Origin of the sequence: Alteromonas oceanisediminis (assembly GCF_018474025.1) — a bacterium.
Classification (GTDB): domain Bacteria; phylum Pseudomonadota; class Gammaproteobacteria; order Enterobacterales; family Alteromonadaceae; genus Alteromonas_E; species Alteromonas_E oceanisediminis.
Genome location: NZ_JAHCTA010000005.1, coordinates 230,687 through 288,357, shown reverse-complemented (window position 1 = coordinate 288,357; position 57,671 = coordinate 230,687). Strand labels below are relative to the sequence as shown.

The following is a 57,671-nucleotide window of genomic DNA, read 5'->3' as shown; positions in this document are numbered from 1 at the left end:
ATTTCTTTTTCAGGGTTCGCTAAATTGACCGCCGTGCCTACGCCGTCGCGCTCTTTATAAGAGCCGCTGACGGACACACTAAAATCATCTGTGATTGGCGAATTGATATAACCATCAGCGGCTAATCGGCCACGGCTGCCCGCTTTTACGCTGACATTGGCAATGGATTCGTCACCCGGTTGTTTGGTGATCACATTGACCGCACCGCCAAGCGTATTGCGCCCGTACAAAGTGCCTTGTGGGCCACGCAAAACCTCTACACGCTCAATGTTGGGCAACGACATGTTCGCGCCCATCTGGCGACCAAGATACACACCGTCCAGGTACACGCCTACGCCTGGGTCTGTGGTGATAATGTGATCCTGTAAACCAATACCACGAATGAATACTGCGGCGTGTCCTGTATTGCCAACACCATAGCGACTGATATTCAAATTCGGGACGTACTTCCCAATATCATCCAAATTTCCTATGTTAGCGTCTTCAATCAGATCGGCGCCAATCGAGGTAACGGCCGTCGGCGTTTCGTAAATACTCTCTGTGCGCTTACGCGCAGTCACCATGATGGTCTCAATATCAGCTTCTGCCTCGGCTTCCTGTGCAGTCGCGTAACTAGACGGTTGCAACGAAGATGCAAGCGCAATTGCTATGAGAGAAAAGCGCCATGGTGAGTGAATAACAGACGAAATAGAAAATGTAGACATGCAGACTCCAGCGCACTGGCAGGCAGTGGGCGTTTGTAATTATAAAAGCTTAGTGTGATTGTGTCGGCGGGTGAATCGTTCGAATCAGCCCTGACTGGGCGCGGAGTATAGCGTAAACAACAGTGGTTTGACCAGCCAAGCGCACTTAAGTGAGTCATCAGGTGTACACAGTTTACCAAGCTTATGAACACAGAGCCGCGAAAGAAACCGGTGAAAAATTCTTCATGTTTGCTGCCATTTAAACGATATAGCGTTTAATTAGTGCTATTGGATAACGCCGCAAGGACGCTCGAATGAACAGACGCCAGTTTCTGAAAAACACAACTTATGGGCTTTCAACACTCGCATTCGCGAGCAGTTGGAGCGCATCAGCGACGGTCACCGATCACCCCGACGTTATTCACGTGATACCGAACGGGAATCAACTGTCACAAGCACTGCAGTTAGCTTTTGAACAGGCGTTTCAGCTCTGGCAAAACGACAGTTTGTCACGCCGCCCCGTGATCCAGCTGCCGTCGGGCCAATTCACGATTGATGAGATACCGGGCAACAATCGAGGTGACTATCCGTTTCATCTGCCGCCGACTTTCAAGCTGGTCGGTGAGGGTGCATCATCAACACGCATCACCTGTAGTCAGGCCCGAACACAACAATACCGTTTTTTGATGGTGCGGCCTGAGACACGGCTGGATGACGCAGCGTTAACGCCCTCGTTTGATATCAGCATCAGTGACATCACCTTCGAGCGATTTGATAATGCGATATCGCTGCAAGACGCAACTCACTGCGCAATCCATGACTGCCGCTTTGAAAATAGCTTGGTTGCAGTCCAACTGGATCTCAATAGTCGCTTTGGTAACCAAGGGCACTCTATTCAACGTTGTGTGTTTGATGCAAAAGACAGCAGCGGCGTGCAACAAAAATTTTGCTTACGCTTTGAAGCGCCGTTTAGCAACGTGTTAACTCGTATAGAATCCGGCATTACCAGCGCACAGCAGTGTCTGGCACTTGGCGGAGACGCCAATGATTATTCTGCTTCAGCACAAACCTGTGTTGTACCCGATGACACATTGATTGCCGACTACCTGGATACGCTATTTGGTACACAGGACACAGCCGATATCGCTAATCAACAGTGCACGGTTTCTCATTGCGACTTTTACCACAGCGCTTACAGTGCTATTGAGTTTGCCGGAAAACTCAACCGACACAATCAGGTCACTTATTGCGGTTTCTACCATTGTGAGGGTACTGCCGTAGAGTTCGACAAAGGCGCTAGCCATAATACGGTTGATCACTGCGTTATTTCAGGCATGAAGCCCACGATCACGTTCGCTCCAGCCATGCCGTATGTGTTTCAGGCTGCCGTGCAGGAACAAGAGGGGAGTCGGTCGGTAGACGCACGCCTAAAGCATATTATTCAAACGCAGGGTTACGCTGATCCGAACAGCCCAAATTTCAAAGGCTTGAATATTTTTGAACGCGCAGTCGCGCTGCCGGATGGCAATACCATCAGCGACAATCAGTTTGACGTCAGCCGAAGCTACTGGTTAGCCGACTATGAGCCCGACACGACTAAACACAATAAATTGCCGGATGTGTACCCCAGCATCAAACTGAGCGCTTGTCGTGATACGCAGGTATTTCGCAATAGTGAGTTTTTGAGTGACCCCAGCGCGCAAGTAACACAAACCAACGTGATGGGCCAATCTGTTGTCATGTATCAAAACGACATGTTGCGCGATGAGCGCGGTGGTGTTCGTATCGAGAATAATCAGTTCTATGGGGCATGGTTTTACATCGGCGACAAAACCAGTCCGAAGGATACCCGGCCACTGTTGGTGAAAAACAACTCATTTGGTCACGATGATGGCTATCCCCGAGGCGGAATATCCGCCAATTATTGCTACGCCAACACCGCAGATATCAGCGATAACACCGTAGTGTGCGCTTACAATGCAAGCGCAGCGATATTTCGTCAATTCGATATCAACAGTCTATCGATGAAGGGAAATCACTTGACCGTTCCAGCGTCCAACAGCATTTACATTCGCAGCCAAGAATCCAGTACTGCGCGAAGTAACGTTACGTACTTTGAAAACAACACCATCGACGGCGGACACGCTCTTTACATCTACGACTACTCCGCCGCAAGGAATCCAGCCAATGTGCATGACCAGCTACATTTTAATGGAAACACGATAAAAAATATGTCGGGCAGTGGGCGTGTTATCGCGGTGACGCTGTGGGCCAAAAATATCGTTGCCAACAGCAATCGCTATGAACACATTGAGGACAAAGTGTTTCAGCAATATTCATTGTCAGATAGCTTCTCGCATGACGGCAACAACACGCTGATGTTAAGCCCAAGCTCACAAAACCGTGTCTACAGCCGCGATTACGATAACACTCGGGGTAGCTACATCACTGCTGACTATTGGTAAGTGCGCACATTTTTTCTACTCCGTTTCTATTTCACCGACGTTGGGGGCGTCGATATCGGTGATTTTGACATGGCAAATCGATGAACATGAGCGCCAACTCAGGTCAAGCCCAATACCTTGAAACCACAATCGTAATGACTCCGGATTTGTCGTCTTGAACGATAGCCTATAGCGTCTGACTTGGTAGAAAATATCAAACGGAAAAGTTGCTTTCAAACTAGAGCGCGTTGGGTAGCGCCGTCAAAAGTCACATTTTTTGCACATTTATGCTGGTATATTCGGTGCCGGAAAACACAATGAATATATTAGGAGTAAAAGTGAACTATTCCATTCGAAAGATGGTGATAACTCTCGGAATCTTGCTTAGTTTCTCGGCTTCCAGTCAGGCTGCCATTATTGAGTACGACAGTGAGCAGATGAATTATGTGACTGGGATCAAAGAACTGAAAATAGGCGACTTCGGCTGGTTTAATGTGAGATTTCTGCCTGGAACATTCAACCAAGTGTATGGCACAACGGCTACCACTGCAGATTTAACATTTGCTGACAGTAGAAGCGCAGCTATCGCCGCTAACGCTATTCTTGACGCTTTAGTGTTAAGTAACGTGCAACCGGGGAATCTGGGTGGACAGTTATTTACTGGCTCATTACGCACTCTGGATGCGTTATTCGTGCCCTACGTAGCAAACGCCTTTTATAGCGTTCGCATGCTTAGCTATTCTGCTTCTTCGGGAACGTGGGGTGCTTCAGGTAGCGGACTATTAGGTGACCGCGATAGTCTCATGGCATCCAGAGTTTGTAGCAGTTGCGCGCCAACCAAATGGGCTGTTTTCGAATCTGTGGAAGTTAGCGAGCCGAGTGCACTTGCCTTGTTTATCACTGGAGCGCTGCTGTTCCGATGCCGACGCAAAAATAAGTTTCCACGCGCAGTTACCGGCAGGGATGCGCCGCGTAGCGCTGACTCGATCTAGAGCTAAAATTGAAAAAGCCCCGCAATTGCTTGCAGGGCTTAGAGAATAATGGTGCCCGGACCCGGGATCGAACCAGGGACACGCGGATTTTCAATCCGCTGCTCTACCAACTGAGCTATCCGGGCAGCGATATGAGCAAGCTCTTTCGCTGAGGACGCGTATTAAACGGATTTCGCCTAAATATGTCAACCGTTTTTATCAAAGTTTCACGCGTATGGCGAAAGTTTCAACAAAAACCGGTGTTCTTGGGGCGATAACATCGTGTTACCTACTTCTTTTGCGGCACATACCCTTCGATGGTCGGCTCAATCCCTTCAAATAAAAACGCTTTCATTTTTTCTTCTAAAAAACTACGCGCTTCTGGCTGCATCATGTTGAGCTTATTTTCGTTGATCAACATGGTCTGTTTTTTTTGCCACTCCATCCACGCTTCTTTGGAAATATTGTCGTAGATTTTCTTGCCTAACTCGCCGGGGTATAATTGAAATTCAAGCCCTTCAGCTTCTTTATCCAGGTGCTGGCAATGTACTGTTCTGCTCATAAGGTTCTCTGATTGCTATAACGATTTCACGGTGCTAATGATTTTCTCTGTTGGCGCAGAAACGCCCACACTTAATGGTTTTGAGACGTCAAACCAACGCGCACCGTCTTCTTGTATCTTATGTTGGACTATTTCCGACAAAAACAACAGCACTGGCTGAATATCTAAATGGAAATGACTGAAAGTATGCCGAAATGGCTCCAGTGGCTGCGTTTTGATGTCAGTAAACCCGTTCGATGCCGCCCAAGCGCGTATCGTTTCATCACTTTGCAGCTCTGCAAAGCTCCACAAGCCGCCCCATATGCCTGTCGGTGGCCGCTTAAGCATCAATACGCTGCCACGATAGAAAGGGATAGCCAATGTTACTGAGCGTACCGGCGTTTCTTTTTTAGGTTTTTTACCTGGATAAGCACTTTGCTGACCTTGTGCATAGGCAAGGCAACCCTCTACCAGCGGGCAAGACTCGCATCGAGGCTTGCTGCGAGTGCATACTGTGGCACCCAAATCCATCATCGCCTGTGTGTAATGATGCGGTCGCTCGTTTTCCATTACGTCATCAGCATAGCGCCACAACGTGTCACTGACGGCACTGACTCCGGGCCAACCTTCCACAGCAAAATAGCGCGCCAGTACCCTTTTTACGTTGCCATCCAGAATGGGGTACCGCTGTCGTTCAGCAATCGCTAGAATGGCGCCCGCTGTCGAACGCCCGATGCCGGGTAGCGCGACCACGTCTTCAAACTGTGTGGGAAAACGCCCCTGGTGCTGCTCACAAATGAGTTGCGCAGCCTTATGCAAATTACGCGCTCGCGCGTAATAACCCAGACCCGTCCAATGCTGAAGTACTGCATCATTATCCGCGTTGGCTAATGCCTGCACGGTCGGGAATGACTGCATAAAGCGCAGGAAGTAGGGAATGACTGTGGTGACTTGCGTTTGCTGCAGCATAATTTCAGACACCCACACACGATAGGGGGTGATGTCCTGTTGCCACGGCAAGTCTTTCCTACCGTGACGGTCAAACCATTGTAAAACCCGTTGAGCAAACGTCATATTTGGTGTGCTTAGCTGTGTGCGATGGATTGGCGTATGATATCAATAAAGCAACGATAACGAGCGAGTTAATGATTTCGATCGATTCACCCACGATTTTTTTACCGGGAACACTTTGTGACGAGCGGATCTGGATGCCTTGCTGGCAACACCTCTCAATTCGGGAGCGTTATTACGTTCCTCTTCAGTGGGCTAACTCGAAAGCAGAGATGCTCGCACTCTGTTGTGACCGCATCGACCGAGCAACACACCCTGTGCATTTGGTCGGCTACTCCATGGGGGGTTACATCGCCTTGCTCGCCGCTTTAGCGCAAGTAAAAAGCCAACGTGTCAAGTCGTTAACACTAATAGGGTATAATCCGGCAGGCTTGTCATCCATCGAGCAAGCGCAGCGCCAAACAACACTGAATGCACTGAAGCGGGGTAACGCCCGATTTTCAGACGAATATCTAAAGCGCTTTTTTACCGATGCTGAGCGACAGCAGCCAGCGCTGGTTCAACCCGTGCTTGATATGGCAAATGATTTAGGGGCGGCAACGCTAAAAGCGCAGTTTATCGCAACCAGTGAGCGAGAAGATCTCACTAACGCTCTTCTCTCGCTATCGATCCCGATTCAACTGATATGCAGTGAACACGACAGCATTGCTGATGCAAACGCTATTGCTACGCTTGCTAAACGCCCTCACGTAAAGTTATGCATGCTCACGAATACGGCGCATATGATGCCACTGACGCAACCAGACAATATCGCGGCATTGATAGCCGATATGGATTAGGCTGCCCCTTAAAAGTGACAGGCAGGCTCGTCAAATTTGCAATCGTCCGCTAACCTTGGATAATGCCGCGAAATTTGCGATTAGCTTCACAATGAGTCCAACGTATGGGTCAATTTAAAAATCAGGCGGAAGCCGAAGCCGCTGGCGTTTATGTCAGTAAAGTGAAAAGCTTTGTTAAGCGCGAAGGGCGTCTTACCAAGGCACAAGGGCGTGCGCTGGAAAAGTGCTGGCCTGCGATGGGCTTAAGTATCGATGATGGCTTGCTGAATATGCAACATGTCTTTGGTAACGATAACCCTGTGGTGTTTGAAATCGGTTTTGGCATGGGTAAGTCGCTGGTTGAGATGGCTGTGCAAGCACCTGAAACCAACTTTATCGGCATTGAGGTTCATCGTCCTGGTGTTGGCGCTTGTTTAGCCGATGCAGATGAAGCCGGTATTACAAACTTACGGGTGTTCGAGCATGATGCGGTTGAGATCTTAGCGCACTGCATCGCTGATGAAGCTTTAAGTCGCGTGCAACTCTATTTTCCTGATCCCTGGCATAAAAAACGTCACCATAAACGTCGCATCGTTCAACCCGACTTTGTTGAAAAGTTACGCGCAAAAATAGCGCTGGGTGGGCACTTTCACATGGCGACTGATTGGGAGCCGTACGCGCATCATATGCTTGATGTCATGCGTGCTAACCCACATTTCGAGAATATGTCAGATACTGATGATTATGTTCCCAGACCCGATTATCGCCCGATCACCAAGTTCGAAACACGTGGTCAAAAATTAGGTCACGGCGTGTGGGACCTACTATTTAAGCGAGTGAACTGAATGTTGACCCCGTCAAGCCAAGTCGTTCTGCGTAACATTGATTTATTTCAGTCAGGACGATGGCTGTTAGTCAATCCAACCGATCCGTCTATTTTCACTGAACTGGCAGATAGCGATATTGCAGGATTCCATCAGTATTATGACCAGTATCAACTGGCCGCCACAGCGAGCATAAATGCAAATTGTCCGCAGTGGTTTGGCGCCACGATAGACCAAACCGGTTTCGACGGAGCGATTGTGTATCTTCCCAAAGCCAAGGCGCATCTTGATATGTTGTTAGACAATCTGCGCGATGTGGTCAAACCCGGCGGTACTATCGCCGTTGTGGGCAGCAATGATGCCGGCATAAAGAGTGTTGGCAAACAACTCAACAAGCACTTTGGCAGTAGCGTAAAGCATGATTCAGCGCGTCATTGTGCGATGTGGTGTACGACAAGCACGGCAAACGTCAGTCCGTTCTCGATTGAGCGATATCTGACGATCCAAGAGTATGACATCAACTCGCATCGTTGGCCGGTTGCCTCTTTGCCGGGTGTTTTTAGCCACGGTACTTTAGATGCTGGCACACAATTACTACTGGAAAATTTACCGTTGCTGCAAGGTAAACATGCTCTTGATTTTGCCTGCGGCTCGGGCGTGATTGGCGCATACATTGCCTCTCGCCAACCCACAATTTCGGTGACGTTCAGTGATGTCAGTGCGCTTGCGTTAAAGGCGTGTGAACACACGGCGGCTATTAATGGAATGGATGCAGACATCGTGGCGTCCCATGGGCTGGGATCGGTGAGCAAGCGTTTTGATCATATTGTGACGAATCCACCTTTCCATACGGGTGTCGACACCGATTACGAGATTACTGAGCGCTTTATTCAAGCTGTCCCCCAGCACTTGACCGCGCGCGGATCGTTAACCTTGGTAGCGAATCGTTTCCTTCCCTATCCCGACGCTATCCAACAGTATTTGCATCGTCATGCAGACCTGGTTCGCTCAAACAAGTTTACGGTGTATAGTGCGGCAAAAAAGTAAGTTTGCAAAACCCTATGAGTGGCTTACCATCGTAGGCCATTGTATAAGCCATCGGTAGGTTTAATGTCTATGCGAGTTGCGTTTGCAGTATCTGAAGTTGAAGATCTCGTCAAGACAGGTGGATTGGCGGATGTTGGTAAGTGCTTACCTATTGCTTTAAAATCTCTCGATGTCGATGTTCGTATCATTATGCCGTTGTACAAAAGCATTGCCGATACGCACCCTTTGGTTGATGCCTGTCCGGCTCAGTCTTTTCGCTATGGCACCACTCGGTACACCTTTCAGGTAAAGCAGCTCGAGCTGCATGGCGTGATTGTCTATTTTATTGACTGCCCGGACTATTTCCATCGCGAAGGCATCTACAGCGATGGCTACGAAGCGTTTGCCGATAACGGTCAACGCTTTGCGTTTTTTGCCCTGAGTGTGCTGCATGCGCTCAGCAACATTGGTTTTATACCCGATATACTTCACTGTAACGATTGGCACACAGCGCTGATACCGTTCTTCATGCGCAGCACAACATGTGCTGAGATTATTGATGAATTCGCGGCAACACGCAGCATTCTGACCATCCACAATGCTGCGTTTCAAGGCGTGTATGCTTATCGCGATGTACCTATACTTGCTGAACACAGTGGCCATTTGCCTTGCGGCGAAAATGACTATGCCAATTACCTGCAAGCTGGCCTCGCCAGTTGTGATTTTGTGACCACCGTGAGCCCGAATTACGCGTCGGAATTGTTGACGAACTTAGGCAGCCACGGTTTATCAGCGTTACTGTCGAAGCGGCCTTCAAAGCTGCGTGGTATTTTAAATGGCTGTGACTACAGCCAATGGGATCCTAGCACCGACAACCATATTCAACATCACTATAGTGTCGATAGCATGGCAGGCAAAGCGAGCTGTAAAACTGCGCTGCAGCAACGTGCCAATCTTCCCATCGCTGAAAAAACTCCGCTGATTGGCATGGTTTGCCGGCTTACTGAGCAAAAGGGGTTCGGCTACATTTTGCCGATATTAAAAAGATTGCTACAGCATAACGTTCAATTGGTGATTGTTGGCACGGGCGACCCTTCTGTTGTGCAGCAGCTTAGTGAGCTCAGTTCACTGTATTCAACCAAATTTGCCTTTATTCAGGGGTTCAGCAATCAGGATGCACACTGGGTGGAAGCAGGGTCAGATTTTTTCCTGATGCCATCGCAATTTGAGCCTTGTGGGCTGAACCAAATGTATAGTCTTGCCTATGGCACGTTACCCATTGTTCGGGGAGTCGGTGGGCTTAAAGATACTGTGGTTGATGTCGAGGCTGAACCGCATAGAGCCACAGGTTTCATGTTTGAAGCACCGCAACCAGAAGCGTTGTTGCATTGCATTCGCCGCGCACTGCTTTGCTATCACGAGTCGCCTGAAACATTTGCGGCGCTGCAGCAAACAGCCATGCGAACCCGTTTTACGTGGCAGCAAGCCGCAGCAGACTATCGAGCCTTGTATGAGAGCCTAAGTCGTGAAACTGTCTAATTTCTCACTGCTAGCTGTGTTGAATCTGATCGCGTTTCAGGTAACAGCGCAGTCTACTGAGCAACCGCGCCAATGCATTGCTGCCGATGCACCCTCTAGCCCTTGTGAGCGCTTGATTATTAAGAAAACTGACCCTAGGATCATGCGTCAGGGTGTGCTCTCAACGCCGACAATATGCGTATGTTTAAGCGATTTCCCATCCCTGATTAGCGAACAATCAGACAGCACCGCATTAAGTGCTGAAGAGCGCCAGATATTGTCCGACTGGAACCTAACAAAACAACAATTAAATCAGCTACTTCGATATTAGTGTTTGGCGAAAGTCTATGCAGTTGGTAAAGTGTGTGATTATTACACAAGACCTTTGCAAAGGCTCACAGCACGATGGCTGACCATTCAAGCAAGCTTTCGATAAAGTTTCTCTTCATCACACTTGTTATGTTGGTTTCTGCAATTACGTTGGGCGCTGCCGTTAGTTTAAAACTCATTACCGAACACCAGCATCATAAAGCGGAACGATTGAGTGATATTCGTAATCTTGCTCATCTGATATCTGAACAAATCATCACCGTTGAAAAGCTCTATCGAAACGACTCGCGCGGCTGGCCAGATGATGTGCTCCAACATCTTGACAGTATTCCCTCGATCCTGACCGTGCACGTCTATCTAAACCCGTTGGGCACCGGTGAAAATGCACTGAGCAATGATAATATTCAGACCACCTATGACAAGATTGGCCAGCCCAAACAACCCAAACGTAACAGCAATGACCTTGCCAGACTTTTAGAGCCCAAGGCCGGCGACGGAAGTTTCGAATACATGTACCCGATTGTCGGGGAAATGGGCGAAATCGGTTTACTGTATATCCGCGTTAGCGACCAGCAATACCAAGGCTACATGTACAGCGCAATGACGCGCAGCATCGCGTTGATTGTTGCCGTATTGGCCATGAGCGGGTTTTTGGCATGGCGCTTCCAGCGCATCATTACCGACCCCATACATACGCTTACACAGTTTATGCGACGTGTCGCGCGCACCGGCGAATACGGCGCGCATGTGTCGGTTGCCAGCACAGCCGACCTTGGCGAGTTAAGTGATGCACTCAATACACTGCTTAAACGTATGCAAGGATACGTTGAGAAGAACCACCAAATGGAACAAGAATATCAGTCGCTCAACGCCGGGCTTGAAGAAATGGTCGGGCAAAGAACAACAGCCTTGAAAGAAGCCAACCAAGAACTGATTCAAACCTTGGAAAAACTGCATCAGTTCCAACGACAAATCGTGCAAAACGAAAAAATGGCTTCGCTGGGTGATATGGTGGCGGGAGTTGCTCATGAGGTTAATACTCCGATTGGATTGGGGGTCACCGCATCAACGATGATGTTAGATCGCCTCAAAACGCTTAAAGATGACTTTGAAAATAAGAGCCTGAAAGCCAGTTCGATGCAGAAGTTCATTGACGAGGGCGAAGAGAATCTCAATATCATTTATCGTAATCTTAATCGCGCAGCTGAATTGATCTCTAGCTTCAAGCAAGTCGCCGTTGATCAATCCTCTGAAAATAGCCGCGTTTTTGCGTTAGCCCAGCTTATTGACGAAATACTGCTATCTTTGCGCCCGCGCTTAAAGAAACTAAAGCACACTATTGTGGTTGAGTGCGATGACGCGCTGTGTATTGAGTCGAAGGCGGGCCCAATCAACCAGATCCTGATCAATTTGATCATGAATTCTCTGTTGCATGGATTTGATGGTATTGAACAGGGCGAAATCGTTATACACGCAGAAATTGTTGGCAAACGAAATTTAAAGTTAACGTACACTGACAACGGCCGCGGCATCGGCGAAGATTTACGCAAGCGTATCTTCGATCCGTTTGTCACCACGAAGCGTGGCCAAGGCGGTTCGGGTCTGGGAATGCATTTGGTCTATAATCTCGTTACGCAAGCGTTAAATGGGTCGATCACGGTCGAAAGCCAGAAAGATCATGGTGTGAAGTTTGATATAATTTTCCCAGTGCGTGTGATGGAAGCTGACAAAGTGTTAAGCGGACGTTATGAATAACTTGAATTTGGTAGATTAATCCTTACTCTGTGGTGAGGAAAAACGCGATTTAGACACGGTAAAAGAACAATGCAAACGCCCAATATTTTAATTGTTGAAGATGAAGTAGTGACTCGCACTACGCTGAAGAGTCTGTTTGAAGCTGAAGGATACAATGTATTTGAGGCCGAAAATGGCGACCAAATGCATGATTTCTTTACTAATCACCCCATTAACCTTGTGATTATGGATATCAATCTGCCGGGTAAGAATGGCTTGATCCTGGCACGCGAAGTCCGTAATCGTAAAAACGTCGGCCTGATTTTCCTCACTGGCCGAGATAACGATGTCGATCGGATCCTTGGTCTGGAAATTGGCGCGGATGATTATCTGACTAAGCCCTTTAACCCACGTGAATTAACCATACGCGCGCGTAATCTTCTTTCTCGCACAAACAACGCCGCGGATGATGACGACTTACCTAGCCGCGTAAGCTTCAATGGTTGGACGCTGGATGGTGATAGCCGTTCTTTGATTTCGCCAAATGGCCACGAATTCAGGCTGCCGCGTAGCGAATTTCGGGCATTGCATTTGTTTTTGAGCAACCCCGGCAAGATTCTCACTCGTGAGCAACTCATTATGGAGATGACTGGGCGCGAGTTGCGACCGAATGACCGTACTGTGGATGTGACCATTCGCCGTATTCGCAAACACTTTGAGTCTGAGCCCGGCGATATCGAGCTTATCGTCACCATCCATGGTGAAGGCTACCGTTTTTGCGGCAGCGTCGACGCGTAATGATTAATGACCGGCGACGTGCATCTTCTCAACGAGCACTGAGCCGGTACTGATAGAGCCACGGCATTCCTGTACAGCGCCCACCGCAACAATATTAGCGAACATGTCCGCCAGCGATCCAGCAATAGTCACTTCATGAACAGGGTATTGGATAACGCCATTTTCCACCCAGAACCCTGCAGCACCGCGTGAGTAATCACCATTTACAATGTTTACACCCTGGCCCATAAGTTCAGTAACGAGTAATCCCGTGCCCATCTTAGCCAGTAGTTGCTGATCGGATTCACCTGTGTGCGAAATTTGCCAGTTATGAATCCCTCCTGCATGCCCATTGGTAGTGAGCCCTAACTTACGTGCAGAATAGCTGGTGAGTAGATAGTCTTGTAGCACGCCGTGATCCACAATGACAGCATCCTGAGTTGCGACACCTTCATGGTCGAAAGGTGAACTGGCTAGCCCCGCTGGAGTATGCGGTTTCTCATCAATACATAGCCAATTCGGAAACAACTGTTTTCCTTTACTATCCAGTAGAAAGCTCGATTCCCGATATAAACTGCCACCACTGATAGCGCTGATAAAATGTCCAAACAGGCTACTCGCAATGTCGCGTGAAAATAAGATAGGCACGCTGGCGGTGTCGATTTTGCGAGCGCCTAATCTCTCTAGTGTAAAACGCGCTGCTTCTTCACCCACTTGCTGGGCGGAATGAAGACGATGCGCTTTGCGGTCAACTGTGTAGCTGTAATCACGTTGCATTTCGCCATCTTGTTCACCAATAACAACACAGCTCAAACTGTATCGGCTACTCGGGTAGCCCGCTAATATGCCATGCGTATTACCGTACACACGCAAGCCCAGATTTGCGTTGTATGACGCGCCATCGGAATTCGTGATCCGTTTATCCGCAGACATTGCAACGCTCTCCGCCTCTAGCGCAAGCGCCAAACCTTGTTTGGCATCCAGTTCAATCGGGTGATACAGGTCGCAGTCGGGAATAGTGCGGGCAATAAGCGCTGCATCGGCCAGGCCGCTGCAGGGATCGTCATTCGTGAAGCGCGCAATATCAACCGCTTTTTCCACGGTCTGTTGGAGTGCTTTAGGGCTTAGATCCGCTGTGGACGCGCTGCCTTTGCGCTGGCCGACATACACCGAGATACCCAACCCACCATCATTGGTAAATTCGACATTCTCTACTTCGCCTAAGCGCGCCGAGACCGCAATGCCCTCAACCCGTGACATGCTGGCTTCCGCATGAGTTGCGCCTTTGCGCTGTGCAAATTTTAGCGCGTCGGCAACCACATTTTTGACTTCATCAAGCTGTTGTTCAATATGCATTCTAAGTTTCACTACCCACTGGCGTATCGCCACGTTACAATCACAACAAGTGTAACATCAAAGAAACCGAAATGACTGCCTCAAACTCACAACAACCTGATGACTGGTTTGCTGACTCAAATGAGCAGATCGATGAGGAAAAAAGCAAATCACAACTGAAACGAGAAGCAGAAGCAAAGCAGAAGCTGGCCGAAGTACTGGTGAATATGACGGATGCGAACTTAAGCAAGATGCCACTGGATGAGGCGCTTGCCGACGCTGTGAATGAAGCACGCCGGATCAATCGTAAAAAAGATGGTTTTCGGCGTCAGTTGCAATTCTTAGGTAAGTTGATGCGCAGTCGCGACACACAACCGATTGAGCACGCCGTTAACTTGCTTGATAGCCAGCATGCTCAAGCCAATGCGCATTTTCATATGCTTGAGCATTGGCGAGATAAGATAGTCAAGCAGGGCCTTTCTGAGCGGGGTGAAGATGTGGTTGAGTCCTTGGTGTCGGAGTACCCTGCACTGGAGCGGCAAAAGCTACGTCAGCTTCAGCGCAAGGCCGCCAAGCAACACCGCGATAACGCAGCGCCCAGTGCGTCACGCGAGCTGTTTAAGTATTTAAAAGATACCATACAAGAGTAATCCTATGACTTTAAAGCTGTTTTTCCTCTCCACCGCACTGTTCCTGATCACTGCATGTAACGGCTCATCGGGTGAAAACACCAACGACCCCTTGCCTGGGGAACCGGTCGTTGCCTTGAGTTTGTCCATACTGGATAGCAATTGCGATCCCGTAAGTGACAACAGTTTCACGGTCGATGAACGTATTTGTGTGCAAGCTTCATTGACTCGGGATAATAGCCCATTTAGCAATGAGGTTGTGGCGTTCAGCAGTGGTATTGGTAGCCTGGATGTGGCGACTAAATTAACCGACGCCGCCGGCATTGCTCAGGTGTTTATCACATCAGACGGCAGTAATATTGGCGCGGCGCAGGTCGTCGCCAGTTACGATTCGGCGCAAGCGATTGCCGGGATTGAATACGTTGCCAGTCAAGGTAATGAAACGCCAGATGCGCAAATTCAGTTGCGTATGGTCGGTCAGAATGGCGAGCCTACTCAGCGATTTAAAGCAAACCAACAGGTTCGCTTAGTCGCAACCTTGCAGGATGTTAGTGGTGAGCCTGTGGCCAACGAAATTATTCAGTTTAGCGTCACCCGCGGAGAACTCTCGATTACTGACGCGCTAACTAATGCGCAGGGCAGTGCAGAGACACAATTAAGTGCAGCACCTGATTCAGTAGGTGCTGGCATCGCAACAATTACCGTTGCAGGTGACGATACCGGGCAGCAAACCGCCACACTTAACTACGAAATTCAATCGGTTGATGCGGTTGAAGAAGATACTGTGCGTATAGGCTATTTTGAGGGTGCTGATTTTGTTGAAGGCGTACTGGGTGTCTCAGGTCTTGCTGCCGACGAAGATGTTGTGATCAGCGCGGGTGCCACATTGGGATTGTCGGTTGGTTTGGCAGATTCGGAAGGAAACCCGATTATTGGCAGCACACCGATTAGCTTTACTTCAAGCTGTGTTACAGACGGTAAAGCGACAATTGACCAAACGGTTTCTACGGTGAACGGCCGTGCGTCATCAACCTACGAAGACATCAATTGTGCTGGCGGTAGCGGTAATGACGATATTATTACGGCCACGGTACTGGTCAATAGCACGCCGTTTAGCGTCAGTCGTTCTGTGGAGCTTCAACCCGAATCTATTGGCTCGATTGAATTTATATCAGCCGAACCTGCAAGCATTGTTTTACAAGGCACCGGTGGGCAAGGCAGTGAGTCTGTCTCAACCATTACCTTTCAGGTGAATGGTGCGCTTGGCAACCCGCTGGCGCAGAAGCCGGTCAGCTTTTCGTTGAATACCACTATTGGCGGCCTGACGCTATCACCCGTCGAGGGCTTAACTAACTCACAGGGCCAAGTCAGTACTCGCGTAACAGCGGGATCAGTGCCTACCTCTGTGCGGGTTACCGCGACAGTTGAAGGTGAGAACGATCAGGATATCTCAACGCAATCCGATTTATTAACAGTGAACACCGGTTTACCGGATCAAAATAGCTTCTCGCTCTCCACCTCTAACCCGAATCCTGAAGCAAACAGCATTGATGGCAACGAAGTCACTGTGACTGCCTTTTTAGCCGATTCGTTTAATAACCCAGTTCCCGATGGCACTGCGGTAGCGTTCACTACAGAAGGCGGTCAGATCCAACCTAGCTGCGTGACAAGCAGCGGCAGTTGCAGCGTGACCTGGACCAGCGCCGACCCACGTGTGGATGATCACCGGATCACTATTCTGGCTACGGCTATTGGTCACGAAACGCTGATTGATAGCAACGGTAACAATGTGTATGACGATGCAGATGGTGGGGCGCTTAGCCTGGGTGTCGACAGCGGTTTTAACATTGCGACGCCCACGTCAACCGGATTTGTAGATATGTCTGAAGCATGGCGAGATGATAACGAAAACGACATCTTCGACGTCAATGAGACTTTCTTGGACTTTAATGGTTCGGGCAACTTTACCGATGCCAACACCTTGTTTGACGGGCCGCAGTGTGACGCGGCGAACTGCGGAGCGTCCGGCATTCATGTGCGCCGAGCATTGATCATGATCATGTCATCATCATCGGCCATTATGCGCTATGTTTCCAATGGCGCAGAGCTAGCCAGCACCGCAACTGGGTCACCTTCCGCGCCAGTGTTATCCATACCAAGAGGCGATAGTGCGACCATTCGATTACTGTTCAGTGACACCGCAGGCCAACCAATGCCGAGCACGAGTCAGGTTCTGATTACGGCAAATAACGGTGACCTGGCGGGTGAGATCGATACGCCAGTGCGTAAAAGTACCCGCGCCGGAGAAAGTGTAAGGCAGTTTGTATTAACCAACGATTTAATCGCGACAGATGATCCAATCAACAGCACAGTAACGGCAACCATTACGTCACCCAGCGGTGTTGATACTACGCTCAGTATCGTTGTACGACTGGAGTAAAACCGCCGATTGACGGTATTGCGCCGTTAACCTGAGGTTAACGGCGTGAAGCGCGCTACGCGGTGCCACCCACAGTCAGCTCATCCACTTTCAATGTTGGCTGACCGACTCCCACGGGTACGCTCTGACCGTCTTTCCCGCAAACACCCACGCCTTTATCCAGACACATATCATTGCCGATCATTGAAATTTTCTGCATGACTTGAGGGCCATTTCCAATCAATGTTGCGCCTTTTATTGGTGTCGTAATTTGGCCGTTTTCAATCAAATAGGCTTCAGATGTTGAGAACACAAACTTGCCCGACGTTATATCAACTTGGCCGCCACCGAAATTAGGCGCATACACCCCCTTTTCGATACTCGCGATGATATCTTCTGGCGTATGTTCACCACCAAGCATATACGTATTGGTCATTCGCGGCATCGGCAAATGCGCATAGGATTCTCTGCGTCCGTTTCCGGTCGGTTTTACCCCCATTAAACGGGCGTTTAACTTATCTTGCATGTAACCTTTCAGGACGCCATCTTTGATCAGTATATTCGTCTGCGACGGTGTGCCTTCGTCATCAATGGAGAGCGAGCCACGACGGTCTTTTAACGTGCCATCGTCAACAACGGTAACGCCTTTGGCCGCAACTTGCTGACCCACACGACCGCTAAATGTTGATGCGCCTTTACGATTAAAGTCGCCTTCCAACCCATGGCCTACCGCTTCATGCAGTAACACACCGGGCCACCCACTGCCTAACACTACCGGCATCGTACCCGCCGGTGCGGGTATTGCGCGGAGATTCACCCGCGCCATGTGCAAAGCTTCATCGGCAAGTTGTTCAAAGCGCGGCTTACCGTCATCGGCGCCGGTTAAAAAGTCATAGGTGTAGCGCCCGCCCATGCCGGCACTGCCGCGCTCTCTTCGGCCATCTTTGTCCACCAGCACGGAACAGTTAAGTCGTACTAGCGGGCGGATATCAGTTGCGAAGGTGCCATCACTGGCCGCAACCAAGATCTCTTCATAGACACCACTTAAACTGACAATAACTTGTTTTATTTGCGGCTCTTGTTGACGGATGTAGTCATCCACGTGGCGCAATAAGGCGATTTTATCCTGCTCCGCAAACCCTTTAAGCGGGTCAGCTTCGGTATAGAGGGCTTTGGTGTGTGCTGGCGCTAACGCTTTCGCTGAGGCGGTACCCCCTTCATCGGCAATGGTGCGCGCCGCACGACACGCTTTCATCAACGCCTCGGTAGTCAGTGCATCGGAGTACGCAAAACCCGTTTTTTCGCCACTCACAGCACGAACACCTACGCCGCGTTCAATGTTATAACTGCCTTCTTTGATGATGCCATCTTCAAGCACCCAGCTTTCGTGCGCGCTGGACTGAAAATATAAGTCGGCAAAGTCATTTTTATGCCCTAACAATGTACTCAGTGCATTGTCTAGGTCTGACACGCTAAGCTCAGAGGCGTTGAGAAGGTTATTTTCAACTCGATTTGTCAAAATGACTCCTGAATTTTTTATGCTGCATAATCGGCATCGATTGGCGAATTTTAGGTATTTCGGATAGTTTCAAGGGCGCAGTGACGCTACCCACGCCTTTTTCAATAAGCGCCAATTGCTTACCCCATGGGGAATATATCACGCTGTTGCCGTAGGTTTCTCTACCATTTGCGTGAACGCCGCCCTGATTAGCTCCCACCATGAAGGCTTGTAATTCTATGCTTCGTGCTTTCAACAAAGCATGCCAGTGCGCTTCGCCGGTTTTTTGGGTAAACGCGCTCGGTAACACAACAACATCAACGTCAGGCATGGCTTGAAACAAGCCCGGAAATCGTACGTCGTAACACACCGCTAAACCCACCCGACCAAACGGCGAATCGAAGGTGACCACCCTCTCGCCGGGTTCGGTAAAACGCGATTCTTTATAGTCTCCGGTTGAATCGTCAACACTCACATCGAACAAATGAATTTTGTCGTAGTGCGTGACGTATTGGCCTTTGTCGTCTATCACCCAGCATCTTGCTCTGAAGTGGTCAGCACTGTCACTGGGTGCAGGTACAGTGCCGCACACCAGCCACACTTGATAGTGACTGGCAATTTGCTGTAAGCGAGCAAAAATTGATGTGCCATCTTGCGCTTTTGCCTGCTCTTGCGCTAACGCCAATTGTTGTTTGTCTGAGCTACCAAAGCGGGCAAAACATTCCGGCAGCACAACGAGATGCGGTGCTGAAATCGATAATTGATCAAGTTGTTCCGTGAGTTGAGCCAGATTCTCATCAACCTCTGGCGTAGAAATCATCTGGATTGCAGTGACGTTAGTCATAATCTACCTCCGTTCTAACCGATACCGGTTCTGGCGCAACAAAGCTGGTTTCACTGCCTGGCTCTATCACCGCCTCATCGGTATTTAGCCGTGCGGGTATTTCCACTTCAGTACTGTCTCGACCCACTTCATTGAACACCGGGGCATCGAGTGTGCCTGTGACTGAGTAGTTAATGTTTGAGATAACTTTAGCCGATGTGAGTACCCTGTCTAGTGCAAGTGCTGCCAGCGCTGTTGGCGGGTTAACCATAAAGTACATCAGTACAGGGAGGTTCCCTGTTACGTTCGGTGTAAAGGAAAACTGATAGTTGATTTGATTCGTGGCGAGATCAGTATACCCGTTAATCGTGATCTCGCCTGCACCACCGTCAACTACCGTGTCCTGAGTTGCGGCGCGGCCTTTATCAATCTGCAGGCTGCCCTCAATATCGTCATAGAAAAAGCCTTGGGCAAACACATCTCGAAAATCCAGACTGAGTTTTCTGATGAGCGAATTGAAACTGAACAAAGTAAAAATTCGTGAGCCTTTGTCGCTGACTTCGGTGATATAACCATCCGTGAGTGACCAGTCAACTTCGCCATCGAGTGATGCGAAATCAATACTCCACGGTGAATCTGGCCATGTGAGTAAAAATTCAAGGTCGGCTTCTGAGTCTTTGATACCGGTATCAAAGCCTGATTGTTTCAATAACTGCCCAATATCGCCACTTTGCAACCGCCCTGAAAATGAAGTGGAAGTGCCTCGCTCAGACATTCGCCAAACGCCTTCTGCGTTAATTTCCCCCAATCCATTGTCGATCGCGATCCGCTCGAACTCATAACCTTGCTCAGAGGGTACGCCATCAACGATCACCGCACCGAGATCAATCTCGCCCACTTTGCACTGTTCACAACGAAACCGCAGTGGTGGCATCGCATCGGCGCGAGCGTTGCGACCGGCGCCGGCATCTTCGCTGAAAGTATCAAGGCGTACAAAATCAGCTTGAATATCCACGCCTCGAACGCGCCAGTCCTGATGTACGTATACATTTGCTTTGACTTGTTGGCTACTGATATCCACGTCCCAGTTACCCTGGCGATATTTACCCACAACGTTGGCATTTTCAATCTGATTGCCCGCCAGAGTTAAGGTGTCCGCTGTGATAAATACTCTTTCAGGCAACGTAAACAATGCCTCCTCACTGGTTTGCAAATTATCTGAAATCGCGGCTACCAGATCCAGCCAAGGCTCAACCGAAATGGTCGGTAGGGCCGCGGAGATACTGAAACCAACGCCTAAGTTAGTCAGTGGATTTTCACCGATGGTCAAATGCGCGCGCGAGAAATGTGCTTCAGCGTGAGGAAGTACACCGTTAAAGGTCACTTCATCAGCTAGCATAGCTTCGATAACTGACGCCTGATTGTTGCCTTGTGATGTAATGTGCAGCGGGATCGACTCTCCTTTAGGGCTGGTAAAAGGTGCCGGTAGCGAAAGCTCAGTATCGCGCAATGAGGCGCTAAGCGCTGCTGTGTAGTCAAACGAATCATCACCCAAACGAAGGTCGACGACGGTTTGCATATCCGTTTGGCCTCTGGCGTAGCCTCTCATGGAAGGATAATAGTCATCCAGCAACTTCCCGACGTCCCACTGGCCTTTAACATCAATATGCGCCACATAATCGGATGTCTCGCTGTCGCCTTGCATGGCCACCGTGACCGGTTGAGAAAACAGCTCGGCTTTAATTGTGTTGATGGTAACGCTGTCATTAACAAAACTGACTTTTCCCCTGACTTTCGTCAGCGGCAGCGTCAAAGCGCTGATATCCACGCGGTTGTTGTCTAATGCCACGACGCCGCTGGCAAGCACTTCACCGTCACCCAGCGGGATCGTTAAGGCTAGCTCAGTGTTTAATTGACCGTTAACAATCACTTCATTGGTGAGCAAGTTGCCTAAACTTTCACGCATTTGACTCGCGTTCATGAGACCCGCCACTTCCGCGCCAGTGGCGCTGCCAGACGCACTAATTTGCAGCACTTCGCCATCAGACAAACTGGGAATAGTCGCTACAAGGTCAGTTAATTTCACATTGCGTAAACGCGTTGCAGCGCTGCGCATCGTCAGTGCGTCGTTTTCAAACAACAGGTCAATATTAAGCTCGTCCAACGCCGGCCACTCTGGCGAGAACACAAATTGAGCACTGCGAATATTGACTAAGGCCTGAAAAACGCCCTCGTTGCGTTCGAATGGAAATTGTTCCACAGGGCCCTGCCATAGCAGCTTGGCACGGGTAACTTGCGCAGCGTCTGATGGCTGCTCACCTAACGCGCGGGTAAGGTAAGCTTTGGTTTCCTCTCCCATGTAATTTTCGGGAAAGAGCGCAGGAACATCAGCCACAGGCAATCTATCAATTTGAGTCGCGAGCTGCATTGACTGCTGCGTCAGGTTGAGCCGCATTTGGTGTGCAAAACTGACCTTATCACTCACAAATTGCATATCATCGCTAAAAACGATCCAGTCGGTGGACCCACCATCTGTGTAGGGATAGAGATAAACTGACGCGTTGAATGATTCAACGGCCAAGTCCTCATCCAGCAAACCTTTTGCGCCTAAAGTGGTATCTGAGGCACGTAATACCATCTGCCCCTGATTTTTATACCAATAGACGGTCGAATCTAACCCTTGCAAGCCCGGGAGCGTGTTGAGTGTACGCCAGCTGAGATCACTGAGATCCGCTTTTACTGCAACGCCGCCTTGACGTATTTGCGCAGTCAGGCTGAGCATTTGTCCGCTGGGCGAGATATCCTCAACGATACTCACCTGCTCGGGCTCCATGAACAACGGTGCCAGAGCCACCAATGGGGCTAGGGTAATGGGTTGGCCTGTTTCAACCAGCACGTTACCACGCTCGTCAATTCGACCACGGAAATCTGCGTGGAGTTGCTGTTGATTGGCCGATAGAACGAGGTCATTAATGTTAAATACCCAGCCTCGAGGGGAGGGCTCAATGACAATGTCGCCCCCCTTGATCTCAGTTAACACACGCGTTGAATCAGACTGCCACTCAAACTGACTGGGCTGAATACTCGCTTGCATATGAGACAAAGACGAATCCCTAAAGCTTGCCCACACCGTAAAGTTGCCTCGGCTTTCCCGCAGCGTTTGCTGCTCAGTGGTAAACTCGTTAAACCATGGCGATAAATCCAATGAGCTTCCCTGAGCATACAGCGTGCCGCTTAAGCGATCCGCCGAGCCAGTGAGATCAAGCAAAAAAGACGCAGTATTATTCGCCAGTTCGGCAATGCGCAATTGCCCAACAGCTTGATGTCGGTCGCGTTGGTTCAACCAGCTGACATCCTGCAGTATGTAAGTTTGGCTGTTGTGTTGGGTATTCACTGTCAGTTGCGAATCTGTCACTGAAAAGCGCTGAAGTCGCTCTAGGAAAAGCGTGCTTATCATGTTCACCACATTTGCCTCATTGTTGGAGGCATTGGCGAACTGCGTGTTAACCACGAAGTTAGCGCGGTTTAACTCGAATTGTTCAGAATGAAGCGTCATATCTTGCAATGAACGCCAGAAATCGACTTCAACAAACACTCGCTCTATCGACAGCTCAATCGCGTCGTTACCGGTGTCCCGAAGCGTGACATCGTTCAGAACGAGGCTAGGCCCCACTCGACTCCAAGTGGCTGAGATTGCCCCAATTTTTAAATCGGCAGCGTAATGGCTTGAAATATAGTCTTCAACTAAATGCTTGTTGCCATCAAGATAAGGCAGCGACAGGCGCAACAGTGACAGAGCCACCGCTGCAAGCACCAGCAGTAGCGCAAATAATGTCCATATTTTTTTCAATCCATAGGCAAGGTAAGCGCGCGGCTTACTCACATCATTACCACGTCAAAATTATCCTGATTGTAAAGCGGCTCCGCCTGCACGGTAATCTGTCGCGACACGAAGACTTCCAGTTCGGCCAGCATATGCGATTCCTCTCCCATCAGTGCTTCAGCGACAGCAGGGGCCGCGTAGACCACAAATTTGTCGGCATCATAGGCTCGATTTACACGCACAATTTCACGCATCACTTCAAAGCAAATGGTTTCAACCGTTTTGATTGAGCCACGCCCCTTGCACACGGGGCACTCACCACACAACACATGTTCCAGACTTTCACGCGTGCGTTTACGCGTCATCTCAATTAAGCCAAGCGCCGTAAATCCATGAATATTGCTTTTTGCTCTGTCTTTGCCCATCGCCAATTCGAGTGAATGTAAGACACGTCTTCTGTGGTCAGGTTCAACCATATCGATGAAATCAATCAGGATCATTCCACCCAAATTGCGCAAACGTAACTGACGAGCAATCGCTTGTGTTGCTTCGATATTAGTATTAAAAATGGTTTCTTCGAGATTGCGATGACCCACAAAGGCCCCGGTATTGATGTCGATGGTCGTCATCGCTTCGGTTTGATCGATGATCAAATAACCGCCGGATTTGAGGTTGACGCGTCTGTCGAGCGCACGCTGCGTTTCATTTTCTACGTCGTACAAATCAAAAATCGGCCGCTCACCCTGATAGTATTCAAGCTTTCGGTTCAGCTCAGGTACGTATTCTTTGGTGAACTGATTCAGTTCCTGAAAAGTCAGATTGGAGTCGATCCTAACGCGATCAATTTCGGTACCGACAAAGTCTCGTAACACGCGCCGCGCCAAGGGTAGGTCTTCATACAATACGTGCGATTTTTTACGCTTCATACGCAGTTGGATCTTAGACCATAGGCGGCGTAAAAACTCTGCATCCTGGATCAATTCCGTTTCGCTCACACCTTCCGCGGCGGTACGCAATATAAAGCCGCCATCTTCGTCGCAAAATTCCTTGACCAGATTTTTCAGGCGCTCGCGTTCTGCTTCCTCTTCAATGCGCTGTGAAACGCCAACGTGAGTAACGCTGGGCATAAACACCAGATAGCGAGACGGAATGGTAATGTCAGTGGTTAAGCGAGCGCCTTTCGTACCAATCGGATCTTTAACCACCTGCACCACGATATCCTGCCCATCACGCACTAACTCCCGGATATCTTGCTTGGTGATATTGCTCGCGGCCACTTCGTCGACCACTTCGTTGTGTATGACGATATCAGACGCGTGCAGAAAAGCGGCTTTCTCAAAACCAATATCCACAAACGCTGCCTGCATACCGGGCAATACCCGGCTGACTTTACCGCGATAAATGTTACCCACGATACCGCGCTTAGTGTGCCGCTCAACGTGGATTTCCTGCAAAATTCCATTCTCGATCAACGCCACTCGGGACTCAGACGGTGAGACATTGATGAGTAACTCGGCGCTCATGCATACACTCCAAATTCATTCAGCAAACGGCGGGTTTCAACCATGGGCAAGCCCACGACAGCACTGTAACTGCCCTTGATGCTCTCGACAAACTGGCCGCCGATCCCCTGAATGCCGTATCCGCCGGCTTTATCCATCGGCTCTTTCGTTTGCCAGTAGCGCTGTATGTCCTTGGTTGTTAGCTCACAAAAGGTAACCCGTGTTGTCAGCGTCATTGTTTTTTCCACCTCTGCACTTGTCGCACACACGCTGGTCATTACTCGATGAGTTCGGCCACTGAGCCGTTTGAGTGTTGCACAATAATCATCAAAGTCGGTTGGTTTGCCCAATACAGATTCATCGATCACCACGATGGTGTCTGACGCCAGTACGACAGACTCGGCTCTTTGCGCCTCGGTGAGTACAGCACTTACTGCGCGTGCTTTCTCACGAGCCAGTCTCGCCACGGCATCTTCAGGTGATTCATGTAAACCGATACGCTCATCAATGTTGGCGCTGATGGTGGTAAATTGAAATTGCATGAGTTGCAAAAATTCCGCTCGGCGCGGCGATTGAGAAGCCAGAACCAGAGGACGTTGTGTTGCGTGTGCTGCAGCATACTGTTCACTCATGTTTAAGAGACCTTAAAACGGCGGCGAGTGCGGCGTAGTAACCAAAAAACCCAGGGCCAAATTAACATTGATGACAACACAGGCCATAAGTAGTCGAATTGAAAATAAATGCTCGTCAGTAGATGTTGCAGCCAGAAAAGTACCAGGTGATAGAGTGCGCCTAGCAAGGCAATCACAATGGCTTGTTGCCACACGGAATAGTTACGTAAGCGCTGATAGTTGGCGGCTAACACGTACACCGATACGCTTAATGCAAAACTATGCACGCCCAGCGCTGTACCAAGCAGAATGTCCATCGCTAAGCCGCACAAAAATGCGACCCCAACGTTGACGCGATTGGGTAACGCCATAGTCCAATACGCCAGCACCAGCAAGACCCAATCAGGGCGATACAAATCGGCTTGGATCGGCATGGGCATGATTTGCAGAACCAATGCGGCGACGATAGTGAATATCACGATTGAATAACGCTTACTCATCACCGACTGCCTCTTTATCTGACCACAGCAGCATTAAATGCTTTAAGCGATCTAACTTGGCCATTGGAGTCGCAATAATCACGGCAAACGGACGCGACTCATCTCGCGTAACGCTGCTCACCTGTGCCACAGGGTAACCTTCTGGAAAAACGTTGCCTAATCCGGATGAAAACAGCATGTCGCCCACTTGAATGTCAACACTGTGTGCCACATGCTCAACATAGAGTTCATCCAATGCGCCACTGCCGACAACAATAAACTGTATCCCATTTCGCCCTGAACGCACGGGCAGTGCGTGCGTCACATCGGTGAGTAACAGTACTCGGCTTGTGGTAGAGCCCACTTCCATGACCTGCCCGACAATCCCGCTCTCATCCAACACCGGTTGCGATACATAAACGTCGTCGCTGGCGCCGCGATTGATCACCACCTGATGGCTGAACGGGTTATTGTCCACGGCCATTAATTGCGCAACTTTTTTGCGGATGTTTTCACGTATTGGTGCGTCGAGCAGTGCGCGTAACCGCTGATTTTCAGTTTTGAGCATCTGAAAGCGTTGCAACTGTTCGCTCATCAATAGCATTTGCTCACTCAGATATTCGTTTTCAGAGATGAGTTGCTGTTGCGAAGTAACGCGTTCTGCGCTCCAGTTGAGCATGGTACTCGGCAGGTTAGCCACGTATTGAAGGGGGCTCATGAACGAATTGAGGTAAACACGCGCGGCGTCGAAGCCGTTCAACTTATGATCGACCAATATCAAGCCGACAGACAGTACTAACGCCAACGTTAGTCGATTATTGAGTGAGGGCCCTCGCGTGAAAATGGTCTGCATATTATGAATGAGGCAGCGCTACGGCTGCCTCTACACCACTATTGTTCGTAACTAAACAGGTCGCCGCCGTGCAGATCAATCATGTCAAACGCCTTGCCGCCGCCACGCGCCACGCGGGTAAGAGGATCATCTGCAATGACGACCGGAATACCCGTCTCTTCCATCAGCAGCCGGTCGAGATCTTTCAACAATGCACCACCGCCGGTCAGCACCATGCCACGCTCCGAAATGTCGGATGCAAGTTCCGGAGGAGACTGTTCCAGCGCAACCATGACAGCAGAAACAATACCAGAAAGTGGTTCTTGCAACGCCTCTAAGATTTCGTTGCTATTCAGGGTAAATCCGCGCGGTACCCCCTCAGCTAAGTTTCGCCCGCGTACTTCGATTTCGCGCACTTCCTCACCTGGGTAAGCCGCACCGATTTCATGCTTGATACGTTCAGCCGTGGCTTCACCGATGAGCGATCCAAAGTTGCGTCGAATGTAATTGATGATCGCTTCATCGAACTTATCACCACCAATCCGCACGGATGAAGAGTACACCACACCATTGAGTGAAATAATCGCGACTTCGGTCGTACCACCACCGATATCAACCACCATCGAACCCGTTGCTTCACTGACTGGTAGCCCAGAGCCGATTGCGGCAGCCATAGGCTCGTCAATCAAAAACACTTCTCTCGCACCTGCTCCAAGCGCCGACTCGCGTATTGCACGTCGTTCCACCTGCGTTGAGCCGCAAGGCACACAAACCAATACGCGCGGACTAGGGCGCAAGAAATTATTGTCGTGCACCTGTTTAATAAAATGCTGAAGCATTTTTTCAGTGACATAGAAATCGGCGATAACACCATCTTTCATCGGCCGTATGGCACGAATATTACCCGGTGTTCGCCCCAGCATTTGCTTGGCTTCTGCGCCTACCGCAGCAACACTTTTGGGGCCGCCAGCACGTTCTTGGCGGATCGCAACAACGGAAGGTTCATTCAGAACAATGCCCTGATCTTTAACATAGATAAGTGTATTGGCCGTTCCGAGGTCAATAGACAGGTCGTTTGAAAACATGCCCCGAAGCTTTTTAAACATGAAATGCCTTTTCTGTGAATGCTTACTGACGGTGACGCCCAGTAAATTACAAGCTGTCAAATAATCCGCACACTTTACCAATCAGCGCATTTTTCAGCAAGCAACAACGCGCGTTAAAACACCTCGCGCCAGTGAATTGTACGATCATTTCCTCTGAAAATCCCGAAAGTGGCGATCCCAACCGGAGTATCATTGTTATCGATGCTTCCGTCTTGGTTCCAGTCGATATTCAAGTAGGCTGCCCAAGGCGGATTATTCACCGGTGACAACGACACCTCTACGCTCCCGCGCACGCCTTCACCGGCACTATTCAGCGGAGGCCCTAGCAAAAGATCGTTGGCGTCTGATAAGCCATTTTGCAGAACGCCTGATGACGACGTTGGGCTGAGTAACCCTGTAATATCCTGTTCATTGTGGCCTGCAGAAGCATTCCTAACCACAATGTCACCCGCGGCTTCAGTCAACCCAATGCTTGTGCAATTGTCTTGTGCATTGACTCGCCATCCCCCCGCAGCAAAGTATTCGGCGGATAGGGGTAACATGATGGTCTCCGTTTCCGGGGCATAGCTGTTGGTCAGCGCCAAGCGCCCATAACGTTGCTCTGTGCCCGTTGCGTTGCCCACATCAAAAGACTCGCACGCCCCCGGATAAGCACTTTGGTAACACACGCCATCAGAATCAGTTAAATAGTCGGCGTTAAGTGTGAGTGCGATAGAGGCGTCAAAAGGTGCAACCGGTAGAGCCGTTTTGTCGTAGGTAAATTCAACATTGGTTAATCTGACACTGGCTTGACCGTCAAATACCTCTTGCCCTTGCAGGGTTGTGGTACCTAACTGCGTGACACTGGCGTTGCCGGTATAGCCTGAGCTGTCAGCAAAACTGGCATGCGCATTTTGAGGTGATAGTCGCCATGAGGTATCAGCATAATTTGCGGTAATGGTGCCAAGCGCATTGTAGGCGGTTACCGTCACAGAAGGCTCTTGACCTAATGCATAGTCAAAAGGTTGGCCAATATAGGTAAAGCTGCTTGAGCAACCGTGCGCCAATGTGCCTGCCTGCGCATTGCTAACATCAAAGTAGGCCGGTATAAAACGCCCTAGTGTGACTGCATCGGCTTCAACCAACGTGCCTAAATAACTTGGGTCTTCGGCATCCCAGCGTATGGAACCCACTTCTTCAAAGTAGGCCGACGCATAGCGGTAACGACCCTGATCAAATGTAAGATCTCTCACGGCTTTGAACGCGATGCCACTGCTACTGTTGAGTAAATGCGTGTCACTCACCCGCAAGCCACTTTCAACGGTTGAAGATGCTGGCTCAACACGTTGCACGGACATGTGCAGATTGGCCGGTTGGTAACCTGGTAAACGGGTTCCATTTTGCCCTAATGCCTCGACGGTTAGCGCAAAGGTTTCGCCGGCAACCTGCGGAAAGATTTCGCCGGCAACCTGCGGATCACTGCTCTCTGAGCTGAGCAATAAGCGCGCTGGCACGCTGTCGAGAAAAGCGCGACCAGAAGAAATCGTCTTACCGTCTATCACGTCTGATACGACCAGCGCGACGCGTCCTGCATCGGCGTATTGAAAACCACTCAGCGATGCCTCACCTGCACCATTAAATGTCAGGTTAAGCGGACCGGTTGTTACGCCGCTACCATCTCCAGAAACCGGAATTCCCGCAAAGGGGGCGGTACATTGGTCTGTGGAATAGGACGCATCGGACTCGGTAACACAATCAAAACTCAGGTCGATACTTTCTGCACCGGTCAGCAACGGACTGCACTCGCCACCGACACTTTGGATAGCCCTGATGCCGACACGCCCCAGATCACTCTCGGCAATCACATCTGGCAAGACGGAAGAACTTGGCGTAGCGCTATCAAAAAACTCAAACCCGGCGTCCACGAAATCGATGGTACAGTCAGGAACACACCTCACCGGTGCGCTCGGCGACGCGTTCGCCAGGCCAATAGTCGTCTGCCCCACGGAAGCCTGTGCCAAGCTGACTTGTGTACTGCCGGTAAAGGTCACATTATCCCCACCTTCCCATCCAGTAGGTGATAATCGAATCGTAGAGGGATCGCCAGCAGTTTCACTGCAAGCCGCATTAGCGCACGCTTTTATAGTCACCTCTGCGACCGAACACGTAAGGACTTGTTCAGGGTGAATAATTTGATAATGGTCCACCGCTGAACAGGGAGTCACATCGTTGATGTCCTCCAGAACTTGTTGCCGAGTCTGACTAAAGTTATAAATACGCACGTCATCAATTTGACCGTACACCGAGTTATCGGTGCCACCCGCGATGATATAAGTATTGCCAATATCCCCAAAAAATAGCTCACCCAGCCCGGCAATCTGACTCGTTCGAATTGTGCTGCGCAACGAAAAATCAAGCTCATTGCCGTTTACAAAAACGCGAGCGGTATCATTAACCAAGTCCCATGCCAGAGCAATGTGTGCCCACGTGTTTGCAGCAATATTGCTGGCATCAGAGGTTAACTGAAAGTCGCCATCTCGATTATCTTCCATGCCAAACCGCAAACGACCATCATTACGCAGGGTAAGGAAGAAATACCGATCCTGACCATTATTCCGCCGTGGCGGGTTTGCCAATCTGGATGCGTCGAAAAGCTGACGATTGCCGCCGCCCTTCCATGCATTGGTGCTGCGATACCAAAAAGAAATCGTACCTCGCCCGCCGATCTGATTAATGTTGATTTTGGTATTCACGGCATCGATTTCTTCAACGGTCACGTTGCGGGGAATATCCAGCGCGCGGCACGAAACCGGATTATCTGGCAAAAGTGGTTGTGCGTTTCCGACCGGGTCTCCATCGAACGCATTGGCAGAAGAGTCGACCACCTGCCCTGTACCGGTATATTCCTCTTGCTCGAACTGATAAAACGCGACCGGTCGATTACCTGTGCAATTTGTACAGCTATAGTCAGAAGAATCAAATAGCGCTTCAACATCTGCAGCGGCTAGCTCATGTTCGAATAACCGAATATCGTCTATTTCTCCGCCAAAAAAATCTCTTAGTTGCGTGAGTGTCGATTCGCCGTCACCCGATAAACGGGCTGTAGCACCGACGATCAAGGGCTCAATGTTGTCGGCGATACCACCGCTAAACGCGGTATTAACCTGACTCAAATCGCCATCGATAAATAAACGCATATGCTCGCGACCAAAACTGTACACCACATGATGCCAGACATCGCTCTTGAGTCGGTCGGACGTCTGCGCGGTCACAAAGTATTCGTTGCGGTTGTCTTCATGCCTAACGCGAACCGTACCGGCGGTATCAACCCAAATGGTAAACTGACCACCATCGTCAGTTCCTGAAGAGTCTTTGCTAATAAGCCCCATTCCACCTAGATCTCGCGCGTTCGAAACATTGTATCGCGGTGCTTTCACCCAGAAAGAGATCGAGCCCGTGCGCAGCGCCATCGCTTCAGTATGTGGAATGTTCAAATGACCGCCATTGCCACCAAAGCGGCCCGCCTGACAGCGAATGCCATCGTTGATGGCTTTGACGTTCCCTAGCGTAGTGCCATTTGAGTTTGCAACAATATCGACAATTTCGCCATCCGCGCCCGTCACCGAACACAGATCCAACGGCCAATGTGCTGTCAATACCGGCTCAGTGACACATTCGGTGCAAGTATCTTCTGTCAGTCCGTATAGCGTGGCGACCTGATTGCTATTCAGCGATTGATCAAAAAGTTTCAGGTCATCAATCTGCCCTTTGAACAAATCGGTTAATTCGCTGCTGGGAGAGCTGTTTTCAGAACTCGTCCATGCGTTTCCACCGAGTACAATGGGTTCACGGCTACGACCCAGTCCACTGGTAAACCCGGTATTTGAACCCGGCGTACCCGCGTTAACGTAAAGGTACATGCCCTGTGGTCCCCAGGTGTAAGCAACGTGATGCCAAGTGTTTTCACTAATGACATTATTGATGCGCACGGTGGCGCTTTGATTGGTGCCCTGATGGCGGGCGCGCAATGAGCCGTCTGCGCCAACCCAGAAAGTGAGGTGTCCTCCCGCGCCGGTGCCATTAGCGTCTTTAGACAGGATCCCCATACCACCCGCACTGCTGCGATTGGAAAAATTGAGGTCGGGTACGTTAAACCAAAACGAGATGGCGCCCTGATCGAGAAAATAATCATCGGTATGCGGGATGGTAATAATATCTCCCGTTCCCTGAAAACGACCCGCCTGACAATATCGCCCATCAAACTCTATCGAGGCGCCATTGGATGAACGACCATGATTTCCACCCACGATATCCAGCACATCATCGGGCAAGCCAGTAAGCGCACAGACATCTATCGGCCAGTGACCGATTGGATCAGGAAGCGGTGTCGTATTGGTACACACGCCGCCAAAATCAGCCGAAACAAGGGCATTTGGCGCGCCGACAATGCGGGCCTCAGATTCCATGTTGAGATTCGCCGTGTTCACGCCGCCGACAATACGACTTTGAAATTTCATGTTGACTGAATTTTGAGCATACACAAAACCGTTCGTGACTGATGACTGCTCAGCAATTAAACTATCATACGCTATCAGTACGAATTGTTCGGTATCGCCGCTACGATTTAATGAGGACTCAAACTTGGCATGAACGCGTTGGGCAAATACCGTGGTTAGCGCGTTCGCTTCAGGTTGTACTTTGCCTCCTTGTTCGACGACAAGTTCCTCAATCCAGTATGAGCCAGCACTTAAAATCACCGTAGCATTAAACTTCACATGCAGTTTCTTGATGCGGTATTCCTGGTTCACACCCGTGAGCGTTAACTGGCCACTTTGCTCAATGTTGACTTGATCATACTCGCCCGCACCCAGTGAGCGGTTGCCATTGGTAGGCACCGTGACATCGCGAGTGGAACGGCTTGCTAAGAAGCTGGCCAGCGTCGCGTTGGCGCTATTCGTCGGGCCTGCCTGACAGGGCTGGGTATCACAGCTTGTACCGCCAGAGGAATCGGTGATGGTGTTAAAGGTTAAAACGCCGTCGCTACCAATAATCTTAGCATTATACTTACTGGTGAGTATGCCGTTGACGGCATAAGACGCCGCCGGATCGGGATAGATATAGCTGCATTCGGCTGCCTCAGCGGCACGTGGAAATCCCAGTAGTAAAATCAACAGTAACGCACAGAGTAACTTCATGGTTGCACCTGCATAGCGTCTAAGCTCACCTGCCGACTGACAATAATATCGCCGACGGCGCACTGACCAATACTCGTAAATCGATAGTAATTGTGCACTTCTCCCTGCTTGGTGACAGGAACAGTGCTACAACTTGCAGTATAGCCGCAATTGCGAAATCCCTCGACATTTGAAAATGAAGCAGGGCTGGTAATGGTGGTGCTGCACGCGTTGATCGGGCTATTCAGCGGGAAACTTTGTGCCAATAAAACTTGAACACCCGATTGCGCAGCAGTGATCGCGCGCAATCCAGACAACTCCACAATGGTGGCCTGCGAGCTTGATGAAATCATTCGCACCATAGTCGCGCCCAGCAACGCCAGTACGATGATCACGAACAATGAAATAATCAGCATACTGCCACGTTGTCGGCGCGGCAATGAGATTGAGCTACGGGACATTAGCAACGTGCACCTCGTGGTGATAGTTAACCACCTCTTCATTCAATTCAAAGCGTAAGCGCAGTTGCACAAAAGCGTTCCGCAACAGGGTTGCGTCGAACAGGCGAAATGGGTCGTCACTGCCAGAAGATTGCACGGCAGGATTTGCTGACAGCGTGTTGGCTATATTTTCAGCCATCAGCACGCCACCACTGGTAAACACAGGCTGCGCGGCAGTTATATCACTTTGGTGGAAATATATCGCTTCATCGCGAACGCAGTAGCTGTTAGCCCGGCTAGCAAAATAAACGCGCTCCGCCGGTGATCCAGCCGCAAACGCGCCAGCCACCGTGAGTTGTGCCGTATTCGTGGGCGAATCAGCACTGGCACAACCGGTATCAGGCCCATCATCCTCACAGGCTTCGACCGCACGGCGACGATTTAGTGAGGGATCATAGACATCAACAGCGCGCGTGGTAAATACAAAGGCGAATGTACTTAACGTATCCGGCACGTAAACATTGTTGTCGATATCACTCATCTCGACAACTTCTAGGGCTGTGTCCGCTGCGGGTAATAACGGTAGTTGAGTATAAAACGTACTGTAATCTATAGGCACGAATTGCAGGCAATGCACACTGCTATTGCCAGCCACGCGAAGACTGCTGGGCACTGCATCGCGTAGCTCGCGGGTCATACGCTGAACGACAAAGCGGCTATCGCCCAATATTCGATCGCGCTCCGTGACATCACTGAACACCTGCATACTGCTACGAATAAACCCACTGATGCCGACAGATACAATCACTAAAATCACCAAGGTAGTAATCAATTCAATCAGTGTGAATCCCGCGCGCGCATGTAAACCTTTCATCAATAATTCACCGCGTATAATGAGATTGGTACAGCGTCACCGCCCGGTGTGGTGATGATAATTCGGATCAGTTTAGTATTGCCGATCACATTGCCCGAATCCGGCGTACCGTCCCCGTCTGCGTCATCGTCATTAAAACCATCGGTATTATCGTCATAGAACACGCTCACTTGTGCCCTAAAGCCTTGATACAGAGCACCGTTTGGTGACTGCAGCGTTTCATTAAGTGAGTTGGTAATCGCAGCGCTTTCTACATCCAGACCATGATAATCGTCGATATCATCAAAGTTTGCGCGGGTTTCTGCGCCGTCGGGCCCTAGTTGACCACTTGAAGTGCAGGGTGTTGCTTCATTACAGCGAGTCGTGCCACCGAGAGGATCCGAGTTTTCATCGAATGGCTTGGCACTGATTTCATTGAGTAAACTGTGCCCCAACTCCACGGCGCGCACTTGCCAGATAGGATCAATACTTCGTCTGGATTGCGAGGCAACCAAAGACGTGACAATGGCGAGTGCGACACCGAACACGACAATACCGGCAATCAATTCGATTAACGTAAAACCGTGTTGCACGCCTGTGTTAGCACGCATGAATGTATCCTTGTGATGCAATACAGACCGACGCAGTGGAGCTACCGACAAAATCCACGCGGCAACCACTGGCACAATTGGCAATGTTAGATTGGGGCTGACCTAAACTGTTAAAGCCAATAAAGCTCAATGCCGTCGATGCGCCATCCTGACTGGTCATCGCAATGTTTTCAGCGGCCATCTCCGTTGCTGTCGTGGCGAGAAAGTCAACGCTTGAATCAATCGCTCCAGAACAGCTCGCAGCAGCATTAGCGGCCGTGTAGTCATGGGTGGGTGGGCCAAAGGCGGGTGCTGCGGTACCGCTCACCAAATTAATTCGATAACAAAAGCCATTCCGGCTGTCATTCATTGCGCGTTGTTGAATGTTACGCAGTGCACTGACTAACCGGTTTTGATACGTGTATTCAGCAAAACCATCAGAACCGCTAAAGCGGGCAACTGCACCGACGCTTAAAACGCCAATCAGCAGAATAACTGCGATCAGCTCAACCAGGCTATAGCCGCGTTGTGGTGTTGCGTGAGGGGCTAAAAAAAAACGCTTCACGTGGCGTGAGGGTACGATACCCTCACTACGTAAAGCGCTCTTGGGCGGACGCTGATAAAATACACGCTGAGTTGTATTCATCGCCAGTCGTTAAGTGAGAACAAAACAGCTAATGTAAGCACCGCTCTTACCCTCACCATATCGTTATACAGGTAGGGTTGATTAACAACCGTCTGCTTGTACCGTGACAACTGGAGCAGAATTAGCATTAGCAGCTTGCGTGTAAGTCACCTGACAACGTAAATCAGTGCCTCCCGTTGGGGCCGGCTCAGCCGCTTTACCCTCTGGAGTAATGACAAATGAACCCACAGCGACTGCAGCATCACCACTTGCTGTCAACGTCCATTCATCATCAGACAAGCTTGCCCAGTTGCCGACGTCAGCCAGGGTTACAGTCGCGATTGCCGCAGGGTAGCCAAAATTCGTTTCCACTGGGTTACCATTGATCTCAACTTGTGACGTTGTATCACCCGCAGTGGCATTTGTCTGTTCGCTCGCAATAGCTGACTTAGCGTAAACCAATTGAGAGCCCCCTTGCAGCGCGGCTTTGACGCCTTGCAGTGTCGACGCTCTTGCATCACCTTGCAGGTCGATAAAGCGAGGTGCGGCGGTCACCGCCAAAATTCCCAAAATTACGATGACAATGATCAACTCAATCAATGTAAAACCACGTTGTTGCATAATGTTATCCTCGTTAGAGCTCAGTGTTAAAATGTTGCGTTACTTGCTTGAACCAACAGGCCACTAATTGACCCGTTGATTCGAATTGTTACTAAATACAATGACCTGACCGATACGCGGGTCGTAAATGAAACCATTCCCTACGGTATCGTCAATTGGCTCTTGAGTCCGATTTTTGATGGTTTGCGTTAAGTAATAATAACAGATGTCGTTACCACCGGAACCGTTGCCCTGCGAAACTGACGTAAAATAACGAAAGTCATCAAATGGGCGGTCATTCCAATCAGATGAAATGGTCGGCGCGCTTTGTAAGATTAAATTGAAAATACTCTCGCAATCGAGCTCAGTCAATACGTCGTCTTCTGAGCTACCATCATTATTCAGTTGGCCTGTGGGGTAACCGGTATTTTTGTCGACGCCAACGCGGATCCCGTCAAGCGTCACAAAGGTTTGATTGGTTGACTGATTGTCCTGCGGGCGCGCTTCTAACTCCCATTGTGCACGAACAAGGCCAACACCGGTTGCGAAACCACCGGCGACACCTTCAACAGTGGCGTCTTCAGCGTCGGCGGTTACGTCCAAAAAGCGCGGAATAGCCGTGGCTGCAAGCAAACCCAATATAACCACCACAATCACTAATTCAATCAAGGTAAAACCGCGACTCTTGCGGTTTGATATAGCCGCCTGATTTGGCTGCATAGACACTCCTAAACCCAGGTTAATCTTTTTCATCCGACACCACTCTACCGCTATTCACATAATAATCAAAATAAGGCCCAGTGGATACTCTAAATCGGCAGTACCCTGAGACGGGGCCTTGTGCGTTCGTCACTTCGGTATGTTGTGGCTCCTGATAAAACTCCGCTATCACGCGAAAGCCATCAACACGTGCTGGTAAATAAAGAATGCTTTGCCATAATGCTTCACAGCTTTCGCTAGTAGGCTCAACGTGAGGCCAGCCAGCGGGATCCATGCGCAATGGCTGTCTACCGCGCTCTTTGCCGCTATTATCATACTGAACCAGCATAATCATATTAGGCCTGCCTTCGGCCTGCCATTGCCAATGTGCATTAGTGACATTGCGGCCAAACTGTTGTGCCAAGGTGTGCATGATTTCCGCTTTAATGTTGGGTGATGCATTGTTGAAATAGACAATCGCCGCGGCCATCATGCCCAAAAACATCAGCACGATGATAATGTTGCTAAGCAAATTACGCTGGGTGTGTTCCGACAAATCGTTATTGTTCATCGTTATCCACCTTTGATCGCGCCCATCATGTCCCACATCGGCGTGAATATACCTAATGCAAGCACCAATACCATGCCAGCAACAATCACAATCAGGATCGGTTCGATCTTTGATGTCAGGCTCTTCAAGTCGTAATCGACCTCACGTTCATAATAACTGGCGGTTTCACCTAGCAATTCATCAACCCGGCCCGTTTCTTCGCCGACACTGATCATCTGCATAACCAGCGGCGTGAACAGCCCACTGGCTTGTGCCACGCGCGTCAGGTTTTCGCCGCGTTCAATAGAACGTCGCATCTCCAGTACTTTACTGGCCATAAACCGATTATTAACTGCATCGGCAACCAGATTAAGCGCAGTGGTTAATGGCACACCTGCACTTAACATCATGGCAAAGCTGCGCGCAAAACGCCCTAGCAAGGAGCGCTCTACAATGCTGCCCACGATGGGAATTTTTAACTTGATGCGATCCCATTTAAACGCGCCCTCTTCTGTTTTCAGATATTGCCTCACGCCCAGAAACAGGATGAGGATTGTGGCAACCAGATAGGGCCATTGGTTAATGAAGAAATCCGACATGCCCATCAAAAAGCGCGTCATTAACGGCAGCTCCGCGTCAAAGCGGGAAAACATGCCCGCAAACACCGGGATCACAAAAATGTTCATCACCACCAATGCAATCACCAATGCGACGATGACAAAGGTCGGATACCGTGTTGCGGCTTTGATTTGCTTGCGGGTTTCCTGTTCACGCTCCAAATATTCTGCCAGTTGCAGAAACGCTTTGTCCAACTGACCGGTGTTTTCACCCACGTGTACCACGCTGACAAACAACTGATTAAAGACCTCCGGGTGACGATGCATAGCCGCACTGAGGCTGCGGCCTCGCTCTAGTTGTTCGATAACATCGCGCAAGGCAATACGCATCCGCAGTGATGTCGTGCTATCAGCCAGGCCACCGACTGAGCGTAAAATAGGAATACCGGCTTTGGTTAACGAGTACAGCTGGCGTGAAAATATCACCAAGTCATCAAGGGTGACATTCGGCGTTAAAAAGTTCGCGGTTTCTTCTTGGTTAGCACGACCCGTCTCGCCAGCACCCATCCGGATTTCAATCGGAATAATATTTCGTGCAGACAGCATCCGGGCAGCGGTGGCTTCATCGCTCGCTTCAATGACGCCGGTGGTTTTTTCGCCATCCGATAGTCGACCCGTGTAACTGTATTTTGCCGCCACCCTAGATATCCTCCAGACTCAAACCCGACCCAGGCGACGCCGGTTTTTGTGGCTTTTCGTTGCTTTCATCAAGCGGCTCTGGCGCTGGCACATTGTCTAGATGCTGCGTATCGTCGGTGTCATATTCGACATCGCGCTCTGCGATGCGCTCGACCAGTTTGAGCACTTCTTCGACCGTGGTAATACCCATTTTGGCGTAAGTTAGCGCCGTGTGCGCCAATGGGCGATAGCTTTTATTCTGCAGAGCCGCTTGCGAGAACACTTCGGTGTTATCCGATTTCAGCGCCGTCATCATTTGCTCATTCATTTCAAGCAACTCAAACACACCAACACGGCCTCGATATCCGGTTTGATTACATTTTTGACAGCCTAACCCGCGCTTGAAACTGAATTGTGTCGCGTTCTCATCAATGTTGCCCAACCAAAATAACTCGTCTTCATCCGGTGTGTGTGAAACTGAACAGTTTTCGCAAATGCGTCTAACCAGGCGCTGAGCAATAATCGCTCGCAGTGACGTGGCGACCAAATATCCCGGTGCACCCATGTCCAATAAACGAATTGCACTGCTGATTGCATCGTTGGTATGCAGTGTGGATAGCACAAGGTGACCGGTTAAAGCGCCTCGTAAGCCGATCTCAACCGTTTCCCGGTCACGCATTTCGCCAACCATGATGATGTCGGGATCTTGCCGCAGGGTGGTACGCAGAATGCTGCTGAAGGTCAGATCAATCTTGGTGTTGACTTGCACCTGATTGATCCGAGGCAGGCGATACTCCACCGGGTCTTCCACGGTAATGATTTTCTTCGACGCCTGATTCAACTCACTCAACGCACCATACAAGGTCGTGGTTTTACCCGAACCTGTTGGCCCAGTGACCAGGATCATGCCATGCGGCCGTTGTAATAAACTACGCAGCCGTGCAAGCAGCGCATTAGGCATACCGGTTTGATCCAGTGTAAGGACGCCTGCAGATTGATCGAGTAAACGCATCACCACCGATTCACCGGCTTGGATTGGCATGGTCGATAAGCGCACATCGACACGATGCCCTTTCACCCTAACCTGCGTACGACCATCTTGCGGCAGGCGTTTTTCCGAGATATCCAAACCGGCCATAAGCTTCAGCCTCAGTACCAGCGCAGCAGCGATATTTTTTTCCTTGATCACTGTCTCTTGCAGTACGCCATCAACGCGCATTCTAATGCGCAATTGACTTTCGTCGGGCTCAATGTGGATATCAGAAGCTTTGGCCTGCACGGCATCTTCAAAAATCGACTGCAGTAGTTTTGCCACTGCCGTATCGTCACCACTTTCCAGCCCACCGGTCAGATCGAATTCGTCATCTGTCTGGTATTCTTCGGCCAGTTCTTGCGCGAAAGAGGCGATCTCTTCGGTTTTACGATAAAAATTATCGTATGCGTTAAATAGCTGTGACTCACTCACTACCGCCACTTTGACCGGTTTGGGTAGGATATCGTTGAGACTGTCGATCGCGGTCAAATCAGCCGGGTCGCTCATGCCGACCAGTAAACTGTCGCCAGCGTCTTCTAACACCAATGCCCGAAAACGGCGCGCCTGTATTTCTGGGAGTAAACGTACCGCGTTTGGGTCGACCCGATATTGGTCAATATCGATAAGCGGTACTTTCAGATGTTTAGATAAAAGTTCTAGCAGTTGTGCTTCGCTAACCAACTGCATCTCAATCAGTGTTGCCCCTAGCTTACGGCCTGATTTGCGTTGCTCACTGAGCGCTGCCATCAATTGATCGTCGGTGATCAGTTCCTGTTGAACAAGTAGATCGCCCAGTCGGAGTCGTTTAGGCTGGTTCATTGCGCCCCCATCAAAAGTGCTGCGCGTTGCTGGGCAAACTGATAAACATCGGGGCCGAGTTGGTCAAGCCGAGCAACCCGCTGATACGCCTCTAATGCCTGTGCCGGAAATGCCAGCCGCTCACTGGCAATGGCGACACCCAACCACCAGCGCGCGCTGTGAGGCTCTTCGTTCAACAGCGCCTGATAATCATTCAGTGCAACCGTGTATTCTCCTAACTGCTGCGCCAGTTGCGCACGATAAGCCCGATACTCTTGACTCATGTCAGACAACGGTTGTTCAGGATCTAGCACGGCAAATGCCGTATTTAACTCATTTTGCTGGCTGAGTAACCGCGCCAACATCAAGCGCATACTGGCGTCTTCAGGAAAACGAACAATGCCTTGTTCTAGCACAACCCGTGCCTCGGTAGCCTCGCTTCTTGCGAATAACATGGCCGCTAGCTTTTTGCGCGCCGCGATGTTTTCCGGCTCAGTATTGATTAACTTGCCCAGCAATTCGATCGCCAACGCCTCTTGACCGGCTTTTATCGCAACGGCCGCTTTCTCTCGCAACGATGGCGCACGCGAGACAGTGCTGGAACTGGATTTAGTAAAGGTTGCAGGGTTAGCCACACCTGAAGCTGATTGAGCACTGCGCGGTGGCGTAACGGGCTCAACCGTTACAGGCACCTCAACGATCACGGGCACTGAAGCGGTTTCGGTCTCGCTATCATCAAAAGTGACTGATGCTTCACGCGCCACAACCGGTTCATTTGTTGTGTCGGTTGGCACTACCGAGGTTGCAGTTTCTGGGACGGCTTCAGGCTCAGCCATCGTCTGCTCGGTTTCGTGCAGAACGACTTCGCGTGGAACGACCACTGCCATGGGCTTCGCTTTAACTGGCTCTGGCTCAGCCTGAGCGGTTGGCACCTGCGCAGCCGAAACGACATCGGCATTGCGTGTATCAGCGTTTAAGAACGGGTAAGCCAAATAGCCGGCTACCACCAGTAAGATTAACAGAAGCACGACAATCACCAGTGCCCAGCGCTGTTTGCGCTGCGATGCAACGGGCGGTTGATATACCGCTTGCCCGTCTGTTTTATCGCTATTTCGTTGCTCAAGATCTTTGAGCATTTGATTCACAACACTCATTTTGCATTCCAAGGGGCGTAGTAAATCGCCAATGTCAACGTCAGGCACGCGACCAATGCGAGCCCCCACCAGACCCAATGTTGTCCACCAGTAAAAGAACGGTCGACCGAATAGGCGGCTTCCGTATCCGCGATCGCTGCACGAATATCCTCGATGGAAACCTGTCGATGGCCTTTGCCATAGCTCAGCATCAACGCTTTGTGGCACAGCACATTCACAATACGTGGCGTACCTTTGCTTGCTTTGAACAGTAGCGCCGCACACTGACGATTAAACAGTTCGCCACCGGAATAACCCGACACGCGAAGCCGATGTTGCACGTACTGGTAGACCTGATCGGAATCCATTAACTTCAGCGAATACGAAAACGTAATACGCTGTTTGAGCTGGCGTAATTCGGGTAATCCCAACTTATCATCTAGCTCTGGTTGACCAAACAGCACAACCTGCAACAGCTTGCGCGATTCCGTTTCCAGATTCGTCATCAAGCGCAACGACTCGATGCTTTCTATCGGCAATGCCTGTGCTTCATCAATCATCAACACCACACTGCGTTGTTGCTGATGAATGTCAATTAAACGTTGTTGAATTCGCTGTGTGAACTCCTGTTGATCGGAGTTTTCAGTCAATTCAACACCCAGTTCAGCCGCCACAGAACGTCGCAGCTCCGCCGGCGACAAATACGGGTTGGGGATATAAGCTGACACAAAATGGTCGGGCAGCTCATTCAGGATTTTGCGACAGATAAGCGTTTTGCCAGTGCCCACTTCACCGGTCACTTTGATAAAACCTTCACCCGTTTTAAGCGCCGTCATCAAAACCTGCAAGGCCTCCTGATGACTGGGCAAGCCAAAAAAATACTGTGTATTTGGCGTTAACGTGAACGGCAACTCTCGAATGCCGAAGTGATAGAGGTACATACTCAGTCCACGTACAGCCAGTCAGCCATTTGCTCCTGACTCATCTGCAACTGTTGCGACCATGTGCCAGCACCGACCACGGTAGGCTTGAGCAAAATAATGAGCTCTTTTTTGGTTTCTTTGTCGCGACGATTTTTAAAAAGGTTGCCTAACAAGGGGATATCACCCAACAACGGTGTTTGCGAATTGACTTCCGTCATAGCGGTTTGCATTAAACCCCCAATCACGACAATTTCACCTGAATTGGCGCGGATAATAGTATCTGACTCACGGATCGTGCTCTGCGCTAGCGGTAACACAATTTGCTCCTGATTGAGCGTCACCACCTTTTCCTGTTCTTGCGTTTCGATGACCGACGGGTGAATGTGCAGCAGCACGCTACCCTTATCATCAATTTGTGGGGTTACATCAAGCGCAATACCGGAAAAGAAAGGCGTTAATTCGATATCAGGAACAACCGATGTAGTCGACGCGGTAATTGTGTTTTGGCTGGACACATCGGTGACAAAGTATTCATCATCACCGACTTTGATCACCGCTTTCTGATTGTTCGTTGCCGTTACACGAGGGCTAGACAGTACTTGTACATTGCCTTGCGTAGACAAGAGGGATAAAACGCCAGAGAAGTCTTTGTTTAAAAATGACAAGCTGGTCACACCGCCCAATGCTGCTGACACTTCATTGCCTAAATTACCGCCGCTGGTCGAAAACTCAAAGTCCGTGCTTCCGGCATGGGCAAGCACTTGATTCCAGTTGATCCCCTGTTGAAACTCATCATTTAATGAAACTTCCAAAATGCGCGCCTCTAACACCACCTGACGCTGTAGATTGGTTTCAGAAATCTGTAAATATTCTTTAATCGTAGCCAATTCATCGGGCATGGCACGCACGGTAACAAGACCTGCTTGCGGTGTTACAAACACCGAGCGCCCGCCCTCAGCGCCAATCATTGTCTGCAAGCTCGTTTGTAGCTCTTCCCAGAAATTAGTTTTGGTACTGGTACTGATCATCGTACCGTTTGCATTACTGCCTAAACCGCCCCCACCGAGGTTGTTGCTGTTCTGGCTATTGCCGCTGAAATTGTTAAACGAACTGTTGTTATTATTGCTGTTGCCCTGAGCCTGACTCACGCCGCCGCTGATCACGCTGGTTTGCGTGGAGCCGTCACGCTGCATGAGTAAGTAGTTAATGTTGAAGGTTTCAGTACGCATACCGGCAGGCCGCACGCGATACACATTGCCGCGACGTGTGACATCGAAGCCGTACAATTCACTGACCAAATCGACCACATCTTCCAAAGAAACCTGCTTGAGATTGAGGGAAATATCGCCACTTACCTCTGGGTGAATCGCAACGCTGTAGGGTGTATCATCAACCAGACCAGCAAAAAACGCTTTCGCATCAACACCTTGTGCATTGATGTCGTACTTCTCCGCACCAAACAACCCTGTTTGAGTCGGTCTCGGAGATGCCTGCAATGCTGCTGCGACCGCGCTGGGTAACGTATCCAGCGGGGCTGCCTTGGCGGCTGCTTCGGCAGCCTGTTCGGTGGCAACTTGTTCAGCTAATTGTTGTTGGAGTGTGCGCTCGACCGGACTTTCGGGTACCGATTGACATCCACTCAACGCAAGAGTGGTCGAAAAACCGAAAAGCATCGCAAGCGCTTTTTTGGACAGTGTTTTGTGTGCAAGCATATTAGAAAGTATCCGTTGCATTAGTCTTGACGTCACCCGAGGTGGTCAGTGTGAGTTCGCGCACATCTTTAGCGCCATTAGCGCTGTGTTCGACGACCACACTCGTTGAATTGACTTGTAGCACAAGCGCTCCCAAATGGCTTTCACCTTCATGAAGGCTAACGCCGTTGATCACCGCTCTGCGCGAATTATTGTGAATAAAAATAGCTTCCAGCATGAGCGGTTCGCCCGTCGCGGTATTGAGGTCGGCTACGGTACCGGTTGAATCCAGAGGCCGTGTAGGGTCGACGAGAGTTTTTGCATCAGCGGTAAACGCAAGCAACAGGAGAATGCCTATGCTAGTTATTTTTGGCATTGACGATAACATCCTATTTCACCCCCAAAAAGGCTTTGCTTGTGCTCAACGTAAACAACTCCAGCGTGATGGTCGCGTTAGGGTGCTCATCAACCTGGTAATCAAGTGAGCGCCAATAAATCTGCCACGGAAACCCTTCAACCGCTTTGAGGTAGTTAAGGATATCCGCATAATGGCCACTGAAAACAAACTGCACGCCATGCTGATACAAGGGTAAATCCGCATTGGCGGAGTCCGCAGCGAAAACGCTGGTGGGCGGTATGGAATTCATCTCCAGCAGGGAAATCTCACTGGCCTGCTGTAGCATTTGATCGATAACAACCGGCATTTGCTCTGCGGGCACCAGCTCGCGCATTGACGAACTAAAGGCTTGGTCAAGCGCATCAATTCGTTCATTCAGGGCATTAATGCGCGCTTGCAGCGCCTGATTTGGATCATCCTGCAATGCTTCCTGCAACAATAACACCTGCTGCTCAACGCCGTTCAGTTCTATCTTGGCATTCGCCAACTCCAACTCAACGCGATCGTTTTCTATCGATTGCGGTTCCACCACGAAGGTAAAACCGACAAATAAAATCAGCACAACAGCACTGATAACGACGAGATTTTTTTCTCGACTGCTCAGCGCCGTAAATTTGGTATCCAGCTCTCTTAACATTAGCCGCCCCCCGCTGGTGACGGTGCATTATCCGCCCGTGTCGCGGTTAAACTGAACATAATGTCGCCGTCAGTTCGGATCAACTTTGCTTCATCAAACGTCTTGCCACTAAAATACTCGGTTTGGCCTAGCTTGCCTAACCACTGTGGCACCGCTTCAGGCTTGAGTGTTTGCCCTTCGAAACGCATCGCTTGTTCAGACACCTGAATATGCGTTAGCCATAAGCTTTCGTGGTGTTGCTCAGCCAGCGCTTGCAGCATGACAGAGAATTGCGTGCCTTTTAGCACTTCACGAGCATCGAGCGCTGCTTTTAGGCGCTGCTTATCATCATAGGCCGTTTCCAGGCTGGCAAATAGCGCAAGCAACTTTGGATCTTCTTTTCGTGCCTGCAATTGCTGAGTTAACGAAGACACCAATTGCTTTTGCTGATCCAGATGCACCGACAGGCGTTCAAGCTCCTGCGCTGACTTTGCGCCACTCATGCTCAGGCCGATGCGAGCGCCAATCACCATCAGTAGTAGTAGCCCGCACAGGAATAACACTGAACCCAGTGTGAGCAACTCTAATTTAGGTTGATATTCAGGAAGGTAAAAATTGATGCGAGACTTCACGAGGCAACCCTCGCGCTGCTGTCTTGGATCACGCTCAGTGCCGTACCCACCGCACTTAAGAAAACTTTGGATGAATCAATGCTGTCAGCCACCTCAATACCCAGTTCAAACGGCTCTACATCCACTTGCATCAATGCACTGATTTGTTCAGCGATTGCAGCACTGTTGGATGCTTCGATGCCCATCAAAATCTTGCGCAATGGGGCTTGCCGTAATTGGCTTTCGAAATAATCCATGGAGCGTTGCAACTGCACCGACAGTGAATCCAGTACCCCCATCTGCAATTCTTCAACGGAAAAACTGCCAAGGTTTTCGAAGCCCTTTAGGGTTCTAGAGAAATATAATGCGCCACCTTTGATGATATTCAACTGAATCTCGTCACCAGCACGCTGCACAAGGGTCATCACCGGCTCGTCGGTAGAAGGCGTTAATTCACAGATTGCCATATCTTCGACGGTAATCGCATCCAACTTCAAACCCGCCTCTAACACCGCTGCGATCGTTGCATCAACATCTTCCTGATTAACCGCAACGATATTAATATTGTTGACACCAGAGGGCTGCGCCGGCGGATCGTAATAATCAAATACGGTAGAGTCACTATCAGCGCCGATCAACTCTTTAACCGGCCACTTAAGCGCCTGATGCATTTCTGCACTATCCACCTTGGGTTTTTCAACTTGATAAGTGCGGGTCAATTGGCCTGAAAAAGCCACCGCGCAAGGCGCAGCACCGACTTTGTGTTTGTCCACCCATTTTTCCAGTGCTTTACGCCACGAACCTACTGGCACCTCGTGATACAGCGCCACTTTGGGTTGACTCACTGGCCCGCTAAGCACACAGAAACATGCGGTATCGACACCCACGAAAACCCCGACGGACGCAAAGGGTGACTTCCGTTGAAACTTCGATTTTAAGTACTGTCGCCAGCCTATTCGCATTTTTATAATTATTGATTTGCAAGGTGTCTCAATTACACCAAAGATCAGTGCAACTTACCAGTAATAAAAACCCTCGTGATTACGAGGGTTTAGTCGTGGTTTTGCGGGCAATTTAGAACGGAATATCGTCATCAAAATCAAAGTCAGGCTCAGCCATGGGCGGTGGCTGATTATTCCCTTTCTGATTATTCTGCGCGGGCCGATTGTTAGGAGCCTGCTGATAGCCACCGGCATTTTGATTGCCTGCGTTTTGATTCTGAGGGCGCTGTTGATAACCGCCACCTTGGCCACCACCACTGTCGTTGCGACCACCCAGCATTTGCATTTGGTCAGCAATCACTTCGGTAGTGTACCGATCCTGACCTTGTTGATCCTGCCACTTACGGGTTTGCAGCTTACCTTCCAGATAAATCTGCGAGCCTTTCTTCAAGTACTCGCCAGCAATTTCCGCAAGGCGGCGATACATGGTGACTTTATGCCATTCTGTGCGTTCTTGCTGATTGCCTTGCTGATCTTTCCAGCTTTCACTGGTCGCGATACTGAGATTTGCCACTGCGTTACCATTGGGCATGTAGCGAACTTCAGGATCATTGCCCAGATTGCCCACTAAAATGACTTTGTTTACGCCTCTACTGGCCATAAATTGTTCTCCTAAATTAGCTATTCGCCAAGGCGTTGTGCGCCTCTTGCTCATTAAAGCTTGAGTTAACTTTGAGGTAAGCTACACGATCGACTAACGCGAGCTTAACATCCACAACGCCCCGCAAAGAAAGCAGAGTTTGCTGAATTTGTTTGGCATTTTCTGGCGCCGAATTGAGATTAAGTGTAACCCGTTTTAGCGGCTGATGACCATGACTATCAAACCGGAAAAATACGCTCAGCCACAAAACGCATGACATGCTCGCGACAGCATACAGCACTGACACGTCAAACCAACTGTTCAAAATACCAGACAATAAACCACCGGCAAAGGCGCCTAAAAATTGGAAACTGGCATAGATACCCATGGCTGAGCCTCGGCTACCGGCCGGTGCAATGATAGATACTAACGCAGGAAACCGCGCCTCCAAAAAATTAAACCCAGCAAAGAATAACGTCACCAACACCAGCAAAACCGGCAGCGAAGCCGATAAAAAAGCCAGCCCACAAAACACAACTGCCAACAGGCCAATCGCCAGTTGAAGCATCAGTCGTACCGAGCATCGTCGTGCTAAGGCCATCATGCCCACCAATAGCACCACAGAAACGCCAAAGATAGGCGCATACACCTGCCAGTGTTCAGACAAACTGACGCCTTGCTGAGTGAGTAGTACGGGTAGATGAACAAACACCATAGTAATCAACATATGCAGAAGCGCCACGCTAAGATTCAGTTTGAGTAGCGGTTTATGCATCAGTAGGTTCGCGAGGTCGTGCCGCTGCGGGAGTGTTTCACTGCTCGGTACCGATCGTGACGGTGTTGGTACAACGACGACGACCAATAAAGTTGCGATGCACGCCATGATAGCCGTCGCCCAGAACACACCTGAAAGCCCCGCGGTTGACGCAATAAAGGGACCCAATAGAATGGCAATGTAAAACGATAAACCAATGGAAATACCGATAATTGCCATGACTTTGGTTCTCTCGCTCGGGCGGCTACTGTCTGCCGCTAGCGCCATCACCGCGCCCGCGATGGCACCCGTTCCCTGAAGAATGCGCCCAACCACTAACCACAGCATGGAGTCGGCAAGTGCTGCTACAACACTGCCTATAGCAAACAACGCTAAACCAGCAATGATCACCGGTTTACGGCCAACACGATCAGACAGCATCCCCATTGGGATCTGCAACACGGCTTGCGTTAAGCCATAGCCTCCAATCGCTAGCCCAAGCATCAGCGGGCTGAACCCATCTAATTGAGCGGCGCTCACGGCAAGCACCGGCATGACCATGAAGAGGCCAAGCATTCGAGACATATAAACTGCCGCGAGGGAAAATGCGGCGCGAAATTCTGCTGCGTTCAACGTGACGTACTTTTATCCACCTGTTTACGGGCGGCGAAGTGTATCATATTTGGTTGATCTGGATATCGGTGAATGCGTAAACAAGTCAACATTTTCTTGGCGCAGTATGTCATACTGACCGTTTCGGTTCGCATAGAGTAAACATGGACAAAATTGAAGTACGTGGTGCTCGCACCCACAACCTAAAAAATATCAACATAACCCTTCCGCGCGACAAACTCATTGTGATCACGGGGCTGTCGGGTTCTGGCAAATCTTCACTGGCGTTTGACACGCTATATGCCGAAGGACAGCGGCGCTATGTTGAGTCTTTGTCGGCTTACGCGCGGCAATTTTTGTCAATGATGGAGAAGCCTGATGTTGATCACATTGAGGGTTTGTCTCCCGCGATTTCGATCGAACAGAAGTCGACTTCGCACAACCCTCGTTCGACCGTCGGTACCATCACCGAAATTTACGACTACTTGCGTCTTCTGTATGCCCGGGTTGGTGAACCGCGTTGCCCTGATCATGACACGCCGTTGAATGCGCAAACCATCAGCCAGATGGTCGATCGTGTACTGGCGCTTGATGAAGGCAGTAAACTGATGCTGCTTGCACCGGTAGTTCAAGAGCGTAAGGGTGAACATTTAAAAACACTGCAAAATCTATCCGCGCAGGGCTTTATTCGCGCTCGGATCGATGGAGAAGTGTGTGATTTGTCGGATCCTCCACCGTTAGATTTACACAAAAAGCACACCATCGAAGTGGTTGTTGATCGCTTTAAGGTACGGGATGACCTTCAGCTTCGTTTAGCGGAATCTTTCGAAACGGCACTGCAATTATCCGCTGGCACCGCCAAAATCGCTTACATGGACGAACCAGACCAACAGGAGCTGGTTTTTAGCGCTAATTTTGCCTGCCCACATTGCGGCTATAGCATTGCTGAGCTTGAGCCACGCTTGTTTTCATTCAATAACCCCGCCGGCGCTTGCCAAACCTGCGACGGGTTAGGTACACGTCAGTTTTTTGATCCTGACCGGGTGGTCAGTAACACAGAATTGAGCTTATCCGGTGGTGCCATTCGAGGCTGGGATAAACGCAGCTATTATTATTTCCAAATGCTTCAGGCCGTTGCTGACCATTATAAATTTGACTTGCTTAAACCCATCGAAGAACTCCCTAAATCAGCGATGGATGTGGTTTTGTATGGCTCCAAAGGCAAATCACTGAAATTTAAATACATTAATGACCGCGGCGATGTGATGGAGCGCAATCATCCGTTTGAAGGCATTATCCCCAATATGGAACGTCGCTACCGGGAAACAGAGTCCAATGCGGTGCGCGATGAGCTGTCTAAATATCTCAGTCACCAGCCGTGTTCCAGTTGTGGTGGTTCACGATTGCGCCTCGAAGCACGAAACGTGTTTATTAACGAGGTTAATTTGCCAGTGGTTGCTGAAAAGTCGATCGCTGAAGCATTCTCATTTTTCGAAAACCTGTCACTGACAGGCCAACGGGCTCAGATAGCTGAAAAAATCCTCAAGGAAATCAAAGATCGCCTTGGATTTCTGGTTAACGTCGGTTTGAATTACTTATCGCTCTCACGTTCAGCTGATACGTTGTCGGGCGGCGAGGCACAACGAATTCGTCTGGCCAGTCAAATTGGCGCGGGTTTGGTCGGCGTGATGTATGTGTTGGACGAACCGTCCATAGGATTGCACCAGCGCGATAACGAGCGCTTGTTGAAAACATTGACTCATCTTCGCGATCTCGGTAACACCGTGATCGTTGTCGAACATGACGAGGATGCCGTACGAGAAGCTGATTACATCGTCGATATCGGCCCGGGCGCGGGAGTGCATGGTGGCGAAATCATTGCTCAGGGCAAACTTGAGGATATTTTGAAAAGTGAGCGCTCACTGACAGGCGCATACCTTTCTGGCCGGGAAAAAATTGATATACCTTCGTCGCGAGGTCAAGCGAAAGACAACCTTTTTGTGAATATTGAAGGGGCCAGTGGTAATAACTTGCAGGATGTCTATTTACGCGTACCGTTAGGGTTAATGACCTGTATTACCGGCGTATCCGGGTCCGGCAAGTCCACGCTTATCAATGATACATTTTATAAAATTGCGCATCGGGAATTGAATGGCGCGACGACCGGCGAGCCAGCACCGCACAAGTCAATTAGTGGGCTGGAGCACCTTGATAAAGTCGTCGACATCGATCAAAGCCCCATTGGGCGAACACCGCGGTCTAACCCTGCCACATATGCTGGAATCTTTACGCCAATTCGAGAACTGTTTGCGGGCACTCAGGAATCGCGTTCGCGCGGCTACAAAGTTGGGCGCTTTAGTTTCAACGTGAAAGGCGGGCGATGTGAAGCCTGTCAGGGCGATGGTGTGATCAAGGTTGAAATGCACTTTTTGCCTGATGTGTATGTACCCTGCGATGTGTGTAAAGGAAAGCGCTATAACCGCGAGACACTTGAGATCCGCTATAAAAATAAAAACATTCACGAAGTGCTCGAAATGACCGTTGAAGATGCGCGTGAATTTTTCGACGCTATCCCCTCTATAGCACGTAAACTGCAAACGTTGATGGATGTTGGCTTGTCCTATATTCGCTTGGGTCAGGCCGCTACCACCTTGTCGGGTGGTGAGGCACAACGCGTGAAGCTGGCCAGAGAGCTGTCGAAACGCGATACGGGCCAAACCTTGTATATTTTGGATGAACCCACAACGGGCTTGCATTTTCATGACATTAAGCAGTTATTAGTTGTGTTACATCGTCTTCGTGATCATGGCAATACCGTGGTGGTGATTGAGCATAATCTGGATGTGATTAAAACCGCTGACTGGATTGTTGATTTAGGGCCTGAAGGCGGCTCAGGCGGTGGTAAAATCATCGCTGAAGGAACGCCCGAGCATGTGAGTACCTGTGAGGGTTCTTATACAGGTCACTTCCTGAAACCCATGCTAAAACAAAAATAAGGAGCATTATGCTAACAGACACGTTTAATGTCCGGTTTTACGAAACTGATGCCCTGCGCCATGTCAGTAATACGGTCGTGGTTGGCTGGTTTGAAACGGCACGAGAGCCTATTTTCAAGTTTTTTACGCCGACGTTGGACTTAGACAATTGGCCGCTCATTTTAGCCAGTTACAAGGTCGACTTTTTAAAGCAGCTTTTTTACGGTCAGCCCGTCACGATTAAAACCTGGGTAAGTCGCATCGGTAAAAGCTCCTTTGATGTTTATCAAGAGGTGTGGCAACGTGACGAGTGTTGCGCTTCTGGCAGCACAACGATGGTGCATTTCGATTATCAGGCGCAGCGATCCTGCCCGATTGAAGGCGAGATTAAACAACAATTGGAGACGCACTTAAAGGAGACCGAGCATGAATGATATGGACCGATTCGATTCGCCGCCCGATTTCATTGAGGTGATTGATGATGCGCTGCCTGCTGAGCTATGCGACGACATTATCGCGGCGTTTGACAGTAGCCCAAATAAAACTCCAGGTCACACTGGCGGCGGCGTTGATACTGAACGTAAAAAGAGCACCGATGTGTCTTTCAGTCAGCAAAGCGAGTTTGCCCCTTTGTTTCAGCGCGTGATGCAATCTACTGGCGAACATCTTCTCAAGTACGTTGAAAAATATCACTTTGCACTGATTGGGCCGCTCGGATTAACCGTGGCTCATCCCGACACGCAGCAACCGATTCGATTGACAGACGCCAATTTTGAAGAAGTCGGCAAGCCAAGCCTGCGTAATCTGGTTAACTACCTGTTCCGTATCGGCGAAGTTAACGCGCAACATTACGCAGCGAACGATGGCGGCTACCCTTACTGGCATTCGGAAGTCTACCCGCAAGCGCCTCACAACGAGGCATTGCACCGAACCATGCTGTTTATGTTCTACCTAAATGATGTGAGTGAAGGTGGCACCACTGATTTTGTTTACCAGAACCGGTCGATTCAGCCGAAAAAAGGTCGTATGGTGATAGCGCCAGCGTACTTTACCCACACCCATCGAGGCTCAATGCCGATCAGTAACGACAAATACATTCTGACATCGTGGGTGTTGTTTAACCGCGCTGAGCAGATCTACACGCCGCCAAAACAATGAGCTGATTTGAATTTGAGCATTTAAAAAGGGGCTGTTCTGCCCCTTGTTACTTTCACCATACCAACGATACGATCTAGTATTTAAACTGACCCATAATGCGGATGAACTCTTTCGAGAGTTGCGCCAACTCTGTGCTGACTTCGCTTAACTGACTGGAGCTTTTCGCCGTGTCATGGGTGCGATTATTGATTTCATCAACATTGGAACTGATGCTATCGGCAACCGTTTGTTGCTCACCGGTAGAGCTGGCGATGAGGTCGTTCATTTGCGTAATTTTCGCGATGGTTTGATTAATCACCGCAAGGCTTTCGCCCGCTTTATTGGCCTCTTCAACGCTGATGGTGGCTTGTTCAGTTCCTTTGCCCATTACCGTTACTGCAGAGCGCGCAGCCGTCTGTAGCTGCTCAATCGTTGCCTGAATTTCCTCAGTCGATTTTTGTGTGCGTGAGGCCAGAGTACGTACCTCATCGGCGACCACTGCGAACCCACGCCCCTGTTCACCGGCGCGGGCAGCCTCGATGGCTGCGTTAAGTGCAAGCAAGTTAGTTTGCTCGGCAATCCCTTTAATCACATCAAGCACAACACCCACCTGATTTGAATCGGACTCAAGCTTGCGGATCACTTCTGCCGTTTCTTCAACGCTGTTTGCCAAGGTCTGAATACTACTGACAGTGGAATTAACCACGCGCTGACCATCGCTGGCAGCATTGGAAGCGTCGCTGGCCGCACTGGCCGCTTCAGACGCGCTGCTGGCAACAGAGTTAACACTTGATGTCATATTGTCTACCGCTGTTTTCGCATCAGAGGCTGAGCGCTGCTGGGCAGAAATCGTTAGCTGCGTTTGGTCAGACACTGAATTTAGATTCTGCGCCAGATTAGCCAAGGGCATTGAAGATTCAGAAATTTCCCGCACCACATTTTGCAGCTTCGCGACGAACTGGTTAAACCAATACACCAAATCACCAATTTCATCTTTATTGGCCGTTTGGATACGCACCGTGAGGTCACCGTCTTCTTCAGCGATATCTTTCAACGATTTCACCACATCAACGATGCTACTGCGTAGAGAAATGACGATCGGCACGGCGGTGGCGAATAACACAATGGTAGTGGCAATCCCCATGATGACGCCGGTGGTGATCAACGCTTGCGCCGCTTCATTGCTCTCGGAGATGGCACTTTCAAATGCCGCTAAGCGCGCGTCGCTAAACGCATCCAATCGTCTGGTCGCATTATCAAACGCGGAATTCATTTGTTCTGACTGCGCTGCCAATCGACTGAAATCAGCGGTACCGTCAATCATCGACTGACTCACCGTAAAGGCAGTTGAGTAATACTGCTCGAACAGGTCCAGAATCGCGGAGGATTCAGCGCGCAAGGCAGGGTCGACGTTACCAATTTCACTCAGCTTTTGCGTTGTCACAGCGGCTAACTCCTCGGCTTTGCTCAGCGACTCTTCGTCGCCTGTGGTGACCGCCGCACTTAATGTACCGCGCACATTCTCCATATTCACAAGGGCTTCGCGAGATGCCAGCAACGCAGGAAACTGAACTCCCCTGGCATCTTCCAGCAGCCTGACGTTGTTCAGTGCCGTTGATGATGTTAGACCCAGGTAAATTAAAAACCCGATAGTCCCAATGATTGGGATTAGGTAGAGCTTTTGAGCAATAGACAGGCGTGACAGAAAATTCATAAGTACCCTAATTTATTATTTGCCAACGTGATTACGTAAACCAGTTGCGATACAGTCTGCGTGTTTACGGATAAACACGTGGCCGTTATTATCCATCAAACGGTGTAACGTCAATTCCATCTAAAGTGTAGCCAACCGTCGCGATATCTCCACTCCAGCCGTCAGTCGACAGGATCCCAGATACCCAAACAGCGTCATATAAGTTATCTATCGGCACGCCATCGTTAAATTTTACATAAACAATCTGATTCGATGGTGGAGGCGGCACGTGAATACAGGCGCCAAAATACGGTACCAACAAAAACTCCGTCGTTTCAGTGGCAGTGCCTTCAAGAGGAACCACGAACCCAGGGATCTTGACTTTCTTCCCGTTGTAGCGCTCGACAACCGGTGCATCAGGCATTGCTTGCGACATGCTTCCATCGTGATTGATGGGCACTTCAGGGATGGTAAAATCCTCTGGCGCTAAATCTTCCCAGTACACTTCTTCAGCAGGCGCTGCATGAATACAGCAGCTGCAGATCATGAGAAGCATCGCGCTAACTACTTGCCGTTGCCGCATGATAGACCTTGTTTGACTCATAATAATGATACTTTTACTCAGGTTACCAGTTGGGTGACATAATTGTAAATTTAAATTCTGTGCAAAAAAAAGCCCGCTAGACGGGCCTTTTAACAAATCTCTCAGCCTTCGTTAAGCCGACGCTTCGAAACGTTCCACGCTAGTGGTAATTTCATCTTTAGCCGCCTGGGCATCACCCCAACCTTCAATTTTCACCCATTTGTTAGGCTCAAGGTCTTTATAGTGCGCGAAAAAGTGTTCAATTTGCTTCAACAACAGCGGCTGTACATCCTCGATTTTATGCACATCGCGATAAATGGTTGACAGTTTATCGATTGGCACGGCAAGTACTTTTGCATCCTGACCCGATTCATCCGTCATATTCAACACACCAATCGGGCGTACTTTGATCACCGAGCCACTTAAGAGTGGGAATGGCGTAATGACCAATACATCAACCGGGTCGCCATCGTCAGATAAGGTGTTGGGCACATAGCCGTAGTTTGTTGGGTAGTGCATACAGGTTGCCATGAAACGATCGACGAACATGGCGCCGGAATCTTTGTCAACTTCGTATTTGACCGGGTCTGCATGCGCAGGTATTTCGATGATTACGTTAACTTCGTCAGGCAGTTTTTTGCCTGCTGGCACCATGTTTAAGCTCATAAGTGTTCCTTTACAATAGGTTGAGAAGCGAGTTTTGGGCGCAATTATACGGCATTGCGCCCAAAATTGAATGGTCTTGAGCTCTTAATCACCATGCCCGGCATTTACGCTTTGGGGTAGTAGCTCAGGCACGTCTCAATTTCTTCTTTTGAGCCTAACAGAACAGGTACTCGCTGATGTATCTCGGTCGGCATGACTTCCATAATTCTGCCGGAGCCCGTATCAGCCAAGCCACCCGCTTGCTCCATCAAAAACGCCATTGGATTCGCTTCATACAATAAACGCAGCTTACCCGGAATAGCAGGGTTACGTTTATCAAACGGATACGCAAATATGCCGCCACGGCAGAGTACACGGTGAATGTCGCCGACCATAGCCGCCACCCAGCGCATGTTGTAATCTTTCTCGCGAGGACCTTCCTTTCCGGCGATCAAATCTGCCACGTAGCGCTGGATAGGCTCTTCCCAATGACGCTGATTCGATGCATTGATGGCAAATTCGCTGGTTTGCTCTGGTACTTTGATATCAGCTTGCGTTAAAAGGAAGCCACCGTGAGTTTTATCCAGCGTGTATAAATGGGTGCCACGGCCTGTGGTCATCGCGAGCATAGTTGAGGGGCCATACAGTACATAGCCAGCCGCTACCATTTGTGTTCCGGGCTGCAAAAATGCAGATGGATCATCTGGTTGCATCCACTGCGGAGCATGGGTAATAGAAAAGATTGTACCAATGAGGCTATTGATTTCAGTGTTCGATGAACCGTCCAGCGGGTCGAAGCTCACTAAATACTTCCCTTCAGGGTTGCAGGCGACAACATCATCCTCTTCTTCGGACGAGATTGCCTTCACGTAGCCCGAATCACGCAGGGTATCTTTCAAAATTTGATTGGAAATAACATCCAGCTTTTTTTGCGTTTCCCCCTGCACGTTTTCACTCAGCGTCGAGCCTAATACGCCAGCAAGTGCGCCCTGACTAACGCGGAAAGAGATTTCCTTGCAGCCTGCCAGTAAGGTACGGATCAACAAAATAAGTTCGAGTGGAGCACCATCATGCTGAAGTTGAGAATTGAGTCGTTTCATGAGTTTAAACTGACCTTTTGTGTAGAGTGTTTCAATTATTATTTTCGTGTAGGTAAAGTGCCCAGCTTTCACTGGCCAACATTGTTTAAAGTGTAACCTTGTTGCCTGCAATGTTAAATCTGTTATTCGCCCACTACGCGGGTTCTGATAAAGTAGCGCCAGAGAAATCAGCAAAAGACAGGTTATGCACGTACATATTTTAGGGATTTGCGGCAGTTTTATGGGAGGCATTGCCGCCATCGCCAAATCATTAGGCCATCACGTTACCGGTTCCGATCGTAATGTTTACCCGCCCATGTCGACGCAATTGATGGATCTCGGCATCAAGCTGACTGAAGGCTACGATCCGACTCAGTTTGAACCCACTCCCGATATTGTGATCATCGGCAATGCTATGGCGCGTGGCAACCCTGCCGTCGAATATGTGCTTAATCGCAATTTACCTTACACCAGTGGCCCTCAGTGGCTTTTGGATAACCTACTCAAAGATCGTTGGGTACTCGGCGTTGCGGGGACGCATGGAAAAACAACCACCTCTAGCATGGTTGCATGGATTTTGGATTTTGTGGGTTTAAACCCCGGCTTTCTGATTGGTGGCATTCCTCAGAACTTTGGCATTTCCGCAAGGAGCGGCACGACGCCATTTTTTGTGATTGAGGCCGATGAATACGACAGTGCCTTTTTCGACAAACGCTCGAAATTTGTCCACTATCGTCCAAGAACACTAATTCTTAATAATCTCGAATTTGACCATGCTGATATTTTTCCCGACCTCAGCGCCATCCAGCGTCAGTTTCATCATTTGGTCAGAAGCGTACCCGGCAATGGCTTGATTATACGTCCAAATAACGATCACAACTTACAGGATGTCATCAACCAAGGCTGCTGGAGCGAGCAACAGCAATTAGGT

Annotated in this window: 50 protein-coding genes and 1 tRNA gene (2 of these 51 running past the window's edge); 15 read left to right on the top strand and 36 right to left on the bottom strand. The window is 49.8% G+C overall.

Annotated elements, in window-relative coordinates; genetic code table 11:
- Positions 1-704 carry the 5' end (the start) of a TonB-dependent receptor gene (locus tag KIU71_RS10805; RefSeq protein WP_214131282.1) on the bottom strand. It extends 1,570 nt beyond the left edge of the window, so only the first 704 of its 2,274 coding nucleotides appear in the window; the start codon lies at positions 702-704; the stop codon falls past the left edge of the window.
- Between the two features lie 293 nt (positions 705-997).
- On the opposite strand from KIU71_RS10805, the gene KIU71_RS10800 reads away from it, so the two are divergent.
- Positions 998-3,148 carry a hypothetical protein gene (locus tag KIU71_RS10800; protein WP_214131281.1) on the top strand — a complete coding sequence of 717 codons (2,151 nt, stop codon included), beginning with the start codon at positions 998-1,000 and terminating at the stop codon, positions 3,146-3,148.
- Between the two features lie 296 nt (positions 3,149-3,444).
- Positions 3,445-4,119 carry a hypothetical protein gene (locus KIU71_RS10795; protein WP_214131280.1) on the top strand — a complete coding sequence of 225 codons (675 nt, stop codon included), beginning with the start codon at positions 3,445-3,447 and terminating at the stop codon, positions 4,117-4,119.
- Between the two features lie 49 nt (positions 4,120-4,168).
- On the opposite strand, the gene KIU71_RS10790 is transcribed toward KIU71_RS10795, so the two are convergent.
- The 3 genes from KIU71_RS10790 to mutY form a co-directional block, all read right to left on the bottom strand.
- Positions 4,169-4,244: transfer RNA gene (locus KIU71_RS10790), tRNA-Phe, on the bottom strand.
- Between the two features lie 143 nt (positions 4,245-4,387).
- A complete protein-coding gene (locus tag KIU71_RS10785; protein ID WP_214131279.1) occupies positions 4,388-4,660 on the bottom strand; it encodes an oxidative damage protection protein in 273 nt (90 codons plus the stop codon).
- Positions 4,661-4,675: 15 nt separating this feature from the next.
- Complete coding sequence (gene mutY, locus KIU71_RS10780) at positions 4,676-5,713, bottom strand: A/G-specific adenine glycosylase (RefSeq protein ID WP_214131278.1); 1,038 nt, start codon at positions 5,711-5,713, stop codon at positions 4,676-4,678.
- A 71-nt stretch (positions 5,714-5,784) separates the two neighbouring features.
- Here mutY and KIU71_RS10775 point away from each other — a divergent pair, with 71 nt between their 5' ends.
- From KIU71_RS10775 to arcA, 7 genes are all read left to right on the top strand, one after another.
- Positions 5,785-6,489: an alpha/beta fold hydrolase gene (locus KIU71_RS10775; protein ID WP_214131277.1), complete on the top strand. Its 705-nt coding sequence runs from the start codon at positions 5,785-5,787 to the stop codon at positions 6,487-6,489.
- 104 nt (positions 6,490-6,593) lie between these two features.
- Complete coding sequence (gene trmB / locus KIU71_RS10770) at positions 6,594-7,313, top strand: tRNA (guanosine(46)-N7)-methyltransferase TrmB (RefSeq protein ID WP_214131276.1); 720 nt, start codon at positions 6,594-6,596, stop codon at positions 7,311-7,313.
- Entirely contained in the window at positions 7,314-8,339 is a 1,026-nt protein-coding gene (locus KIU71_RS10765) for a class I SAM-dependent methyltransferase (protein WP_214131275.1), read from the top strand.
- 69 nt (positions 8,340-8,408) lie between these two features.
- Complete coding sequence (gene glgA, locus KIU71_RS10760) at positions 8,409-9,857, top strand: glycogen synthase GlgA (RefSeq protein WP_214131406.1); 1,449 nt, start codon at positions 8,409-8,411, stop codon at positions 9,855-9,857.
- Positions 9,844-10,167 carry a hypothetical protein gene (locus KIU71_RS10755; protein WP_214131274.1) on the top strand — a complete coding sequence of 108 codons (324 nt, stop codon included), beginning with the start codon at positions 9,844-9,846 and terminating at the stop codon, positions 10,165-10,167. The genes glgA and KIU71_RS10755 overlap by 14 nt, the downstream gene beginning before the upstream one ends.
- 74 nt (positions 10,168-10,241) lie before the next feature.
- Positions 10,242-11,921 (top strand): sensor histidine kinase, encoded by a 1,680-nt coding sequence (locus tag KIU71_RS10750; protein ID WP_214131273.1) that lies wholly within the window; start codon positions 10,242-10,244, stop codon positions 11,919-11,921.
- A 69-nt stretch (positions 11,922-11,990) separates the two neighbouring features.
- Entirely contained in the window at positions 11,991-12,698 is a 708-nt protein-coding gene (gene arcA / locus KIU71_RS10745) for a two-component system response regulator ArcA (protein ID WP_214131272.1), read from the top strand.
- Positions 12,699-12,701: 3 nt separating this feature from the next.
- On the opposite strand, the gene pmbA is transcribed toward arcA, so the two are convergent.
- Positions 12,702-14,033 carry a metalloprotease PmbA gene (gene pmbA / locus KIU71_RS10740; RefSeq protein ID WP_214131271.1) on the bottom strand — a complete coding sequence of 444 codons (1,332 nt, stop codon included), beginning with the start codon at positions 14,031-14,033 and terminating at the stop codon, positions 12,702-12,704.
- Between the two features lie 71 nt (positions 14,034-14,104).
- On the opposite strand from pmbA, the gene yjgA reads away from it, so the two are divergent.
- Both yjgA and KIU71_RS10730 read left to right on the top strand, forming a co-directional pair.
- The gene (gene yjgA, locus KIU71_RS10735) at positions 14,105-14,662 is read left to right on the top strand and encodes a ribosome biogenesis factor YjgA (protein ID WP_214131270.1); all 558 of its coding nucleotides are present in this window, start codon (positions 14,105-14,107) and stop codon (positions 14,660-14,662) included.
- 4 nt (positions 14,663-14,666) lie between these two features.
- Positions 14,667-17,081 (top strand): Ig-like protein, group 1, encoded by a 2,415-nt coding sequence (locus KIU71_RS10730; RefSeq protein ID WP_214131269.1) that lies wholly within the window; start codon positions 14,667-14,669, stop codon positions 17,079-17,081.
- 55 nt (positions 17,082-17,136) lie between these two features.
- Here the strand turns inward: KIU71_RS10730 and tldD are convergent, their stop codons facing one another.
- The 27 genes from tldD to KIU71_RS10595 form a co-directional block, all read right to left on the bottom strand.
- Entirely contained in the window at positions 17,137-18,579 is a 1,443-nt protein-coding gene (gene tldD, locus KIU71_RS10725) for a metalloprotease TldD (RefSeq protein WP_214131268.1), read from the bottom strand.
- Positions 18,563-19,402: a carbon-nitrogen hydrolase family protein gene (locus KIU71_RS10720; RefSeq protein ID WP_214131267.1), complete on the bottom strand. Its 840-nt coding sequence runs from the start codon at positions 19,400-19,402 to the stop codon at positions 18,563-18,565. The genes tldD and KIU71_RS10720 overlap by 17 nt, the downstream gene beginning before the upstream one ends.
- Positions 19,395-23,264 (bottom strand): YhdP family protein, encoded by a 3,870-nt coding sequence (locus KIU71_RS10715; protein WP_214131266.1) that lies wholly within the window; start codon positions 23,262-23,264, stop codon positions 19,395-19,397. The genes KIU71_RS10720 and KIU71_RS10715 overlap by 8 nt, the downstream gene beginning before the upstream one ends.
- On the bottom strand, positions 23,261-24,727 hold the full coding sequence (gene rng, locus KIU71_RS10710) for a ribonuclease G (protein WP_214131265.1): 1,467 nt from the start codon (positions 24,725-24,727) through the stop codon (positions 23,261-23,263). Before rng ends, KIU71_RS10715 begins: the two co-directional genes overlap by 4 nt.
- Positions 24,724-25,338 carry a Maf family protein gene (locus KIU71_RS10705; RefSeq protein WP_214131264.1) on the bottom strand — a complete coding sequence of 205 codons (615 nt, stop codon included), beginning with the start codon at positions 25,336-25,338 and terminating at the stop codon, positions 24,724-24,726. Before KIU71_RS10705 ends, rng begins: the two co-directional genes overlap by 4 nt.
- 2 nt (positions 25,339-25,340) lie before the next feature.
- On the bottom strand, positions 25,341-25,817 hold the full coding sequence (mreD, locus tag KIU71_RS10700) for a rod shape-determining protein MreD (protein ID WP_214131263.1): 477 nt from the start codon (positions 25,815-25,817) through the stop codon (positions 25,341-25,343).
- Positions 25,810-26,649: a rod shape-determining protein MreC gene (gene mreC, locus KIU71_RS10695; RefSeq protein ID WP_214131262.1), complete on the bottom strand. Its 840-nt coding sequence runs from the start codon at positions 26,647-26,649 to the stop codon at positions 25,810-25,812. Before mreC ends, mreD begins: the two co-directional genes overlap by 8 nt.
- A 38-nt stretch (positions 26,650-26,687) precedes the next feature.
- Positions 26,688-27,734, bottom strand: coding sequence for a rod shape-determining protein (locus tag KIU71_RS10690; RefSeq protein ID WP_214131261.1), 1,047 nt, complete (start codon positions 27,732-27,734; stop codon positions 26,688-26,690).
- 113 nt (positions 27,735-27,847) lie between these two features.
- On the bottom strand, positions 27,848-32,908 hold the full coding sequence (locus tag KIU71_RS10685) for a LamG domain-containing protein (RefSeq protein WP_214131260.1): 5,061 nt from the start codon (positions 32,906-32,908) through the stop codon (positions 27,848-27,850).
- A complete protein-coding gene (locus KIU71_RS10680) occupies positions 32,905-33,348 on the bottom strand; it encodes a pilus assembly PilX family protein (RefSeq protein ID WP_214131259.1) in 444 nt (147 codons plus the stop codon). The genes KIU71_RS10685 and KIU71_RS10680 overlap by 4 nt, the downstream gene beginning before the upstream one ends.
- Positions 33,338-34,201 (bottom strand): PilW family protein, encoded by an 864-nt coding sequence (locus KIU71_RS10675; RefSeq protein ID WP_214131258.1) that lies wholly within the window; start codon positions 34,199-34,201, stop codon positions 33,338-33,340. Before KIU71_RS10675 ends, KIU71_RS10680 begins: the two co-directional genes overlap by 11 nt.
- Positions 34,201-34,791 carry a type IV pilus modification PilV family protein gene (locus tag KIU71_RS10670; RefSeq protein ID WP_214131257.1) on the bottom strand — a complete coding sequence of 197 codons (591 nt, stop codon included), beginning with the start codon at positions 34,789-34,791 and terminating at the stop codon, positions 34,201-34,203. The genes KIU71_RS10675 and KIU71_RS10670 overlap by 1 nt, the downstream gene beginning before the upstream one ends.
- The gene (locus KIU71_RS10665) at positions 34,781-35,416 is read right to left on the bottom strand and encodes a pilus assembly FimT family protein (protein ID WP_214131256.1); all 636 of its coding nucleotides are present in this window, start codon (positions 35,414-35,416) and stop codon (positions 34,781-34,783) included. Before KIU71_RS10665 ends, KIU71_RS10670 begins: the two co-directional genes overlap by 11 nt.
- 81 nt (positions 35,417-35,497) lie before the next feature.
- Positions 35,498-36,016: a prepilin-type N-terminal cleavage/methylation domain-containing protein gene (locus KIU71_RS18050; RefSeq protein WP_214131255.1), complete on the bottom strand. Its 519-nt coding sequence runs from the start codon at positions 36,014-36,016 to the stop codon at positions 35,498-35,500.
- A 63-nt stretch (positions 36,017-36,079) separates the two neighbouring features.
- Positions 36,080-36,715: a pilus assembly FimT family protein gene (locus KIU71_RS10655; RefSeq protein WP_214131405.1), complete on the bottom strand. Its 636-nt coding sequence runs from the start codon at positions 36,713-36,715 to the stop codon at positions 36,080-36,082.
- A gap of 19 nt (positions 36,716-36,734) precedes the next feature.
- Entirely contained in the window at positions 36,735-37,265 is a 531-nt protein-coding gene (locus tag KIU71_RS10650) for a hypothetical protein (RefSeq protein WP_214131254.1), read from the bottom strand.
- Positions 37,266-37,267: 2 nt separating this feature from the next.
- Entirely contained in the window at positions 37,268-38,500 is a 1,233-nt protein-coding gene (locus KIU71_RS10645; RefSeq protein ID WP_315853278.1) for a type II secretion system F family protein, read from the bottom strand.
- Between the two features lies 1 nt (position 38,501).
- Positions 38,502-40,331, bottom strand: a complete 1,830-nt coding sequence (locus tag KIU71_RS10640) for a GspE/PulE family protein (protein WP_214131253.1) — start codon at positions 40,329-40,331, stop codon at positions 38,502-38,504.
- On the bottom strand, positions 40,328-41,464 hold the full coding sequence (locus KIU71_RS10635; RefSeq protein WP_214131252.1) for a tetratricopeptide repeat protein: 1,137 nt from the start codon (positions 41,462-41,464) through the stop codon (positions 40,328-40,330). The genes KIU71_RS10640 and KIU71_RS10635 overlap by 4 nt, the downstream gene beginning before the upstream one ends.
- Positions 41,461-42,384 carry an ExeA family protein gene (locus KIU71_RS10630; protein ID WP_214131251.1) on the bottom strand — a complete coding sequence of 308 codons (924 nt, stop codon included), beginning with the start codon at positions 42,382-42,384 and terminating at the stop codon, positions 41,461-41,463. The genes KIU71_RS10635 and KIU71_RS10630 overlap by 4 nt, the downstream gene beginning before the upstream one ends.
- 2 nt (positions 42,385-42,386) lie before the next feature.
- Entirely contained in the window at positions 42,387-44,039 is a 1,653-nt protein-coding gene (gene mshL, locus KIU71_RS10625; RefSeq protein ID WP_214131403.1) for a pilus (MSHA type) biogenesis protein MshL, read from the bottom strand.
- Positions 44,040-44,079: 40 nt separating this feature from the next.
- Complete coding sequence (locus tag KIU71_RS10620; RefSeq protein WP_214131250.1) at positions 44,080-44,433, bottom strand: hypothetical protein; 354 nt, start codon at positions 44,431-44,433, stop codon at positions 44,080-44,082.
- 13 nt (positions 44,434-44,446) lie between these two features.
- Positions 44,447-45,091 (bottom strand): type II secretion system protein GspM, encoded by a 645-nt coding sequence (gene gspM / locus KIU71_RS10615; RefSeq protein WP_214131249.1) that lies wholly within the window; start codon positions 45,089-45,091, stop codon positions 44,447-44,449.
- Positions 45,091-45,702, bottom strand: coding sequence for a PilN domain-containing protein (locus KIU71_RS18045; RefSeq protein WP_214131248.1), 612 nt, complete (start codon positions 45,700-45,702; stop codon positions 45,091-45,093). Before KIU71_RS18045 ends, gspM begins: the two co-directional genes overlap by 1 nt.
- Positions 45,699-46,526, bottom strand: coding sequence for an MSHA biogenesis protein MshI (locus tag KIU71_RS10605; RefSeq protein ID WP_214131247.1), 828 nt, complete (start codon positions 46,524-46,526; stop codon positions 45,699-45,701). Before KIU71_RS10605 ends, KIU71_RS18045 begins: the two co-directional genes overlap by 4 nt.
- A 229-nt stretch (positions 46,527-46,755) precedes the next feature.
- A complete protein-coding gene (gene ssb, locus KIU71_RS10600) occupies positions 46,756-47,283 on the bottom strand; it encodes a single-stranded DNA-binding protein (protein WP_214131246.1) in 528 nt (175 codons plus the stop codon).
- A 16-nt stretch (positions 47,284-47,299) separates the two neighbouring features.
- Complete coding sequence (locus KIU71_RS10595) at positions 47,300-48,649, bottom strand: MFS transporter (protein WP_214131245.1); 1,350 nt, start codon at positions 48,647-48,649, stop codon at positions 47,300-47,302.
- A gap of 143 nt (positions 48,650-48,792) precedes the next feature.
- Here KIU71_RS10595 and uvrA point away from each other — a divergent pair, with 143 nt between their 5' ends.
- From uvrA to KIU71_RS10580, 3 genes are read left to right on the top strand one after another with little or no spacing between them, the layout of a single operon-like run.
- Entirely contained in the window at positions 48,793-51,624 is a 2,832-nt protein-coding gene (gene uvrA, locus KIU71_RS10590; protein ID WP_214131244.1) for an excinuclease ABC subunit UvrA, read from the top strand.
- An 8-nt stretch (positions 51,625-51,632) separates the two neighbouring features.
- Positions 51,633-52,037: an acyl-CoA thioesterase gene (locus KIU71_RS10585; protein ID WP_214131243.1), complete on the top strand. Its 405-nt coding sequence runs from the start codon at positions 51,633-51,635 to the stop codon at positions 52,035-52,037.
- Positions 52,030-52,761, top strand: coding sequence for a 2OG-Fe(II) oxygenase (locus tag KIU71_RS10580; protein WP_250207436.1), 732 nt, complete (start codon positions 52,030-52,032; stop codon positions 52,759-52,761). Before KIU71_RS10585 ends, KIU71_RS10580 begins: the two co-directional genes overlap by 8 nt.
- Positions 52,762-52,834: 73 nt before the next feature.
- Here KIU71_RS10580 and KIU71_RS10575 read toward each other — a convergent pair whose 3' ends face one another.
- The 4 genes from KIU71_RS10575 to KIU71_RS10560 form a co-directional block, all read right to left on the bottom strand.
- Positions 52,835-54,454 carry a methyl-accepting chemotaxis protein gene (locus tag KIU71_RS10575; protein WP_214131242.1) on the bottom strand — a complete coding sequence of 540 codons (1,620 nt, stop codon included), beginning with the start codon at positions 54,452-54,454 and terminating at the stop codon, positions 52,835-52,837.
- Positions 54,455-54,542: 88 nt separating this feature from the next.
- Positions 54,543-55,037 (bottom strand): DUF3299 domain-containing protein, encoded by a 495-nt coding sequence (locus KIU71_RS10570; RefSeq protein WP_390881852.1) that lies wholly within the window; start codon positions 55,035-55,037, stop codon positions 54,543-54,545.
- Positions 55,038-55,148: 111 nt separating this feature from the next.
- The gene (gene ppa, locus KIU71_RS10565) at positions 55,149-55,682 is read right to left on the bottom strand and encodes an inorganic diphosphatase (protein ID WP_214131241.1); all 534 of its coding nucleotides are present in this window, start codon (positions 55,680-55,682) and stop codon (positions 55,149-55,151) included.
- 104 nt (positions 55,683-55,786) lie between these two features.
- On the bottom strand, positions 55,787-56,761 hold the full coding sequence (locus tag KIU71_RS10560) for a class 1 fructose-bisphosphatase (protein WP_214131240.1): 975 nt from the start codon (positions 56,759-56,761) through the stop codon (positions 55,787-55,789).
- Positions 56,762-56,945: 184 nt separating this feature from the next.
- Between KIU71_RS10560 and mpl the strand changes: the two genes are divergently transcribed.
- Positions 56,946-57,671: the 5' portion of a UDP-N-acetylmuramate:L-alanyl-gamma-D-glutamyl-meso-diaminopimelate ligase gene (gene mpl / locus KIU71_RS10555; RefSeq protein ID WP_214131239.1), read on the top strand. 672 nt of this gene lie beyond the right edge of the window; the window shows 726 of its 1,398 coding nt (coding positions 1-726); its start codon is at positions 56,946-56,948; the stop codon falls past the right edge of the window.

Excerpts from the sequence above, each read along its gene's own strand:
- KIU71_RS10800 (WP_214131281.1), top strand. The coding sequence starts at position 998 with ATGAACAGACGCCAGTTTCTGAAAAACACAACTTATGGGCTTTCAACA.
- KIU71_RS10795 (WP_214131280.1), top strand. The coding sequence starts at position 3,445 with ATGAATATATTAGGAGTAAAAGTGAACTATTCCATTCGAAAGATGGTG.
- KIU71_RS10785 (WP_214131279.1), bottom strand. The coding sequence starts at position 4,660 with ATGAGCAGAACAGTACATTGCCAGCACCTGGATAAAGAAGCTGAAGGG.
- mutY (WP_214131278.1), bottom strand. The coding sequence starts at position 5,713 with ATGACGTTTGCTCAACGGGTTTTACAATGGTTTGACCGTCACGGTAGG.
- KIU71_RS10775 (WP_214131277.1), top strand. The coding sequence starts at position 5,785 with ATGATTTCGATCGATTCACCCACGATTTTTTTACCGGGAACACTTTGT.
- trmB (WP_214131276.1), top strand. The coding sequence starts at position 6,594 with ATGGGTCAATTTAAAAATCAGGCGGAAGCCGAAGCCGCTGGCGTTTAT.
- KIU71_RS10765 (WP_214131275.1), top strand. The coding sequence starts at position 7,314 with ATGTTGACCCCGTCAAGCCAAGTCGTTCTGCGTAACATTGATTTATTT.
- glgA (WP_214131406.1), top strand. The coding sequence starts at position 8,409 with ATGCGAGTTGCGTTTGCAGTATCTGAAGTTGAAGATCTCGTCAAGACA.
- KIU71_RS10750 (WP_214131273.1), top strand. The coding sequence starts at position 10,242 with ATGGCTGACCATTCAAGCAAGCTTTCGATAAAGTTTCTCTTCATCACA.
- arcA (WP_214131272.1), top strand. The coding sequence starts at position 11,991 with ATGCAAACGCCCAATATTTTAATTGTTGAAGATGAAGTAGTGACTCGC.
- pmbA (WP_214131271.1), bottom strand. The coding sequence starts at position 14,033 with ATGCATATTGAACAACAGCTTGATGAAGTCAAAAATGTGGTTGCCGAC.
- yjgA (WP_214131270.1), top strand. The coding sequence starts at position 14,105 with ATGACTGCCTCAAACTCACAACAACCTGATGACTGGTTTGCTGACTCA.
- KIU71_RS10730 (WP_214131269.1), top strand. The coding sequence starts at position 14,667 with ATGACTTTAAAGCTGTTTTTCCTCTCCACCGCACTGTTCCTGATCACT.
- KIU71_RS10720 (WP_214131267.1), bottom strand. The coding sequence starts at position 19,402 with ATGACTAACGTCACTGCAATCCAGATGATTTCTACGCCAGAGGTTGAT.
- rng (WP_214131265.1), bottom strand. The coding sequence starts at position 24,727 with ATGAGCGCCGAGTTACTCATCAATGTCTCACCGTCTGAGTCCCGAGTG.
- KIU71_RS10705 (WP_214131264.1), bottom strand. The coding sequence starts at position 25,338 with ATGAGTGAACAGTATGCTGCAGCACACGCAACACAACGTCCTCTGGTT.
- mreD (WP_214131263.1), bottom strand. The coding sequence starts at position 25,817 with ATGAGTAAGCGTTATTCAATCGTGATATTCACTATCGTCGCCGCATTG.
- mreC (WP_214131262.1), bottom strand. The coding sequence starts at position 26,649 with ATGCAGACCATTTTCACGCGAGGGCCCTCACTCAATAATCGACTAACG.
- KIU71_RS10690 (WP_214131261.1), bottom strand. The coding sequence starts at position 27,734 with ATGTTTAAAAAGCTTCGGGGCATGTTTTCAAACGACCTGTCTATTGAC.
- KIU71_RS10685 (WP_214131260.1), bottom strand. The coding sequence starts at position 32,908 with ATGAAGTTACTCTGTGCGTTACTGTTGATTTTACTACTGGGATTTCCA.
- KIU71_RS10680 (WP_214131259.1), bottom strand. The coding sequence starts at position 33,348 with ATGTCCCGTAGCTCAATCTCATTGCCGCGCCGACAACGTGGCAGTATG.
- KIU71_RS10675 (WP_214131258.1), bottom strand. The coding sequence starts at position 34,201 with ATGAAAGGTTTACATGCGCGCGCGGGATTCACACTGATTGAATTGATT.
- KIU71_RS10670 (WP_214131257.1), bottom strand. The coding sequence starts at position 34,791 with ATGCGTGCTAACACAGGCGTGCAACACGGTTTTACGTTAATCGAATTG.
- KIU71_RS10665 (WP_214131256.1), bottom strand. The coding sequence starts at position 35,416 with ATGAATACAACTCAGCGTGTATTTTATCAGCGTCCGCCCAAGAGCGCT.
- KIU71_RS18050 (WP_214131255.1), bottom strand. The coding sequence starts at position 36,016 with ATGCAACAACGTGGTTTTACATTGATTGAGTTGATCATTGTCATCGTA.
- KIU71_RS10655 (WP_214131405.1), bottom strand. The coding sequence starts at position 36,715 with ATGCAGCCAAATCAGGCGGCTATATCAAACCGCAAGAGTCGCGGTTTT.
- KIU71_RS10650 (WP_214131254.1), bottom strand. The coding sequence starts at position 37,265 with ATGAACAATAACGATTTGTCGGAACACACCCAGCGTAATTTGCTTAGC.
- KIU71_RS10640 (WP_214131253.1), bottom strand. The coding sequence starts at position 40,331 with ATGAACCAGCCTAAACGACTCCGACTGGGCGATCTACTTGTTCAACAG.
- KIU71_RS10635 (WP_214131252.1), bottom strand. The coding sequence starts at position 41,464 with ATGAGTGTTGTGAATCAAATGCTCAAAGATCTTGAGCAACGAAATAGC.
- KIU71_RS10630 (WP_214131251.1), bottom strand. The coding sequence starts at position 42,384 with ATGTACCTCTATCACTTCGGCATTCGAGAGTTGCCGTTCACGTTAACG.
- mshL (WP_214131403.1), bottom strand. The coding sequence starts at position 44,039 with ATGCTTTTCGGTTTTTCGACCACTCTTGCGTTGAGTGGATGTCAATCG.
- KIU71_RS10620 (WP_214131250.1), bottom strand. The coding sequence starts at position 44,433 with ATGCCAAAAATAACTAGCATAGGCATTCTCCTGTTGCTTGCGTTTACC.
- gspM (WP_214131249.1), bottom strand. The coding sequence starts at position 45,091 with ATGTTAAGAGAGCTGGATACCAAATTTACGGCGCTGAGCAGTCGAGAA.
- ssb (WP_214131246.1), bottom strand. The coding sequence starts at position 47,283 with ATGGCCAGTAGAGGCGTAAACAAAGTCATTTTAGTGGGCAATCTGGGC.
- uvrA (WP_214131244.1), top strand. The coding sequence starts at position 48,793 with ATGGACAAAATTGAAGTACGTGGTGCTCGCACCCACAACCTAAAAAAT.
- KIU71_RS10585 (WP_214131243.1), top strand. The coding sequence starts at position 51,633 with ATGCTAACAGACACGTTTAATGTCCGGTTTTACGAAACTGATGCCCTG.
- KIU71_RS10580 (WP_250207436.1), top strand. The coding sequence starts at position 52,030 with ATGAATGATATGGACCGATTCGATTCGCCGCCCGATTTCATTGAGGTG.
- KIU71_RS10575 (WP_214131242.1), bottom strand. The coding sequence starts at position 54,454 with ATGAATTTTCTGTCACGCCTGTCTATTGCTCAAAAGCTCTACCTAATC.
- KIU71_RS10570 (WP_390881852.1), bottom strand. The coding sequence starts at position 55,037 with ATGAGTCAAACAAGGTCTATCATGCGGCAACGGCAAGTAGTTAGCGCG.
- ppa (WP_214131241.1), bottom strand. The coding sequence starts at position 55,682 with ATGAGCTTAAACATGGTGCCAGCAGGCAAAAAACTGCCTGACGAAGTT.
- KIU71_RS10560 (WP_214131240.1), bottom strand. The coding sequence starts at position 56,761 with ATGAAACGACTCAATTCTCAACTTCAGCATGATGGTGCTCCACTCGAA.